The following is a 57671-nucleotide window of genomic DNA, read 5'->3' on the forward strand; positions in this document are numbered from 1 at the left end:
TTCGACTCCCGCCGATGCCTCCCCCGCGACCCCGGCACCGAGCGCCGAGGCGCCGAGCGAGCCAGCGACCGACAAGCCAGCCCCGTCGTCGTCTGGCGACGCTACCGACATCACGCTGCCCGCCCTCGGCGAGTCCGTGTCAGAAGGCACTGTCACGCGCTGGCTCAAGGCGGTGGGCGATGAAATCGCGGTGGACGAGCCCCTCCTCGAGATCTCTACCGACAAGGTGGACACCGAGATTCCGTCGCCTGCGGCAGGCACCCTGGTTGAGATCCTGGTTGACGAAGACGAGACCGTTGAGGTCGGTGCAGTGTTGGCCAGGGTCGGATCTGGTGCTCCCGCGAAGGAGGCACCTGCTCAGGAGGCTGCGCCTGCACCGGAGGCCGCTCCCGCTGAGGAGTCTGCTCCCGCTGAGGAGTCTGCTCCCGCTGAGGAGTCTGCTCCTGCTCAGGAGGCCGAGACTCAGTCGGCACCGGCACCGGCCCCTGAACCCCCAGCCGAGCCCGCCGCACAAGAGGCAGCCCCGGCGGCACATGAGGCAGCTCCCGCACCGCAGCAGCAGTCCGCTGGAGACTCCGATGCGTCCGCTGGCGGCACCTCCGGGTACGTGACGCCGATTGTGCGCAAACTCGCCGCCGAACGTGGCGTTGATCTCGACAAGGTCAAGGGCACCGGAGTGGGAGGGCGCATCCGCAAGGAGGACGTGCTCGCCGCGCCAGCAGCGAGCGCTCAGGAAGCACCGAAGCCGCAACAGGACCAACAGCCGGAGCAGAAGGAGTCCCCTGAGGCCGCTCCTGCCACGTCAGCCCCCGCGCCGTCGTCCGATGAAGACAAGACGTCGTTGCGTGGAACCACGGCCAAGATGACCCGCATCCGCAAGATCACCGCGGAGAGGATGCTCGAGTCGTTGCACGGCATGGCGCAGTTGACCACCGTGGTCGAGGTCGATTGCTCGGCCATCTGGTCCCTGCGTGCGAAGAGCAAGGTGGCATTCCAGGAGAAGCACGACGCCAAGCTGACGTTCCTGCCGTTCTTCACCAAGGCCATCGCCGACGCCCTGGTCGAGCACCCCAACCTCAACGCGTCCGTGGACGGCGAATCCATCGTCTACCACGGCGAGGTGAACCTGTCTCTCGCGGTCGACACGGAAAAGGGCCTCATGTTGCCCACCCTGCGCAACGCGGAGGACAAGTCGATCGCCGAGCACGCTCAGCAGATCGCCGACCTTGCTGGCCGCGCCCGTTCGGGCGGCCTCAAGTCCGACGAGATCAGCGGCGGCACGTTCTCGGTGACCAACACCGGCTCCGGCGGCACCCTGCTCGACACGCCCATCGTGCCGTCACCGCAGGTGGGAATCCTGGCCACGACCATCATCGAGAAGCGCGTGGTGGTGAGCAAGGGCTCCAATGGTGAGGACGTGTTGTCCATCAAGCCGATGTGCTACCTGCCGCTGAGCTATGACCACCGGATCGTGGATGGCGCGGATGCCGCGCGCTTCTTGCAGACCGTCAAGGGCCTCATCGAGGCTGGCGATTTCGAGTCATCTTTGGATCTCTAGCGCATGCGCGTCGTCATCTCTGGTGCGTCGGGGCTCATCGGCACTGCCCTGACGGAGTCCCTGAGCGCGGACAATCACGACGTCATCGCGCTCGTAAGGCGCGAGGCACGAGGCGACAACGAGTCCTCGTGGGATCCCGCTGATCACACGATCGACCACGATGTCATCGCCTCGGCTGACGTTGTCGTGAACCTCGCTGGCGCCTCGATCGGCGGCAAGAGGTTCACGTCCAGTTATAAGCGGGTGGTCATGCAGTCGCGCGTCGACTCGACCACCACAATCGCCAACGCCATCGCTGCGGCCAATCCCTCCGTGGTGCTCCTTCAAGGCTCGGCGATGGGTTACTACGGCGACCGAGGCGAGCAGCAACTCACCGAGAGCGTCGGCCCCGGCGAGGGCTTCCTCGCAGAGGTGTGTCAGGCGTGGGAGGCTGCGGCCTCCCCTGCGGTTGACGCTGGCGCGAGCGTCTCGTACCTCCGCACCGGACTCGTGGTGGCGGGGCACGGGGGATTCGCGCAGCGCCTCCTTCCCCTCGTCAAGCGCAGCTTGCTGAAGTCCCTGGGAGGCGGCGATGCGCTGCAGTCGTGGATCACCCTGGAGGACCAGGTGCGTGGGCTCCGCTTCCTCATGGACAAGCGCTACGAGGGCCCAGCGAACCTCGTGACTCCGCAGCCGGCCACGATGGCGGAGATCATTGCCGCGTTGGCTCACGCTTTGGGCTCGCGGCCTGGTCTCACCGTGCCGTCGTGGGTGCTTCGCGTCGTCATCGGCGAGGCTGCGGACGATCTGCTGTCGTCTCAGGCGGGCGTTCCGAAGGCGTTGACCCAACTCGGTTTCGCCTGGTCGCACCCGACGCTGGAGTCGGCCGCTCGCTACGTGGCGGACGACGCCAAGTAGCAGCAGTCGCGCGGCCCCACTAGGTTGCGGCGTCGGCAGAGGCATCGGCCGCGGAACGCACCAGCCAGCCGTCATCACCTCGTACCAACTCCAAGTCCACGGTCTGGCTATAGCCCTCAAATCGAGTCGCCTCGCCGTCCATAGTGACCACGTGGTCGCTCAAGGTGTACGTGACCCGCACCACCCTGACATCAGGCGTGCCTGCCTCAGCGGGCTGGACCACCACGTGGTCGATCGAGGCGACCAGGCCATCGACCACCATGCGTCCCGATGCAAGCGCGGCGGACGTCGCCTCGGCCTCCGCCCGTGCGGGCGAGCCTTCGGCGGTCCAGTGGGCCAGCGCCTCCGGCCCAGAGGACTGCAGCGCATCGAATCGCGCCTGGGTGGCCTCTCGCGCCACCCAAGCAGGGTCCTGTTGAGCGGGCACCACACCCCCGGTGAGCGGATCGGCCTTGGACGCCCCCGGCATCAGGGACCACAACCCCCACGCCCCTAGAGCCACGACGAGCCCCGCGCCCAACGCCAACACCACCTTTGGCGACCACACGCGCGCCGCCTGACGCCACCTCCAGATGCGCGCCTGGGGCAGTTTTCTCACGCTCCCCGGAAGCACTGCCGACGCCCGCATGGAAGAGGCCACGCCCCGCGGCAGGTGATGCAACGGCTCAGGAGGGGCGCATGACCCGAGCGCCCTGGCGACCATGGCCGCAGTGGGCCGGGCGGCGGGATCCTGGTGAGTCATCGGCTCCGTCCACGCACGTACCGGCTCCGCCTCTGGCCCGTCAACGCACATGGCCAGCATGCGCCCCAAGGCCGCAACATCGTCGGCGGCCGTGGCATCCGCTGGCCCGTCGACGAGTTTGCCCACCACCACACCCCTGGACGGCAAGCGCACGGCGTCTGCGCCGACCGCGCCGTGAGCCAAACCGTCCCTGTGCAAGGCCGCAAGCGCCCCCGCCACCGCCATTCCCAACCAGACGCACTCCCCCGCCCTGAGCGAGCCGCGGGACTCCAGCATTTCCTGCAAGGTCACCGCACCGTAGGTGGGCTCGGCGACGGCGACAGCGTCTCCCGGCAGCATCGTCACGCGTGAGGGCACATCGAGAGCCTGGTGGGCGACGGCGGCCACGGCGGCCACCCGCGCGCGCACGGCCTCGTAGGCATCCTGGCCGTGACCGACAACGCGCTCGCGCGCTGCCGGCTCTGCAGTGCTGAGAGAGCTCATGCCCCTACGGTGCCGCGTCGGCGGCGCTCACGGGCGTTATCCACAGGCCGATTTGTCCCGGCAGGCGTCAGTTGCGGAACGCTCCCGCCCACGGCCACCACGACGCCTTCCCGATGTCAGAGATCAGGCCGGGAACGAGCAGGGACCGCACCACGAACGTGTCGATCAGCACGCCGAATCCGACGATGAAGGCAATCTGTGCCAGGAAGATCAACGGCAGCACGCCGAGCGCAGCGAACGTGGCGGCGAGCACGATGCCCGCAGAGGTGATCACTCCGCCCGTGACGGCAAGCGCGCGCCGCACACCCTGGCTAGTGCCGTGCACGAGCGCCTCCTCGCGCGCCCGAGACATGAGGAAGATCGAGTAGTCAACACCCAGTGCCACCAGGAACACGAATCCCAGCAGCGGGGTGCCCGGGTCCATGCCGGGGAACCCGAAGACGAAGTCGAACACCAGGGCCGACGCTCCGAGCGCCGCAGCGAAGGACAGGACGTTCGCGAGCACGATGATGGCTGGGGCCACGAGTGACCGCAGCAGCAAGGCCAAGACCACAAAGATGACCGCAAGAATCATGGGAACAATCACCCGGATGTCACGGTCAGTGGTGAGCCGCGTGTCGAGAGACTCGGCGGCCGCGCCGCCCACCAGAGCTCCCTGTGACATCGGGTGCACCACGTCGCGGATCTGCGCGACCACGTCTTGAGCAGGCCGTGCAGTGGATGACGCCTCCGTCACCGCGTCAATTTCGACGCGGCCGTCGACCACAATCGGCTCCTCCGGCACGGTTCCTCCCGGGGCACCCTGCGCGACGGCAGGGGTCAACAGGAAGGCGTCCTGCACCCCCTCGACGGCCTTGACGGCCGCCAGCACCGACTCAGAGTCCGCTTGATCAACAATGATCCTCACGGGCGCGGTCGCGCCTGCCGCGAAGTGGTCCTCAAGCACAGCGAAGCCTTCGACCGACTCTGTCGGGGTGAGGAAGACATCGCGGTCTCCGAGGCCGTCGGCCTCGAGTTGCGTGAGCCCTGCCGCCATCACCAACAGCAGCGCACCCGCGCCGATCCACACCCGCCTGGGGCGCGCGTCAACGGTTCGCGATACCCGGCCCCACACGCCGGAGCGCTTCTCCACGGCCTCGATGGTGGTGGCGTCGTCGTCATCGTCGCCCAAGTAGCGCGGTCGAGCAGGCCAGAACACTCCCCGCGCGTGCTTGCCGCCGATGAGCAGCAACGCGGGCAGGAGCGTGAGCGCGGCGAGGAAGGCGCTTGCGATGCCGATGGCCCCGGCCGGCCCCAGTGAGGCGTTCGACTTCAGGTCGGACAGCAAGAGCACCAGCAGCCCAGCGATGACCGTGCCCGCCGACGCCGCAATGGCCGCTAGCGACCGCCGCACCGCCTCGCGCATGGCGTCGTACGGGCTGCGACGGTGCAGCAACTCCTCGCGGTAGCGTGCCACCAGCAACAGCGCATAGTCGGTGGTGGCGCCTACCACCAGGATGAACATGATGCCTTGAGATTGGCCGTTGAGCGTGATGATGTCGGCCTTCGCCAACGCGTAGACCAGGACGATGGCCGCGGACAACGCGATCATCGCGGTGGTGAGCACCAAGAAGGGCAACACGGGGCTGCGGTAGACGATCAGCAGGATCACGAGCACCACTGAAAGCGCCACCACCAGCAAGATGCCGTCGATGCCTGCGAACGCGGCGACGAGGTCCGCCACCAGGCCGACTGCGCCCGTCAGGTAGCCATCCGCGTTGGCGCCGAGCTCTTGCTCGGCCCACGTGGCGCGCACCGTCTCGGCAAGAAGCCCGCCGACGGTGGATTCGCCCGATGTCTCGCCAAACACGGCGGCATCGACGTCGAAGATGACGAGCATTGCCTCGCCGTCCTCTGCTGGCACGACTTGAGGGTCGGAAGCGAGAACGTCGCCGACGCTGCGGCCCTGCTCGTCGCCCTCCAGGGGCGCCGCCACCGCCTCGTCCACAAATGCCTGCACGGCGGCAGACTGCTCCGGGCCCACGCCCTCGATGACGAACAGGCCAGGCACCGCGTCTGACGGGACAAACTCGGCATGGGCCTGCGCTGCCTGGGTGGACTCGGCGGAGGAGGGCAGGAACGCGGAGTTCTCGTTCTCCTGAACGGAACTCAGCACGCCGAAGGTCTGGCCCCCCACGCCTCCGATCCCCAACCACACGACAATTCCGAGGACGACCAAGACGGGTCTCAGCCAGGCGCGATTCTTCATGTGACTATCTAACACGCGGAGTCTCTCCCCATTCCCGGGTTAGCCTGATCTGATGCAGATCATCAACCTGCTGGACGGCGAGCACCGCGACTACCGCGACATCTGGGCCTTGCAGCGACAGATTCACGGCGAGGTGGGTGCCGGTGAGCGACCGGACACCACGATCCTGGTCGAGCACTCCAGCGTCTACACGGCTGGCAAGCGGACCGCCACATGGGACCGCCCAATCGACGGCACGGAAGTGATCGATGTGGACAGGGGCGGCAAGATCACGTGGCACGGTCCCGGGCAGCTCGTCGGGTACCCGATAGTGCGCCTGCGGGAGCCACTTGACGTCGTGGAATACGTGCGGCGTCTCGAGCGGGCGATCATGGAGGTCTGCGCCGGCTACGGGTTGGAGACCGTCCGGGTCGAGGGGCGCTCTGGAGTATGGCTCCCAGCGACCGACACCCGCAGGGAACGCAAGATCTGCGCGATTGGCGTGCGTGTGGCCAAGGGCGTGTCGATGCACGGCTTTGCGCTCAATTGCTCCCCCGACCTCACGGCCTTCGACCAGATTGTGCCGTGCGGCATCGCCGATGCCGAGGTCACCTCGCTGAGCGTCGAACTGGGCCGCACGGTGGAGATCGCCGAGGTCGTGCCAGCCACGCTGGCCGCGCTGGAAACCTCCCTGGCCGACATACGATGGGAGTCTCACCGCGCGGATACCCCACCGCGCCGCACCGACGCAGCCCCACAACCCCAGGAGATCGCGTGACTCTCGCCCCAGAAGGCCGCAAGATGCTACGCGTCGAGGCCCGCAACGCCGAGACGCCCATCGAGCGCAAGCCCGAATGGATCCGCACCACCGCCACCATGGGACCCGAGTACAAGGAACTCAAATCGCTCGTGAAGGGCGGTGGGCTCCACACGGTGTGCGAGGAGGCTGGCTGTCCCAACATCTTCGAATGCTGGGAGGACCGTGAGGCGACGTTCCTCATCGGCGGCTCGCAGTGCACCAGGCGCTGCGACTTCTGTCAGATCGACACGGGCCGTCCCGCTGAACTCGACCGTGACGAGCCCCGACGCGTCGCCGAGTCGGTGCGCGAGATGGGCCTCAAGTACTCCACTGTGACGGGCGTGGCCCGCGACGACCTTCCCGACGGCGGAGCCTGGTTGTACGCGGAGACGGTGCGCCAGATCCACGCGCTCAATGCGGGAACGGGCGTCGAGTTGCTGATCCCCGACTTCAACGCGAAGCCTGATCAACTGGCCGAGGTGTTCTCCTCTCGCCCCGAGGTGCTGGCCCACAACGTCGAGACGGTGCCGCGCGTCTTCAAGCGCATCCGACCGGCCTTCACCTACGAGCGCTCCCTGTCGGTACTGGCCTCCGCCCAAGCGGACGGCTTTGTCACCAAGTCCAACCTCATCCTGGGCATGGGAGAGACGTACGACGAGGTGATTCAGGCCCTTCACGACCTGCACGACGCCGGTTGCGATCTGCTCACCATCACGCAGTACTTGCGCCCCAGCCCCCGCCACCACCCGGTGGACAGGTGGGTTAAGCCGGAGGAGTTTGTGGAGTTCTCCGATGCCGCAGAGGAGATCGGGTTCCTGGGCGTCATGTCGGGGCCGCTCGTGCGGTCGTCGTACCGCGCCGGACGGCTGTGGGCCCAGGCGATGACGCGCAAGGGCCGTGAGATTCCCGAGCAGTTGAGCCACCTCGCCAAGCCGATGGCCGCCCGCCAAGAGGCCTCGTCGCTGCTCGCGAGGTAGCCTCGCGACCCATTTCGCGAGGGTCCTGTCGCCGAACGGGGGTCGAGCGCGCGTCTGGCGTCTAGACTGGGCGCATTATGGCAAAGCAAGCACCCCCCGCACCCAAGCAGCGCTGGTACAAGACCCTCTGGCAGGCCTACTCGGTCACGGCGAGGACCGACAAGAAGCTCCCGTGGATCCTTGGCAGCCTCCTCCTGGTTCCGCTCGCAGTCGGCATTCTCGCTGCCGTCTTCACCGACGGTCTCGCCGCGAAAATCTACGGCCCCCTCACCGGACTCATGGTGGGCGCCGTCGTGTCGCTGTTCGTGCTGACCAAACGCTTTGAGAAGCAGATGTTCCAGCAGATGGACGGCGTCATGGGCGGCTCGCTCGCGGTCGCCCAGTCCGTGACGAGGAACTGGCAATTCGCAGAAGAGCCGATCGCCGTCGACCAGAAGACCCGTTCCGTGGTGTTCCAGGGCGTCGGCAATGGCGGTGTGGTGCTCCTGGCAGAGGGCGGCAACGCCGCTCGCCGCCCCGTCACGCAGACCGTGGCTCGGCTGGGCAAGCTCGTTCCCGGAGTGCCGGTCACCCCAATCTACGTGGGCCATGGTGAGGGAGAGGTGCCGCTGAAGCGCCTCACCAAAGAGATCAAGGCCACCAAGACCAAGCAGTTTGGCCGCGGGCTCCGCAAGGGGCTGTCGGCGGCCGATGCCGCGACGGTGCGGGCGCGCCTGCGCGCCATGGGCGGACCTCAGATGGCCGTGCCGAAGGGCATCGACCCCACGAAGGCCAGGGCCGACCGCAAGGCGATGCGCGGACGCTGAGCCCTAGTCGCTCACGAGGCGCAGCCGCGCCTGAGTCCCCTGCTCCACGCGCACGGAACGCCAGTCACTGAGGCGCACTATCCCGTCCATCGCCTCGTGCTGCACGCCGCCCATCACGACCGGCACCGCACCGGCGGCTCGTGCTGCCAGAATCCCCGGCACTGTGTCCTCGAACACGACGCACCGGCTCGGGCGCACACCGAGCGCGTGTGCTGCGGCCAGGTAGCCCTCCGGATCGGGCTTCCCCTTGCCAACGTCGTCTGCGCCTACCAGCACGCGCGGGGACGGGAAGCCGACCGCGCCCAACCTCGCCAAGGCGGGCCCACGCAACGCCGACGTCACCACGGCCCATGCGTCGGCCGGAAGTGCGTCCAGCAACGCCCCCGCGCCCGGCACCTGCGTCACCTCGTCAAAGTGCTCTTGCTCCCACCGGGAGACGCGAGCAAACCATGGCTCCACGTCGGCGCTGTCCGGCAAGAATCGGCGCAGCGTGTCGCGTGATGGAACGCCATGGGCGTAGGCGATCACCTCACCGGGGTCGATGCGCTGCTCTTCAGCGAAGCTTGACCACATCTGTTCGACAATCACCATCGAGTCGACAAGCGTGCCGTCCATGTCGAACAGCACGGCGTCGACCTGGATATCGAGCGCCTGGGTCATGGAGGAAGTCTCGGTCACTGGGCCAGCGTAGCGAGCCTCAGCGGGACCTTAGACCCGGTTCGCGGGCAGTTCCCGCCTAGCCGAACCCACCTCGTAACGTGGCCGTAACACCCGGAATACGCACGGGTAACGACGTGCCACTAAGTTGGGTGAAGCCACAGTTGGCTTGACCTACCTCAAGGAGAAATCCGATGTTCAAGACCGCCGAAGAGGCGCTCGCCTACGTGAAGGAAGAGGGCGTCGAGTATGTCGACATCCGCTTCTGCGACCTGCCGGGCGTAATGCAGCACTTCAACATTCCGGCCGCTCAGTTCACGGAAGACGTTTTCAACGATGGCGCCATGTTCGACGGTTCGTCGATCCGTGGATTCCAGGCCATCAACGAGTCCGACATGAAGCTACTGCCCGACGTGGCGACGGCCTACATTGACCCGTTCCGCGTCGCCAAGACGCTGATCATCAACTTCTCGATCGTTGACCCGTTCACGAACGAGCCCTACTCGCGCGACCCGCGTAACGTCGCTGCCAAGGCCGAGGCCTACCTCAAGACCACTGGCATCGGCGACACCGCGTATTTCGCGCCAGAGGCGGAGTTCTTCATCTTCGACTCGGTGCGCTTCGCGACCAACCAGCACGAGGGCTACTACCACGTCGATTCCGCCGAGGCTGCGTGGAACACCGGCGTCGAGTATGAAGAGGACGGCACCCCCAACCGCGGCTACAAGACGCGCTACAAGGGCGGCTACTTCCCCGTCAGCCCGGCAGACCACTTCGCCGACCTGCGCGACGAGATGTGCACAGTGTTGGGCCAGGTGGGTCTGGATCTTGAGCGCGCGCACCACGAGGTGGGCACCGCTGGCCAGCAGGAGATCAACTACCGCTTCAACACCCTGTTGCACGCGGCGGACGACCTCATGAAGTTCAAGTACGTCGTCAAGAATGTGGCGTGGAACGCTGGCAAGACGGTGACGTTCATGCCGAAGCCCCTGTTCGGCGACAACGGCTCGGGCATGCACGTGCACCAGTCGGTGTGGCAGGACGGCACTCCCCTGTTCTTCGACGAGAAGGGCTACGGCGGACTGTCCGACGTTGCTCGCTGGTACATCGGCGGCATCCTGAAGCACGCCCCGTCGCTGCTGGCGTTCACCAATCCGACGGTCAACTCGTACCACCGGCTGGTTCCCGGCTACGAGGCGCCCGTCAACCTGGTGTACTCGGCTCGCAACCGCTCGGCAGCCGTTCGCATCCCGATCACGGGATCGAACCCCAAGGCCAAGCGCATCGAGTTCCGTGCGCCTGACTCGTCAGGTAACCCGTACCTCGCGTTCTCTGCGCTGCTGATGGCTGGCCTCGACGGCATCAAGAACCGCATCGAGCCCCCTGCCCCCGTGGACAAGGACCTGTACGAGTTGCCTCCGGAGGAGCACGCCAAGATTCCTCAGGTGCCATCCTCGCTCGAGGGTGTGCTCAACAGCCTCGAGGCCGACCACGCGTTCCTGCTTGAGGGCGGCGTCTTCACGTCCGACCTCATCGAGACGTGGATCGACCTCAAGCGCACCGCAGAGATCGACGCGCTGCGCTTCCGCCCGCACCCGCACGAGTTTGAGTTGTACTACGACTGCTAAGTGGTGCTGAAACACGAAGGGGCCGTCCAGCTGGACGGCCCCTTCGTCGTCTCTGCACCTCGCCACCGCGGCGCTCGCTGAGGACTCTGGGAACGACGGGAACGACGGACAGACCCGCGCATGTGGGTAGGGTACGTGCGTGAGGACAATGACGTCATGACGATTCAGCAAGTGGCCGCGTTGGCTGGGGTGTCGACCGCGACGGTGTCGCGCGCCCTCGCGGGCAAGAAGACGGTCTCCACGGCGACCAGGCTGAGGGTGGAGGCCGCCGCCAAGGAGTTGGGCTACGTGGTCTCCTCTGCCGCTTCGAGCCTCGCGTCAGGACGCACCCGCAACATCGGCGTGGTGATGCCGTTCCTCGACGCGTGGTTCTACATGCGCGTGCTTAATGGCGCCCACCAGGCGCTCTACGACGCGGGATACGACCTCACCCTCTACCACCTCGACGCGGCCTCGACGGAACCTGGTGGGGAAGACAACCCGCGTCGGTCGCGATTGTTTGACGAGTTCTTGAGGCGCCAGAGGGTCGACGGCTTCATCGCCGTGTCGCTCGAGTTGACCGAGGCAGAACTCGACAGCCTGCATGCCATCGGAAAGCCAGCCGTGGGAATCGGAGGCCCGCTGCGCGGCGCCTTGACCCTCAGCATCGACGACGCCGCGGTCGCTCGCCTCGCCACCGACCACCTGTTGTCGCTCGGCCATCGCCACATCGCGCACATCGGCGGCGACCCCATGCTCGACCTTGACTTCCACCTGCCGTCCCACCGCAGGGGCGGCTACGAGGAGGCGCTGAGAACCCACGGTATTGAGCCGGATCCGCTGCTCGTGAGAGTCGCGGACTTCACCATCACGGGCGGCTATCGTGCGACGCTGCAACTGCTGGGCGACCCTCGTGTGGCGCCCACCGCAATCTTCGCGGCCTCGGACGAGATGGCCATGGGGGCAATCATGGCCGCGCGGGATCTTGGCAAGAGGGTGCCAGAGGACCTCTCCATCGTCGGCATCGATGGTCACGAACTTGGGGACTTCTTTGGCCTCACGACCGTGTCTCAGTTCCCCGAGACGCAGGGCCGCCTTGCCGCCCAGGCGGTGTTGGAAGCACTGGAGACCGGGTCGACGCCAGCGCACCACATCGCCCTGCCGTTCGAATTGGTCGTCCGGCGCTCGACGAGCGTCCCCACGGACCACTAGCGACACTCCTCGCGGAAACCCCCACGCAAGAGACGCAGAGGCCGCGTGTCGCCGCGCCCACCGAGCCAAAGCAAGCGTGTGCATCGTCGGCGCGCGCAGCAATAGAGTGGAGACATGCCAACCCAGACCCCTGCCCCCATGTCCCCCGAGTGGTGGCGCACCGCCGTCATCTACCAGGTCTACCCCCGGTCCTTCGCCGACGCCTCAGGAGACGGCGTGGGAGACCTTCCCGGTGTCACGTCCCGGCTGGACCACCTAGCCGAGTTGGGCGTCGACGCGGTGTGGCTCTCGCCGTTCTATCGCTCCCCCCAAAACGACGCGGGCTACGACGTCTCCGACTACTGCGACGTCGATCCCCTGTTCGGGACCCTCGCAGATGCCGACGCGCTCATAGCGCGCGCTCACGAGCTTGGCCTGCGGGTCATTGTGGACGTGGTGCCCAATCACTCGTCGAGCGAACACCGCTGGTTCCAAGAGGCGCTCGCCGCGGGACCTGGCGCGGCCGAACGCGATCGGTACATCTTCCGCGCGGGACGCGGGCCGGACGGCGCGGAGCCGCCCAACAATTGGCTCTCCATGTTCGGCGGGCCAGCGTGGACTCGCATCACCGAGGCGGACGGCACGCCTGGACCCTGGTATCTGCACCTCTTTGACGCCACCCAACCGGACTTCGATTGGACCAACCCGTGGGTCGCCGATCGCTTTGACGAGGTGTTGAGGTTCTGGTTCGATCGGGGCGCAGACGGCTTCCGCATCGACGTGGCGCACGGCCTGGCCAAGGCGACGAGCCTGCCCGACTACGAGGTCGACCCGTTGCGTACTGGGGGCGAGTGGGCCTCTGACGACCACCCGTACTGGGGGCGCAACGAGGTGCACGAGATCTGGCGCCGGTGGCGCGCGATCGCCGACAGTTACGACGGAGACCGCGCACTCGTCGCCGAGGCCTGGGTGACACCCTTGAGCAAGATGGCTCGCTGGGTACGACACGACGAACTTCACCAGGCGTTCAACTTCGGCTACCTGATGACGCCGTGGGACGCGATCGAACTTCGCGCCGTGATCGACGAGTCTCTCGCGGCCTTCGAGGGCGTGGGCGCCCCGTCCACGTGGGTGCTGTCCAATCACGACACGATCCGCCACCCGTTCCGCCTGTCCGTCAAGGAACCCCTGCCACACAACATCGGCATCGGCCCCAAGAGCGCAGACCGTCCGGACGAGGCCCCAGCGCTTGCCAGGGGTCGCGCCGCCACCCTGGTGATGCTCGCGTTGCCGGGTTCGGCGTACGTGTACCAGGGCGAGGAACTGGGCCTACCAGAGGCGATCGACATTCCGGACGACGCCAGGCAAGACCCCACCTTCTTCCGCACCCCAGAGGGTGTGTACGGCCGCGACGGATGCCGCGTGCCCCTGCCGTGGGAGGCAGACGCCCCCGCGTTCGGCTTCTCCCCCACGGGAGCCTCGTGGCTGCCCCAGCCGGCATCGTGGGCCGAGTACGCAGCCTCAGCGCAAGTCGGCGTCGAAGGCTCGACTCTCGAAATGTACAAGTCCGCGTTGAGGCTGCGACGCGAGCACGCGCTGGGCGAGGGCCGCATCACCTGGAATGAGTCGATCGAGGACGTCCTGGACTTCACAGTGGGCGACGTCCGGGTGCTCGTCAATCTGTCCGACGAGGAGGTGCCCCTGCCTGGCAGTGACGTGCTACTGGCGTCGGCGCCCGTCTCGGGAACCCTTCCACACGACACGACAGTCTGGCTACGCGCCTAACACGCCCCTATCGGCGGGAACGGCCCATCAGGTACCCCAACAGCGCTGCCACGGCGGCGCCCGCCAGCGCGATCCATGCCGCGAGCAGCAGTTTCCCTGTCACGATCGGAAGTGCCGACTCGGCGATGACGTCGCTGAACACTTCGCTCCAGCCTCCGTCACCGCCGCCGGGAATCAGCCCGGCAATTCTCTCGGGGCCGATCACCACCAACGCGGCGTAGGCGACCAGCGAGAACACTCCGACAGCGGCCAAGAACTTGGCGATCACAAAGCGCCTGCGAGTGGAAACCAGCATGCCGAGCACGATGAGCGCGAGTCCTGCCCACAGGAAGTAGCGTTTGGCGAACTCCATGCGGTCGTAACCGGTGCGCGCCTTCTCGAACGTGTCAGCGGACACCACCTCGATGCGCACGGCCCCGACCGAGACATCGGGAACCCGCCCGCCCACCACGGCGATCTCGTCGATGCGGTCGTTGACGAGGTCGCTCGTGTTGATGGCTACCTCAAACGGCGCCGGCGCACGGTGGGAGTCTGTGAGTTCATCGTGCAACTGCCCCCTGGCGGACTCCAGTTGCTCGACGACGCTGTCACGGAACGCCTCGGTTTCCACCAGGGAGGTAATGCTGTCCGCCGCAGCGTCCCCCAGCCCCCACACCTCCAGATCGACTCCCTGATCCGCGAGTTCCGCGAAGGCCCTGTCCTTCATTTCGGTGCCGATCCTGTCGGTCACGGCGGGGTTCTTCAGGGCCACCACCACGATGCGTTCGGTCGCGGCCCCGTCCTCGACGGCTTTGACGCCCACCCATGACACCAACCACAGCACCACGAGCGTGGCGCCCGCCACGATGGCGATCGCGGACAGCATCGTTCTCAGGGCCCTCATGCGTCCGGCTTCCACTCGAAGAACACTCGTTCCATGACGGCTCGCGCCCTCCTGGAGGTACGAGCGTAGCGCTCATCCAATTCTTGGCCCGTCTCCCCGCCCCCCAAGATCGACGACAAGACGGCGAGCTCGCCGATGTCTCCGGGCAGCACGTCGCTGTCGCCGGACGCCCCTCTCAACGCGATCGCCCCCCGCAGGTCAGTGGCCAGCCGCCACGCCAGGGTGAGGACGAGCGCGTCGTGTGCACCCAACACCTGCGCCTCCTGGGCGGCAAGGATTGCTTCCAGCGTGCGCGTGGTGCGCAGCCCCGGCACCTCGTGGCCGTGGCGCAGTTGCAACAGTTGCGCAGTCCACTCCACGTCTGACAGGCCTCCAGGCCCCAACTTGAGGTGCCTTCGCGGGTCGATCCCGCGCGGCAACCGCTCCGCCTCCATACGCGCCTTCAAGGTGCGCATCTGGCGCAGCGCCTCCTCTGTCACCTCGTGGCGATACCGCTCCTTATCGATAGCGGCGGTGCAACGCGCACGCAACTCCTGCGGTCCAGCAACCGGGCGCGCCCGCAAAAGCGCCTGGATCTCCCACGGGTCAGACCAACGCCTGTAGTACTCGATCATCGAGTCGAGCGACCTGACGAGCGGGCCATTCTTGCCCTCTGGCCGGAGGTCGGCGTCCACCGCGAGCGACGGCTGCGGATTGGGTCGCTGCAGCAGGTCCCTGAGCTTGGTGGCGACGGCGAGGGCAAAAGCGGTCGGGTCCTCGGCACCCTCGCGAGGTTCGAAGACAAATTGCACGTCGGCGTCCGAGGTGTATCCCATCTCCTCGCCTCCGTACCGGCCCATGGCGATCACCGCGAGGTCTGCTTCCGGCTCCTTGAGGCCCTTGTCTCTGGTCACCACCGCAACCGCGACGCGTAGAGCGGACCGCATGAGAACATCGGTCGCGTCAGTGACGGCCCTGGCAGCGCCCACCGAATCCTGGAGTGTCAGCACGTTCGCTGCGGCCGTCCTGGCGATCTCTCGCCTGCGAAGCCCCCGAAGAGCGGTGATGCACTGCTCCTCGTCGTCGGCGCGCGACACGATCGCTTCCGCCTCCTTGTCCAAGCGGTCGATCGACACTTGCGTCAGGTCGTCGTCGTTGTCGAGCCAGGTGATGTCTTGGGCGGAGGCCAACAGCGCCTTGGTGACAAAGGCAGACGTCGCCAACAGAATCGCCAATCGCTCAGCGGCCATGCCGGAGTCGCGCAGCAACTTGAGGTACCACTGAGTGTCTTCCAACTGTTCTGACAACTGTCGGAAGGCAAGGAGCCCCGCATCCGGATCCACACCGGCCCCAAACCAGCCAATCATCGCGGGGAGCAATTGGCGCTGGATCGCCGCCCTCCTGCTCAGGCCCTGAGTCAGTGCCGCGATGTGTCGCTGCGCCCCTTCGGGATCGCGGAAGCCGATCGCCGCGAGTCGGGCACGGGCCGCGGATTCGTCGAGCGAGGCTTCATCGGCGCTCAGTCGGGCGACCGCACCCAGAATCGGCCTATAGAACATCTCGAGGTGCATGGCCCGCACATCCCGGCGCACATCCTCCCAGACCTCGTCCATGTAGCCGACGGTCGCGAAGCCGGAGGCCCTGGCAAGGATTCGCTTGGCCTCTGGCGTGTCTGGCATGAGGTGCGTGCGGCTGAGCTTGCGAAGCTGAAGGCGATGTTCCCAGACACGAAGTTGGCGGTAACCCCTGTCGAGCCCCGCCGCCTGAGTGCGACCCACATAACCGCCGTCACGCAGGGCTCGCAACGCCTCGAGGGTGCCGCGCACCCGCAGGGTCTCATCCGATCTGCCGTGCACCAGTTGCAGAAGCTGGATGGTGAACTCGACGTCTCGCAGGCCCCCAGGACCCAACTTGATCTCGCGACCCTCCTCTTTGGGCGGAATGTGGTCCTCGACCCTCCTACGCATCAGCTGAGCGGATTGCACGAACCTGTCGCGCTCCACCGCAGTCCACACGAAAGGCCACACCGCATCCACGTACGCCTGGCCCACTTCCATATCCCCCGCCACCGGGCGCGCCTTGAGGAGTGCCTGAAACTCCCAGGACTCGGCCCAGCGTTCGTAGTACGCGCGGTGCGACTCGACGCGTCTCACCAAGACGCCGTCCTTGCCTTCCGGGCGCAAGTTGGGATCCACCTCCCACAACGGCGGCTCCCCAGCGGGGGCGGAGCACACCGCCGCAACGCGCATGGCAAGCGTCGTTGCTACGGACAGCGCATGGGACTCCTCCGCGCCATCGGCAGGCTCCGCCACGTAGATGACGTCCACGTCGGACACGTAGTTGAGCTCACGCGCGCCGCACTTGCCCATGGCCATCACCGTCAGCCGCGCGGCCTCATGCCCTGGGGTTTCCCCCCGAGCCACGGCGATCGCGGCCTCGAGTGCAGCTCCCGCGAGGTCGGCCAGCGCGGCGCCCACGTCTGGCATCACCGCGAGGGGGTTGGGCGCGGCAATGTCCACCGCCGCCACATGGGCGAGGGCACGGCGGTATGCCACCCTCATGGCGTCAACCCCGGCCGCACCCGTGAGGGTAGCGACAGGAACGGCATCGTCAGGGTCTGCGCCCACTGCCACCAACAGATCGCGACGGGCGTGGGTTGCCTGGGGCGGGGCGGCGATGTCCCACTCCTTGGCGTCGGCCGCGAATTGGGGGTGCCTCACCAGGAAGTCGCCGATGGCAACCGAGGCCCCCAAGAGCATCGCGAGTGTGGCGCCCGCTCGCGTCTGCCTCAACGCCACAAGTTCGTCGAGCACGCCTTGGCGCTGCGCGGCCTCCGCCAGGCGCAGCAGGTTGAGCAGGCCAACGTCGGGTTCGGCAAGGTACGACAGCGCACTCGGGACGTCCTCAATCGTGACGCCGCTGATCTGCTCGATGTCCGCGATAAGTCGCGCGGCTCGCTCGGGGTCGGTGACGCCTGCGCGCAACAGTTGCGAAGCGGAACTGGGTTCGCGGGTTGTCACGCCTCTACCCTACGGACACGGGCATTCACGAGTCTGGCGACTACAGGACGCCCAAGTGGCGTTCGAGTTCGAAGGGCGTCACTTGTGAGCGGTAACCCGACCATTCCTCGCGCTTGTTGCGCAGGAAGAAGTCGAAGACGTTCTCGCCGAGCGTTTCTGCCACCAGCTCGGACTTCTCCATGACGGCAACGGCCTCCGAGAGCGACGACGGCAGCGGCTCATAACCCATCGTCTTGCGCTCGGCGGCGCTGAGCTCCCACACGTCGTCTTCCGCGCCGGGAGGAAGCTCGTAGCCCTCCTCGATGCCCTTGAGTCCGGCGGCAAGCATGACGGAGAACGCCAGGTAGGGGTTCGCCGCCGAGTCGACGGCACGGTACTCGATGCGCGTCGACTGGCTCTTGCTCGGCTTGTGGATCGGCACGCGCACCAGGGCGGAGCGGTTGTTGGAGCCCCAGCACACGTAACTGGGCGCCTCCGCGCCTCCCCACAAACGCTTGTACGAGTTCACGTACTGATTGGTGACGGCGGTCATCTCCGGCGCGTGCCTCAGCAGTCCCGCCATGAACTGGCGAGCCACAGTGGACAGGCCCAAGTCTGCCGCGGGGTCATGGAAGGCGTTGCGATCGCCTTCGAACAGGCTGAGGTGCGAGTGCATGCCTGACCCTGGCGCGTAGTGCAGCGGCTTGGGCATGAACGAGGCGTACAGCCCCTGCTCCAGTGCCACCTCCTTGATCGCGGTGCGGAAGGTCATGATGTTGTCGGCGGCCGTCAGCGCGTCTGCGTAGCGAAGGTCGATCTCGTTTTGGCCGGGCCCCGCCTCGTGGTGGCTGAACTCGACGGAGATGCCCATCTCTTCCAGCGTGGTGATGGCGGTGCGCCGGAACTCGTGCGCGGTGCCGCGCGGCACGTTGTCGAAGTAGCCTGCCTGGTCCACGGGCTTGGGTGGCTGGCCGTCCTCGAGGGGCTTGAAGAGGTAGAACTCGATCTCGGGGTGCACATAGAACGAGAACCCCTGTTCGGACGCCCTGTCGAGAGTGCGCTTGAGCACCTGGCGGGGGTCCGACAACGCTGGCTCCCCATCCGGCAGTCCAATGTCGCAGAACATGCGCGCCGCGCCCTGCCTCTCGCCCCTCCACGGCAACACCTGGTAGGTGGTGGGGTCAGGCTTCGCCAGCATGTCGGACTCGTAGACGCGAGTCAGCCCTTCTACCGCGGAACCATCGAAGCCGATGCCCTCGCTGAACGCATTCTCAAGTTCTGCGGGTGCAATCGCCACCGACTTGAGGATCCCGAGCACATCGGTGAACCACAATCGAATGAAGCGAATGTCGCGCTCCTCGACGCTGCGAAGCACATACTCCTGCTGCTTATCCATAGCCCCTATCCTGCCCCATCAATGTGACGATCATGTGACATGCCCTTGCGCCAGGCGCCGCGTAGGCTGGCGCCATGTCTGGCCTCACGATAGCGCTCGCCCAAGTCAATCCCTGCGTCGGCGATATCGCTGGTAATGCAGCGCTTGTGCGAACCTCTGTGCGACAAGCCGCCGACGCGGGGGCCAGCCTCGTCGCGTTCCCTGAGATGGTGATGACGGGATACCCCATCGAGGACTTGGCTCTGCGCGAGAGTTTTCAGCGCGCGGCCGAGCGCGCCGTCAAGGCACTTGCCTCCGGCCTGGAGGCGGACGGCCTGGGGTCCACGACGGTCATTCTTGGCACGCTGGGCGTCAGCAAGACCGGTATGCCCTTCAACCAGGCCGTCGTGATCAGAGACGGCAAGGTTCAGGCCCGCTACAACAAGCACCACCTGCCCAACTACGGGGTGTTTGACGAGCGTCGCATCTTCGCGCAGGGTGCAGACCGCCTTGTGGTCGACGTCGATGGCCGTCGCGTCGGCGTCGTCATTTGTGAAGACATCTGGCAAGACGGCGGCCCCGTCGCCGACATGGACGATGCTGGCATCGACCTGCTGGTGGTGCTCAACGGCTCGCCCTTCGAGGAGGGAAAGGGTCGCGTGCGCACCGACCTTGCGCGCCGACGCGCCGCAGAGGTGGGCGCGCCGCTCGCCTACGTCAATATGTGGGGAGGCCAAGACGACCTGGTCTTCGACGGCCACTCCTTCATCGTGGCGGCCGACGGCGAGTGGATGGCCAACTCCCCCGGATTTGCCGACGCCCTCCTCACGTGGACACTTCCAGGAGCGGGCGAGTCTCCCGTGCCGTCCTCCGTGGTCGACTTCGCCTCTGACGACGAGCAGGTGTACCACGCGATCGTCACGGGTCTGCGCGACTACGTCACCAAGAACGGTTTCAGTTCCGTGGTGCTCGGGGTTTCAGGCGGCATCGACTCGGCGCTGACCGCCACGATCGCCGCCGACGCGGTGGGCGGCGAAAACGTGGTGGGCGTGTCGATGCCGTCGTCGTTCTCCTCAGAGCACTCCAAAGACGACGCCGCCGACCTGGCCAAGCGCATCGGCGCCGACTATCGCGTGCAGCCGATCGCGCCCATGGTCGACGCCTTCCAGCAAGAGTTGGCGCTCACCGGCGTGCCGGAAGAAAACCTGCAGGCCCGCGTGCGTGGCGTGATCCTGATGGCGATCTCAAACCGCGAGGGCCACCTGGTGATCGCGCCCGGCAACAAGTCCGAGCTCGCCACCGGCTATGCGACCATCTACGACGCAGGCAGCATCGGGGGCTTCGCACCCCTCAAGGACGTGGACAAGTCCCGCGTGTGGGAGTTGGCGCGGTGGCGCAACGCCGTGGCGGCCGAGCGCGGCGAGGTCGAGCCGATCCCCGTGAACTCGATCGAGAAGCCGCCCAGCGCCGAACTACGTCCAGGCCAGACAGACCAAGACTCGCTGCCCCCTTACGACCTCCTCGACGAGGTGCTCGACGCCTACGTGGAGCACGCGGAGGGCAGGGCCGAGTTGTTGGCGCGCGGCTTTGACGAGGCCGTGGTGGACAAGGTGCTGTCGCTCGTTGACCGCGCGGAGTGGAAGCGTCGTCAGTACCCGCCTGGACCCAAGGTGACGGCTCTCGCGTTCGGTCGCGACAGACGACTGCCGATTACCAGCCGCTGGCGTGAGAAAGTGGAGCCATGACCGACCGCAAGAAGGTGCGCATCCACCACTTCCGCGAGATGAAGTCCCGCGGTGAGAAGATCACGATGCTCACGGCATACGACTTCCCCACGGCCAAGCTGTTTGACGAGGCTGGGGTAGACGTCCTGCTCGTGGGCGACTCGCTCGGCGACAACATCCTGGGCCACGACAACACTGGCACCGTCACTCTCGACGAGATGATCCCGTTGGCCCGTGCCGTCTCGCGCGGCGCCCAGAAGGCCTTTGTGGTGGCGGACCTGCCGTTCGGCACCTATGAGGTGTCGCCTCAGCAGGCTGTCGAGTCCTCGATTCGCATGATGAAGGAGGCCCAGCCGCACGCCATCAAGTTCGAGGGCGGGCGCCGCATTGCCCCGCAGGTGAAGGCCCTCGCCGACGCTGGCATCCCCTTTGTAGGCCATCTCGGCTTCACGCCACAGTCAGAGAACATGCTGGGCGGGCGGCGGATCCAGGGCAGGGGCGACGGCGCCTACGACGAGATGCTCGCCGACGCCGTGGCCCTCCAAGAAGCGGGCGCCTGCATGATCGTCCTCGAGATGGTCATCTCGCCCGTGGCGGAGAAACTCACGGCCGCCCTGGACATTCCGACCATCGGCATCGGCGCGGGACCCCACACTGACGGCCAGGTGCTCGTGTGGCTCGACGCTCTCGGCATGTCCGACTGGAGCCCCAGTTTCTCCAAGCATTTTGGCGAGGTGGGCAAGGCCATGCGCGACGCTGCCGCGTCGTATGTGAACGAGGTCAAGGGCGCGACGTTCCCCAGCGCCGACCACACGTTCGACGAATAGCCCTCACGGGATGTGGGCTAGTCCTCGCCCTTCCACTCGGCATCGGCGTCGTCCCATGCGTCGGAGCGCTTCTCGGCCGTCTCGAGCGCCTGGGACGCCTCGTCGAAACTGGCATACGGGCCAAGCAAGTGCTCCCACGGGCTGAGGCGCCCCTTCTCCACCATGCGAGTCTGCGTGTTGAAGTAGTACTCCGTGTTGTCGCTTGCCTCGTGCATGTTCGGCCTCCTGCGCCCTTAGACTGCCAAGTATGGCCCCCGCACGCGAGAGCATCACCAAGGGCTCAGTCTCCCCGATGCGCCCCGTCCCCGCCAGCATTCCCCGTCCCGAGTACGTGGGCAAGAAGCGAGCTGCCACGTGGAAGGGCGGCGATGTCCACAGCGACGAGATCGTGGAGCGCATCCGCATCAGCGCGAAGATCGCCGCGCAGGCTCTCGCCGAGGTGGGCCGTCACGTCGTGCCTGGAGTGACCACGGACGAGCTCGACCGGGTCGGGCACGAATTTCTCATGGACCACGGGGCATACCCCTCCACGCTTGGCTACCCTGGCGCCGCGGGCAGGCCGCCGTTTCCCAAGGGACTGTGCGCCTCCGTGAACGAGGTGGTGTGCCACGGGATCCCCGACGACACGGTTGTTCAGGACGGCGACCTCGTCAAGATTGACATCACCGCCTATCTCAACGGTGTGCACGGCGACAATTGCGGCTCGTTCATCGCTGGCGAGGGCAGCGCACAGACGCGCCAGCTGCTCGAGGTGGCCCGCGAGGCCACCATGCGCGGCATCAAGGCCGCCCACGCAGGGCGCCAGGTCAACGTCATCGGCCGCGTCATCGAGAAGTACGCTGCACGCTTCGGCTACGAGTCGGTGAGGAACTACACCGGCCATGGCGTGGGCCCCGCATTTCACAGCGGCCTCGTGATCCCCCACTATGACTCGGCTCCCTACCACGACGACGTCATCGAGCCAGGCATGGTGTTCACCGTCGAGCCCATGATCGTGGCCGGATCAGAGGCGAACCGCGAATGGGATGACGGCTGGACCGTGGTCACCAAGGACGGCTCGTGGGTCGCGCAGTTTGAACACACCATCTACATCACGCCCGATGGCCCGGAGGTTCTGACCACCCCATGAGCAAACACATCGCACTCGGCGTCGACATCGGCGGCAGCGGCATCAAGGCGGCCCCCGTGAACCTCAAGACGGGAGCCTTCACGGAAGACCGCTACCGCGTGGCGACGCCCCAACCGGCAACCCCAGACGCCGTCGGGAGCGCCGTGGCCAAGGTGGTCTCCAAGTTCTCCCCCTCCAAGAAGACGCCCATCGGCATCACCTTCCCCGGCGTCGTCCAGCACGGGGTGGTCAAGTTCGCCCCCAACATGGACCAGTCCTGGATCGGCGTCAACATTGACGACGTCATGCGCGACTACATCGGCCGCTTCGTTCACACGCTCAACGACGCGGACGCCGCCGGCTATGGCGAGTTCCTCTACGGTGCCGCGCACGGCCGCGACGGCGTCGTGTTCTTGGCCACGCTAGGCACTGGCATCGGGAGTGCCGTCATTGTGGACGGAGAAGTCGTGCCCAACACGGAACTGGGGCACCTCATCATCGACGGCCGCGACGCAGAGGAGTACGCGGCTGAGTCGGCACGCGAGCGCCACGACCTCGACTGGGACGAGTGGTCCGGTCACTTGCAGAAGTACTTCTCAGAGGTCGAGCGGCTGATCTGGCCCGACCTCATCATCGTGGGCGGGGGCGTATCGAAGGCTCACGAGAACTTCCTGCCCAAGCTCGCGTTGCGATCCCCCATCGTGCCTGCGGAACTCCTCAATGGCGCCGGGATCGTAGGAGCTGCGGCCGGCGCGGCTCACTTCCGCGACCGGGAGCAACTCAAGGAGAAGGCAGAAGCGAAGAAGGCGAAGGCGGCGGCCAAGCGCGAAGCCAAGAAGAACTCCAACTGAGCAGAGCCCCGGTTCGCCCTGCGTCCACCAAGTGCATACGGTAGACGTATGAGTCACGCCGAGCAGGGCCTCGATCGCGCCGACGTTGACTGGTTCAAGTCGGCGGTGTTCTACGAGGTGCTGATCCGGTCCTTCCGCGACGCGTCCGGGGACGGAGTCGGAGATCTCCAGGGCCTCACGGAGAAGCTCGACTACCTCGAGTGGCTCGGAGTCGACTGCGTATGGCTGCCTCCGTTCTTCCCGTCACCGCTCAAGGACGGCGGTTACGACGTCGCGGACTACACCGCCGTCGCCGACGACATCGGCACCATCGAAGACTTCCAGGAATTCTTGGACTCCGCGCATGCTCGCGGCATTCGGGTCGTCATTGACGTCGTGATGAACCACACCTCCGATCAACATCCGTGGTTCCAGTCCTCTCGCAGCGATCCAGACGGGCCTTTCGGAGACTTCTACGTCTGGCACGACACGGACGAGGCCTACCAAGACGCTCGCATCATCTTTGTCGACACGGAGAGTTCGAACTGGACCTGGGACCCGGTGCGCCAGCAGTACTTCTGGCACCGCTTCTACAGCCACCAACCGGACCTGAACTTCGAAAACCCAGCGGTTCATCAAGCCATGCTCGATGCCCTCAAGTTCTGGCTCGACATCGGGGTCGACGGATTCCGGCTGGACGCCGTGCCCTACCTCTACGAGGAGGAGGGCACCAACGGCGAAAACCTTGCCCGCACGCACCAGTTCCTGAAGAAGGTCCGCAAGTACGTGGACGACAACTACCCGGGGCGGGTGTTGCTTGCCGAGGCCAATCAGTGGCCCGCGGACGTGGTCGACTACTTCGGCGATCCGGAAGTCGGCGGCGACGAATGCCACATGTGCTTCCACTTTCCCGTCATGCCGCGCATCTTCATGGGAGTGCGGCGCGAGTCTCGGTACCCCATCAGCGAGATTCTGGACCAGACTCCAGCGATCCCCGAGCATTGCCAGTGGGGCATCTTTCTGCGCAACCACGATGAACTCACCCTCGAGATGGTCACCGACGAGGATCGCGACTACATGTGGAAGGAGTACGCGACCGACCCGCGCATGAAGGCCAACATCGGCATCAGGCGGCGGCTCGCTCCCCTGCTCGATAACGACACCAACCAGATGGAGTTGTTCACGGCCCTGCTGCTCAGCCTGCCGGGATCACCGGTGCTGTACTACGGCGACGAGATCGGCATGGGTGACAACATTTGGTTGGGTGACCGTGACGGTGTGCGCACGCCGATGCAGTGGACCCCTGACCGCAACGCAGGCTTCTCGCGGGCGAATCCCGGAAGGCTGTCACTGCCTCCTGTCATGGACCCGGTCTTCGGCTTTCAGGCCATCAACGTGGAAGCGCAAGAGGCGAGCAACTCGTCGTTGTTGCAGTGGACGCGGCGGATGATTCATGTGCGCCGCCAGCACTCGGCCTTCGGCCGCGGGAGCTTCTTCGACCTTGGCGGCTCCAACCCCACGGTGTTCTCGTACCTGCGCCAAGACGGCGACGACGTCATGCTCTGTGTCAACAACCTCTCCCGCTTCCCGCAACCTGTCGAGCTTGACCTGCACCAGTTCACCGGCTCGCGCCCCGTCGAGATGCTCGGAGGCGTCGAGTTCCCTGCCATCGGGGACCTGCCCTACCTGCTGACACTCGCCGGGCACGGGTTCTACTGGTTCCGGATATCCAGGCCAGCCTTGACGGAAGGAACGCTCCCATGAGTCAGTGGATAGAACGCCCGGAACTGAGCGCCTACCTGGCGCGCCAGCGCTGGTTCGGCCAAGGCACGGACGAGGTCGCCATCACCCACGTGCGTGAGTTGGAGTGGCTGAGCGACCCCGGCGAAGGGCTGGGAGTGCGCTTCGAGCTGGTAGACGCTGGGTCGCTGTTCAACGTGCCGCTGTCCTACCGGCTGCACCCGCGTGAGGATCTCAGTTACGGCTTCATCGGCGCGGGGTCGCTGGATGGCCAGATCTTCTACGTGTACGACGCCCTGCACGACCCCGAGGCTCGCGGCATACTGCTACGCGGGTTTGCCGACGGCATCGACAGTCCAGCCGACATCTCCTACTCCCGGCTCGAGGGCTTCTCTCTCGAGATCGATACTGACAGCGTGCTGATGTCTGCGGAGCAGAGCAACACTTCTGTGATCGTGGGCGACAGCCTCGTCAAGTTCTTCCGCAAGCTGGCCCCTGGGCGCAATCCCGACATCGAGATTCAAGCGGCGCTCACCCACCTGGGTTCCGAAGAGATTCCACCACTCCAGGGCTGGATCACCAGCGGCGACATCGACCTCGCGATGATCGGGGCCTTCCAGCGGTCGGCAACCGACGGCTGGGACACGGCCAGGGCGAGCGTCCGCGCCTTGCAGGACGACGCCGTGCGCGCGCGGGAGGCCGGCGGCGACTTCGCCGGAGAGTCCGAGCGCCTGGGGCAAACGCTCGCCGTGGTGCACGAGCAGATGCGGGAGACCCTCCCCACCGCCAGTTGGGGGCCAGCGGATGTCGACGCACTTCTTGCCCGCCTGAACGGGCGCCTTGACGAGGCTGTGGCCAGGCACGACATCGTCGGAGCCTATGCGGACCGTGCGCGTGCGGCCTATGCAGCCGTCGACTCCAACACGCCCGTTCCTGTGCAACGCGTGCATGGAGACTTTCACCTGGGCCAGACCCTCCGCACCACAGCCGGGTGGATGATCATCGACTTCGAGGGCGAGCCAGCGCAACCTCTGCCGGACCGCGTCCGCCTCGACTCCGTGGCCCGAGACGTCGCCGGATTGTTGCGCTCTTTGGACTACGCGGCGCATTCCGTTGCGATCGTGCAGGGCGTGGAGGAGACCGCGTACATCGACGATTGGGTGCGGCGCAATCGGATCGCCTTCTTGCGCGGGTACGGGCATGAGGCATCCGACGCGGCTCTCGCGCTGCTCCACGCCTACGAAATCGACAAGACGCTCTACGAGGTGGTCTACGAGTCGAACTACCGTCCGGACTGGGTGCAGATCCCGCTGGGCGCTCTCAACCGCCTGCTCTGACGCGCCTCACATCGGGGCCTGTCGCGACAGGGACCACGGTCCCAGCGCGCGCCACGACGCTCACTAAAATGCGAATGGTGGAGACGTCAACGAAGACAGAGTTCGGTATCCCTGCGCTAGTGACGGTCGGAGACCACGTCTCCACCACGGCGCTCATGCGCGAGAAGGCAACCGAGCATCCCGGCAGGCTGTATTGCGAGTACAAGTCCCCCACTGGGGCGTGGATTCCGGTGACGCTCAGCGAGTTCGCGGATCAGGTCACCGCCGTCGCCAAGGGGCTCGCCTCCTCTGGCGTCGCGCCGGGTGCAAGCGTGGGGCTGATGGCGTCGACCCGCTTCGAGTGGGCGCTGTTCGATTTCGCCATCATGGCGGCAGGCGGCATCACCGTGCCGATCTATCCCAGTTCGTCGGCGTCTCAAGTCGCGTGGATCGCCGAGGACGCGGCGCTCACGCTCCTCATCGTGGAGAGCCCCGCGTCAGCCAAGATCGCTCCTGGCTCGCTCAAGGTACTGGCCATCGAGGGCGATTCGCCCGCCGTCGACATTCTCGTCTCGGCCGGGGAGCAGATGTCAGACGAGGAGCTCGTGGCCCGCACCGCTGGCGTCGCCCCAGACGAGGTCGCCTCCATCGTGTACACGTCCGGCACCACGGGCAACCCGAAGGGGGTCGAGCTCACGCACCGCAACCTGGTAGAGCACGCCCTCAATGCCACCGCGTACCCGGAACTGCAGAAGCTCACGTCCCCTGAGCAGCGCATCTTGCTGTTCTTGCCCTTGGCGCACGTGCTGGCGCGCCACCTTGAGATCCTCACCATGGCGTCGGGAATGACGCTCGGCTTTGCCCCGTCGCCAGCGACCCTCCCCGCGGACCTCAAGTCCTTCAAGCCTCACTGGATGCTCGCGGTTCCCCGCGTGCTCGAGGCGTTCTACAACACGGCCGACGCTCGCACCGGAGGTGGGATCAAACAGCGGTTGTTCAGGTGGTCGGCAGGCGTGTCGCGGCGCGCGTCCGCGCGGAGGCAAAGTGGCCGACTCGGCCCTATCCTGGCGCTCCAGCTGCGTGTGGCCGATTCGCTCGTGCTGCACAAGGTGCGGGCGGCGATGGGCGGCGAGATGCAGTACGTCGTGTCTGGCGGCGCGCGCCTATCCCCCGCCCTGGCTCACTTCTATGCGGGCCTGGGCGTCACGGTGTTGGAGGGGTACGGACTCACCGAGTCCTCCGCTCCGGCCACGTGCAACCCTCAAGACGCTCCGCGTGTGGGCACAGTGGGACTGCCGCTCCCCGGTTGCACCGTGCGCATCGCGGATGACGGCGAGGTGCTCATCAAGGGGCCCAACGTGTTCGCCGGGTACCACCACCGCGCGGACCTCACGGCGGAGGTGCTGCGGGACGGCTGGTTCGCCACTGGCGACCTCGGCAGCCTTGACGCGGACGGCTACCTCACGATCACGGGCCGCAAGAAGGAGATCATCGTCACCGACGCTGGCAAGAATGTGCAGCCCGCGGCGCTCGAGGATGCGATCAGGCCGGATCCGATCATCCAAGAAGTGATCGTCGTGGGCGACGGCAAGCCCTTCATTGGCGCCTTGATCGCGCTCGATACTCAGATGCTGGCGGCGTGGCTCAATTCTCACGGCCTGCCAAAGATGACCATCGCGGAGGCAGCCGAGCACCCCGACGTCAAGGCCCACCTCAAGTCCGTGGTCGACGCGGCAAACGCGCACGTCTCGAAGGTGGAAGCAATCCGCAAGTGGCGGGTGCTTCCAAGGGAGCTGACCGAGGCAGAGGGCGAGTTCTCCGCGTCCATGAAGGTGCGACGCAGGGTGGTGTTGGAACACTTCGCCGACGTCGCGGACCAGATCTACGCGAGCGCGCGCCGGTAGGCGCTAGGCGTCGTCTCCGGCTAGCAGGCCGTACATCGCCTTGCGCGCGTCTGACAGGATCTGAACCGCCTTGGCGCCCGCACCGTCAGTGCCCTGATGGCGGGCGACGTGCATGGCCGCGTCTCTCAGCGCCGCCAACTCAGCCCTGATCTGGCCCGCGGACCCCTCTGGCGACGGCTCGCTAGCGAAGACCGCAGCGGCGGCCTCTGTATGCCCGGCGACCCATTCCACGCCTTCTTCCGTGAGAGAGGCGGTCTTGCGTCCGTCAACGGTGTCGATCGTGATGAGTCCCTCGTCTTCAAGCGACTGAAGCGTCGGGTAGATGGACCCGGGGCTGGGGGTCCACTCCCCGTTGCTGCGATCCTCGATGGCCCTGATGAGGTCGTAGCCGTGGCGCGGCTGTTCGGCGAGCAGCACCAGCACGGCGGCGCGCACGTCGCCCCGAGGACGGCCTCCTCGCGATCCGGCGCCTCGCCTGCCACTACCGGGCCCACGCCCTCGGCCCCCGCCACGAGGGCCACGGCCGCCGTGACGCCCCAACTCGTCCCCCTCGCCGAAACCCGAGTGCCTGTTCATGGGGCCTGCCAGGGCCTCCCCGCGATGGCCTCGCGGTCCGAACTTCTTGTGTGAGTGCCTCACGATGTGTCCCTTCTCTCCGATGACACACTCACGATATATCGTGATGCAACGGCAGTCAACTGGAGCACCCTTCACCGGGCGCCCGATCACCTGCGATCGCCCTGGCGAAGGCATCGGGCCCTAGAGTCTGGGCATGGAATTCGCACACATCCCGCTTCTCGAGAACTCTGTGGTGCGCCTGGAGCCTCTCACCCAGCGGCACCACGACGATCTGTGCGCGGCCGTCTCCGTCGACGCCCTCTGGAAGACCTGGTACGCCTCTGTACCTTCGCCAGAACAGATGGCGGCCGAGATCGACAGGCGACTCGCGTTGCACCGCGAGGAGGCGATGGCGCCATGGGCAATCGTGCCGCAGGCCTCTGGGCGCGCCGCTGGAATGACGACGTTCATGGGCCTCGACCCGGCGAACCGCCGGCTCGAGATTGGTAGCACCTGGTTGGGCGTGCAGGCACAGAGAACAGGCATTAACGCCGCGGCCAAATTGCTGCTCCTCTCGCGCGCCTTCGAGGACTTGGACTGCGTCGCAGTGGAACTGCGCACTCATTGGCACAATCACGCGTCGCGCGCCGCCATCGCGCGGCTGGGCGCCAAGCAGGACGGGGTCCTCAGGAACCACATGGTGTGGCGAGACGGCACGCTTCGCGACACCGTCGTCTTCTCCATCCTGCACACCGAATGGCCCTCGGTGCGGCGCGACCTGATGGCACGCGTGGGACCCGTCGAATAGTCGCGCGCGTCGTCCCAGGCACATGGGCGAACCCCAATCAGCGGGCCCAAGGTGTGAACTCACGTGCCTCCAGAGCGGCTAAGTTCTTGCGTGTGAACAACACCCCTCCCCCTGTCTCCGCCCGCCTCCACACCGTCGAGAGCTTCTCCCGCGAGTTCTTGCGGGAACTCAATTTTGGTCAAGGAGTTGACCTCGACCGCGCCTCCGTCAACGACAAGTACCTGGCGCTGTCCCGCACGGTCCGCCACTACCTGACGACGCAGTGGCTCGAGACCTTGCGCAATCAGTACAGGGACCAAGCCAAGGTGGTCGCCTACCTCTCGGCCGAGTACCTTCTAGGCCCCCAACTCGAGAACAGCATGCTGGCGGCCGACCTCGAGGACATCGCGTCCAAGGCGCTCGCCGATCTGGGAGTCAGCCTCGACGAACTGAGGGGCATGGAGATCGAGCCGGGCCTTGGCAACGGCGGACTGGGACGCCTCGCAGCGTGCTTCATCGACTCGCTCGCCACTTTGGACGTTCCCTCGATCGGCTACGGCATTCGCTACGAGTACGGAATCTTCCGCCAGACCTTCGAGGGAGGTCGCCAAGTGGAGCGCGCCGATCACTGGCTGCGCCTGGGGTCGCCCTGGGAACTGCCTCACCCAGAAAACGCGGTCGAGGTGAACTTTGGAGGCACCACCGGGCCCGCGGCAGCTGGCCCTGACGGCGCTCGCACCTGGACGCCCGACTGGACCGTCACGGCCGTCCCGTACAACTACATGGTGCCCGGCTACCGCAACGGGCGCGTCAACACGTTGCGGCTGTGGAGCGCACGCGCCACCCGCGAGTTCGATCTCCAGACGTTCAACTCCGGAGATTACGTTGCGGCGGTGCGCGCTCGCACCTTCGCGGAGAACATCTCCAAGGTGCTCTACCCGGAGGACTCGACCCCGCAAGGCAAGGAGTTGCGACTCCAGCAGCAGTACTTCTTTGTGGCCGCTTCGCTTCGGGACTTCCTCGAGAACGTGCTGCCAGCAGACTTCGACCTGAAGCGCCTGCCCGACCGCATCACGTGGCAACTCAACGACACCCACCCAGTGATCGCGGTGCCAGAGATGATGCGCCTGCTTGTCGACGAGCGCGGCTGGGAATGGGCCGACGCGTGGGCCGTGTGCCAGAAGATCTTCGCCTACACGTGCCACACCCTGCTGCCGGAGGCTCTCGAGGTCTGGCCGGTCGACTTGTTGGGCAAGCTACTCCCCCGCCACCTGGAGATCATCTACCGCATCAACGACGAGTTCCTCGAGGATGTCGAAGATCGCTTCCCCGGCGACGCCCTGCGCATGCACCGCATGTCCATCATCGCCGAGCAGCCGGTGCGGGCCGTGCGTATGGCCCACCTCGCGACCGTGGCTGGCCTCAAGGTCAACGGCGTGGCCGAACTCCACTCGGAGTTGCTCGCCGAGAAGGTGCTCTACGACTTTGCTCAGATGTGGCCGGAGAAGTTCACGAACGTCACCAATGGCGTGACGCCGCGACGCTTCATTCGCCTATCCAACCCACGCCTGTCAACCCTCATCACCGAGGCCATCGGCGACGGCTGGATCACGGACTTGGAACGCCTGCGCGAATTGGAGCCGCTGGCCGACGATGCGGAGTTCAGACTGCGCTTCCGCGAAGTCAAGGCGGCCAACAAGAGGCACTTTGCAGACGTCCTCGCTGCCAGGGACGGCATTGAGATCGCGGGCGACGCCATGGTCGACGCGATGGTCAAGCGCCTCCACGAGTACAAGCGCCAGAGCCTCAAGCTGCTGCACATTGTGTCGCTGTACGAGGGGATTCAGTCGGGCCGCATTCCGCTCGATTCCGTCACGCCGCGCACCTTCGTGTTTGGCGCGAAGGCAGCGCCCGGCTACGTGCGAGCCAAGGAGACCATCGAGCTCATCAACGCCGTGGGGCGCACCATCAACGCCGACGCCTCGTTGAAGGGCCGCCTCAAAGTCGCCTTCCCCGCAAACTACAACGTCACCTTGGCCGAGAGGCTTATCCCGGCGTCCGACCTGTCTGAGCAGATCTCGCTCGCTGGCAAGGAGGCCTCCGGCACCGGCAACATGAAGTTCGCGCTCAACGGCGCGCTCACGGTCGGGACGGACGACGGCGCCAACGTCGAGATTCGGCAACTCGTGGGAGACGAGAACTTCTTCCTCTTCGGCATGAGCGAGCCGGAGGCGGCAGCGCTCCAGTCGAGCGGCTACAACCCAGGTAGCTACTACGAGTCCGACCCCGACCTCAAGGCAGCCCTTGACCTGATTGCCTCTGGCGCGTTCACCGAGGGTCATCGCGGGGGCGCGGTGGCTTCGATGTTCGCCTCCCTCACGGAACGCGACCGCTTCATGGCCCTCGCCGACTTCCGCGCGTACATGGACGCGCAGTCCCGCGTCGAGTCTGCGTACCTCGACCACGAGGCGTGGAGCCGCTCTGCGGTGCTGAACGTGGCCAGATCGGGCTTCTTCAGTTCCGACAGGTCCATCCGGGACTACCTCGACCGCATTTGGGGTGCGCGGCCGATCCGCCAGAGCTCTTGAGTCCGCACGGTACGGTCACTGCGCGGTCCGGGGTGATACTGGACAGATGACTACCAACCCCATTACTCGCACACGTGCGCGGGTTGGCGAGGCGCTGTTCGCCAGGGTTGCTGGCAAGGACGGCCACGCCGCGCGCGAGCGCGTGCACGGCACCCCTGGACCACGCTGGTTTCCTCAAGGCAGCGCCATCCGGCGAGTGCACGGCGACGCCTCCATGTGGGTCGGCGGCTTGCGCGCGTTGTTGCTGCAGTCGCTTCACCCGTTGGCCATGGCTGGCGTCGCGGGCCACTCGGGCTATCGGGGTGACCCCTGGGGCCGCCTCGAGCGCACCTCGACCTTTCTGGCCACGACGACGTTCGGCGCGGCGGACGACGCGCAGGCCATGGTCGACCGCATCCGTGCGGTCCACGACAGGGTGCGAGGGAAGGCGCCAGATGGTCGCCCCTACAACGCGAGCGACCCTCACCTGCTCTTGTGGGTCCATGTGGCGGAGGCGGACTCCTTTCTCACCGCTCACCAGCGCTACGGTGCGGAGCCTCTGAGCGCGCAGCGGGCGGATGAGTACGTGGCCCAAACGGCGCGCGTCGCCGTCGCGCTCGGTGCCACGGGCGTGCCCACCACCGTCGCTGACCTCGCTGAGTGCCTCGAGTCGTATCGGCCGGAGCTTGTCGCCACTCCGGCCGCGCTGGACACCGCGAAGTTTCTGCTTCACGAGCCGCCGTTGCCCGCGGCCGCGAAGGTGCCCTTTTCGCTCATGGCGGCAGGGGCCGTCGCGCTCCTGCCCGAGTGGGCTCGCGAGCAACTGGAACTCGGAGGCGGCGCCAACCGCACCATCGGCCCTATTGGTGCCGCGCTGGCGACAAGAGCCATCCGCTGGGGGCTGAGCGCCTCTCTGCCCGACTACCCCACGCTGTGATCCGCGAAGGCCTCGCCACCTGACGTCTGCGCTAGGAGATCCCGCCGACCTGTGTACCAGGGGCGTATCCGCCGTCCGCGATGGTGCGCCAGAACTCGCCGATGGTGTCGGGGTCGAGCAGCACGGTGGATCCCACGCCTTCTACCCGGTGGTTGATGCTCGCGATCGGGGGGGTTCCGGTCACGGCGTCCGGTCCGCGCGCGTCATTCACCACCATGGCCATTCTCACCAGATCGAACGCCCCCGTGCCGTCGTTCACGCGGAAGGAGTCGAGCCCTGCTGACGCAACGGGAACCAGCTTGGTGGGGTTGAGCAGCGTGGACGGCGACATCACGCCGTCGGCCACGGCCGACACGACCTGCTGCTGACGAGCCGTGCGACCGATATCGCCGAGTGGGTCCGCGTAGCGCATGCGGGAGAAGGCGAGGGCGGTAGAGCCGTTCGCCTGATGACAGCCGGCCTCCCACACGAGCGTGCTGTACGGATCGTTGACGTCTGCGTCGTAACACAACTCGACTCCGCCCACCGCGTCGACCATGCCGGTGACGCCGAGGAAGCCGACCTCGACGTAGCGATCGATCGTGAGGCCGGACAGGTTCTCCACCGTCTGCACCAGGAGTTGCGGGCCACCATAGGCGAAGGCCGCATTGATCTTGTTGCCGCCGTAGCCGGGAATCTCCACATACGAGTCGCGCGGGATGCTGATGAGCGCTGTCGGCCCGCTCTCGGGCTGGTGGATCAGCATGATCGTGTCTGTACGTGCCCCCACCGTGCCGTCGTCCCCCCACCCCTCGCGGGAGTCGGAACCCACGATGAGGTACGTCTGTCCTGGCGTGCCAGGGACACCGCTGAGCGCGTCGACGTGGGTGATCCTTCCCTCGACCCACCACCAGAACGCAGCCAGTACGAGGATCACCACAGATAGCAGGGCCAGCAGTGCGTTGCGGATGCGGTGGCGCTTGCGCGGCGCCTGGCGACGCACCTGCTGGGTGCGCCCAGCGCCGCCTGCACCGCCGCGGGTGCCACCGGTCCCGCGTGTACCCACGTTCGCGCCGCCGTTTCCACCTTCGCGGCGCGGCTGTGGACCGGAGCGCGGGCTCCCAGGTTGGGTGCGCTGAGGGCGCTCAGAGGCGGGACCCTGACGCTCCCGCATCGGGGCGCGGCGCGGAGCGGCAGCTGGCGCCGCGGGTCGTTCGCGCGGCGGAATCGATGGCGGCATCGGACGTTGCTGCCCAGACGGCCGGCGCGGCTCTTGGGGGCGGCCACCGCCGCCGGGATTGCTCACCATGCGAGGTTATCCCCCACAAGCCCAGGGGTGACGCCAGCACGCCGACGCGGAGGAATCGAGACGGGCGTGCGCGCACGTGAGTACCGTGGTGTCATGACCGATCAGAACGCGTTGTTCCCTGGCAAGCACTTCATCTCGACAGTGATCGACGCTCTTGACACCAAGTCCACCATGAGCGGCGGACTGGCGCGTGTGTACCTCATGAGGGCTGGCATGGCCGGAGTCATCATCGGCGTCATGTACCTCACCTATTACGCGGTGCTGAGCGCGTTCAGCGAGGCGGGGGGCGACGCCTGGTCCGGCATCGGCCGCATGGTTGGCGGGCTTGTCTTCGGTGTGGCATTGGTGTTCATCCACTACAGCCGTTCCGAACTCCTCACTTCCAACATGATGATCGTGTCGATCGGCGGCTACTACCGTCGCACCACGCCGTGGCGAGCACTGCGCATTCTGGTGCTGTGCTACGCCGGCAACATCATCGGCGGCCTGGCCGTCGCGCTCCTGGTGTTCGGATCCACGCTCGGTGACGGCTCCGTCGGGGCACAAATGGAGGCGGGGGTCGACCACAAGTTGGAGTACGTTGCGGGCGGCGTGGCCGGGTGGTCCGACCTGTTCGTGCGCGCGGTCTTCTGCAACTTCATGATCAACCTGGCGATCCTGCTGGTCTACAACGGCCGCATCAACGACGACGTCACCAAGTCCTTCGTGATGATCATGAGCGTGTTCGTCTTCGCGTTCGTGGGCTTCGAGCACTCGGTCGCGAACTCGGTGCTGTTCGGCATCGTCGGATTTCAGGGCGGCATCGACCTCGGCGCCGCGCTCGCGCAGATCGGCATCGTGTTGCTGGGCAACTTCGTGGGCGGCGGCGTACTGATTGGCCTGTACTACGCGTACGCCAACGACGACCGCAAGTACCAGCGGCGCCTCACAGAACGCGAGCGTACGGCCGGTGGCGCTACGGAGGACACTCCGTAGCCGCCGACGTGGTCAGACCTTCTGACCCACCGGCAGCGCCGCCACGATCGCCTCAACCTGAGTCTTGGCGTCTCCAAACAGCATGTCCGTGTTCTCCTTGAAGAACAGCGGGTTCTGCACGCCTGCGTAGCCTGTGGCCATGGACCGTTTGAAGACGATCACCTGACGTGCGTTCCACACCTCAAGCACCGGCATTCCCGCGATGGGCGACGTCGGGTCGTCATTGGCCGCAGGGTTCACAGTGTCGTTCGCACCGATCACGAGCACCACGTCTGTGCCAGCAAAGTCGTCGTTGATCTCGTCCATTTCCAGGACGATGTCGTAAGGCACCTTCGCCTCGGCCAGCAGCACGTTCATGTGGCCAGGGAGGCGACCAGCGACCGGGTGGACGCCAAACCGCACGGTGATGCCGCGCGCCCTCAGGCGTTGGGTGAGTTCCGCCACGGGGTACTGGGCCTTCGCGACGGCCATGCCGTAGCCAGGGGTGATGATGACCGACTTGGCGGTGGCGAGTGCCTCGGCCGCGCCGTCGACGGTGATCTCGGTGTACTCGCCTTCCGGCCCATCCGCCCCTGGTGCCGGGGCGGTGCCGTCGGAGCCGAAGCCTCCCAGGATCACCGAGATGAACGAACGGTTCATGGCGCGGCACATGATGTAGCTGAGGATGGCACCGGAGGACCCGACGAGTGCACCCGTGATCAGCAGCAGGTTGTTGCCGAGCAGGAAGCCAGCGGCTGCGGCCGCCCAGCCGGAGTAGCTGTTGAGCATCGACACCACAACCGGCATGTCGCCGCCGCCGATCGCGGCCACCATGTGCCAGCCGAGGGCGAAGCCGATGACGGTCATCGCGACAACCAACACGACGCCGAGAGTCTGGTTCTCCTCGCCGACAGCCACCAGCCAGAACATCAGGGCCAGGAACACGACGAACGCGCCGATGTTGAGGGCATTGCGGCCGGGAAGCACCAACGGCGCAGAACTCATCTTGGCCGAGAGCTTGAGGTACGCGACCACCGAACCGGTGAACGTGTAGGCGCCGATCAGCACGCCCAACGCCACCTCGACGAGGTGCACCGCGCCTCCCCCGTGGTCGGCGATGTAGGAGTTGATGCCCACCAGCACGGCTGCGAGACCCACAAAGGAGTGGAAGGCCGCGATGAGTTCCGGCATCTGCGTCATTTCGACGCGGCGCGCGATGGGCGTGCCCACGGCAGCTCCGATCGCCAACACGGCAACGATGAGCACGGCAGTGAGCCACACGGGCTGGCGGTCGTCAGGGAACTCGGCTGACTGGTAGATCGAGTATCCGACGGTGGCCAGCAGGGCGAGTCCCATTCCGATGATGCCGACGATGTTGCCGCCGCGCGCAGTGGTCTGCTTTGACAGTCCGGCGAGCGACAGGATGAACATGATGCCTGCCACGATGTACAGGCCTTGAATCAGTCCGATGATCGTCACGGTGATCAGGCCTCCTTCCGGAACATGCCGAGCATTCGGTAGGACACGAGGAAGCCTCCGAAGATGTTGATGGACGCGATGGCCGCGGCCACGAATGACATCACCAGGACGGCGATGTTCGTGGAGCCGAGTTGCAGAAGGGCACCCACCAGGATGATCCCTGAGATCGCGTTGGTCTGGGCCATGAGGGGGGTGTGCAGCGAGTGCGACACTCCGGAGATCACGTAGAAGCCGACCACGACGGCCAACGCGAAGATCGTGAAGTAGGACACGAACGACAACGGCGAGAACGAGACGGCAAGCACCACGAGCACTGCGGCGACGGCAGACGTGACCATGCGTCGAGTGGCCTTCTTGGCCGCGGCCTGCGCGTCGAGGCGCGCCTTCTCGGCGGGGTCGATCGCGGGGGTCGTTGGTGCCGCAGGCGGTGCGTCGCTTCCCGCAGATACCTTCACAGGGGGCGGCGGCCAGAGCACCTCCCCCGCATGCGCGACGGTCATGCCGCGCACCACCTCGTCCTCGAGGTTGACCACCGCCTGGCCGTCCTTCTCTGGCGTCATGAGCTTCATGACGTTGACGATGTTGGTGCCGAACAATTGCGAGGTGTGCTGGGGCATGCGGCTGGTGAGGTCGGTGTAGCCCACGATGATCACGCCGTTGTCTGTGACGATGCGTTCGCCAGGGACGGTCAGTTCGCAGTTGCCTCCGCCGACAGCGGCGAGGTCGACGATGACCGAACCCGGCTTCATGCCAGCGACCATCTCCGCCGAGATGGTGCGAACCGCCTTGCCGCGCACGAGCGCAGTGGTGATCACCACGTCGGCTTTCGCGGTCTCCTCGGCGTACATCGCCGCCGTAAGCTCTTCCTGCTCCTTCGACAGCTCCTTCGCGTAGCCGTCGGCCGAGACCTCCTGTTGTGCGGCTTCCGCCTGCACAAAGGTCGCTCCCATTGATTCGATCTGCTCCCCTACCTCGGGGCGCACGTCAAATGCCCTCACCTCGGCGCCAAGGCTTGTCGCGGTGCCGAGCGCTGACAGTCCGGCAACGCCTGCGCCAATCACGAAGACCTGGGCAGGAGGCGTCTTGCCCGCAGCTGTCACCTGACCGGTGAACATGCCGCCGAAGTTCTCCGCGGCCTCGATGACGGCGCGGTAGCCCGCCACGTTCGACATGGTCGACAGCACGTCCATCGACTGTGCCCGCGAAATCCGCGGCACGGCGTCGAGCGCCATGCCGGTGACTCCGCGCTTGGCGAGGTCGGCGATGTAGTCGGGGCTCGACGGCGCGCTCATCATTGAGATGAGCACGGCGCCCTTGCGCATCTTGGCCAACTGCGCGGTGCCGGGTGGGTTCACGGCTGTGACGACGTCGGCGCCCCAGGCGGCCTTCGCGTCTCCGATAGTGGCGCCAGCGTCGGCGTAGTCTTCGTCCGAGAAAGTGGCCTGTTGCCCTGCGCCGCTCTGGACAATTACTTCATAGCCGAGGGCGACCAGCTGGCCTACCGTCTTGGGGCTTGCGGCGACCAGCCGCTCGCCCTTCTTGGTTTCCGCAGGGACACCGAGGGTCATTGGGTGCGCGGTCTTGTCGGCCTCGAGAGGCTTCGCGCTCGCTACAGACGTCATGGGTACCTCTTTGCATTTGCGGAATTGTCTCCAGCGATACCCTAACGGGCATTATCGTGCCTCCACCCCGGACGTACGCCCCACATTGGTCCTGGGTCCAAGGGACTAAGACGGCCTTCGCGGGCACGCCTCTTCTGCGGCATGATCCCAACAGCCGCGTAGGTCTCCTCGCCGTGCGCCTCGCTCAAGGGCGATCCCCCTGCTGAGAGCTCTGCCACCACCGCCACGGCTGGTCCCGCCGGCTTGCCGAGCGACTCTTCCGACACCGCCGATCCGTTCGACTTCTCGTCGGACCTTGTCGACGACACCTACGTTCAGATCGACTACACCTCCGCTGGCGAGACCGTCGTCTTTTGCGACAACCCCGAGGGGTCGTTCTCCACCCTTGACTCCGGCGGGCCCGGGAACTAGTCGGAGTACGAGGTCAACGACGCGCCAGTAGGGACCGCAACTGGCTTCTATCGCACGTGCTTTGGGAGCGCGCGGCTTGACATCTCGTCGTTCGCGGATCCGGACGCGTGCGAAGTCTCCGTGAGGGCGCTCTTGTGCTCGGTGTCCGTTCCTCTCTCACGCTGAATGGCACGCGGAACCGCGCCGCGGACGGCCTTTTTTGCGGCGCGCCACACCCGCGAAACGCGCATTGACACTGCCTCGAAGACCGCCACTAGGATGAGTGCACGCACACACCAACTGGGGGGGAAATTGTCCACCGAGACGAACGGCCACGTGGGGCCTGAAGAGGCGCCGGAGCGCTACACCCTGGTACGTCGCCTTTCCAGCGGAGGCGAGGGCGATCTGTGGGAGGCCACCGTCGTGGTCGGCGACGGCACCCTTCCGGTCGCGATCAAGGCCATCCACGCCGTGCCAGGGGTGTCTTTCGACGAGTCGTCGCGGCGCGTTGCCGATCAAGCGGAGATCCTCAAGAGCCTTGATCACCCCGGGATTGTCAAGGTTCGCGAGTACTTCGCTGGACGCGCGGTCAACGCAGACAAAGAAGTTGAGCCGTCCGAGCAGACGCTCTACGTCGTCATGAACTATGTGGCCGGCCAGGACCTCAGCTCGTGGGTGCGGGACAACCCCCAACGCGACCCGCTGACGGTGTCGCGCATGGTCAGTGGGCTCGCCGCGGCGATGGCGCACTTGCACTCGGGCACCGCGACAGGTGGCGCGCCCGTGCTCCACCGCGACATTAAGCCAGCCAATGTGATTGTGGGCACCAACGGTCAGACCACGCTCGTCGACTTCGGGCTGGCACGCCTCGCGAGTCCCGATGCGTTGACCATCGTGGGCACCCCCCAATACTTCGCTCCCGAGGTGCTGGGCGGCTTGCCACCTAGCGAAGCCTCGGACCGCTACGGCCTTGGGGCCGTCGCATACTTCCTGTACACCGGGGAGGCACCCAACCTTTCGGATCAGGCCGCCACGCGCGCCAAACTGCTCCAGGTGGACGGGGTGAGCGATCGAGAGGGCTTCGCCGACCACCTCATGGCGATGCTGTCGAGCGACCCCGCGCGCCGTCCCACCGACGTGGTGGTGTGGGCGCAGGGCCTCGCCATGGGTACCGTCTCAGGTCGCTTCGGTTACGCAGCGTCATCGGCGACCAAGAAGTCGCGGCGCGGCATGGCCATCATCATTGCCGTCGCTGCCGTGGTGATTCTCGGCGGCGGCGCAGTCTTTGCCGCAACGTCTGGCATGTTCGGTGGAGATGGAGGCACCGAACAGGTCGCCGAGGGCGAACTGATGAACCTCGTGGGCCTGACTCTTGACGAGGCGAAGGCCGAACTCGAGACGCTGTCCATCATCCCCGACGTGGTCTATGAGGCCACCGAGGGCGAAGAAGGCATCGTCTTGGCGCAAGATCCTGCCCCAGGGACCGCCAGCCCAGAGACCGTGACGCTGACGGTTTCCGGACCCGACGTTCCCGTGGAGATGCCTGACCTCGTGGGACTCACTCTTGCTGAGGCGCGCGCCGACCTCGCCGAGATCGACATCATCCCCGTGGTGGTCTACGAACCCAGCGGCGAACCCGAGGGCACGGTCTTGGCCCAAGACCCAGAGGCCGATGCGGAAGACCCCCAGACGGTGACGCTCACGGTCGCTGAGGAGCCCACCACCGTTCCGGATGTCACGCAGAGCAGTCTGAACGATGCGCTCGCAACTCTCGAGGGGCTTGGCATCACGGTAACGACCGCCGACGTGCTCAACGAGGACGTGCCTGACGGTCAAGTGGTCGCGCAATCTCCCGAAGCAGGTGAGCCCTTCGAAGAGCAAGTGCTGCTGACAGTTGCACGCCAACCCGTGATCGACTTCTTGGCGGATATGCGTCCCGTCGAGGGGAGCATCGGCTCTGGTCCAGCCAGCGTCTCAGGCGTCACCTACACCAGGTCGGTGACATACCGGTTGTACTACGACGACCCGAGCCAAGCTGGCTTTGACTTGGGAAGGGACTATCGCGAGTTCCGCACCACGTTGGGCGCGAGCGACGAATCACCGTCCGATGTCTCGATCAAGTTCGAGATCTATGGAGACGGCCGACTGCTTCACGACTCGACGCTGAGCTTCGGAGCAAGCGAAGCTGTCTCGGTCGATGTCACTGGTGTTCTCAGGCTCGAACTCAGAGCCACCAGAGTCGCAGGATCCGGACGACCCTACTCAGTCTTTGCCGACGCCCGCATTCTGGGAAGCCCTGATGAAGTGCCGGCGGAGAGCAGCGAGTGAGTGAGAGTTCCGTCTCGCCCCTCATCATCACTGTTGTTGACGCAGGGGGCTCGCGCACCTCTGTCACGGTAGCCACCGATGGCCCACACACGATCGGGCGTGAACCCGGATCGACCGCACACGTCACGGACCTGCGGGTGTCGCGGCGGCACGCCGTGGTCTACCGAGAAGACGGCCAGTGGCACCTGAGAATCGACGCCGCCGCTGGAGCCTTTGTGGACGGTGTGCCCATCGACCACCTCGCAGTCGACGAACCCACCGTGGTGCGGCTCGCGGACGCCCGCAGCGGGCCGACGCTGGAGTTGAATCCCGCCGGGACGCCGAGTTCTCGCACCGTGAGGATTGGTCGCGCTCCAGACAACGACGTGGTGGTCCAGGGCCTGGGGGTGTCCCGCAATCACGCCAAGGTAGTCGCGCTGGACAACGGCTGGGAACTGGTCGACCTCTCGACGCCCAACGGCACGTTTGTCAACGGCACACGCGTGGAATCGGCGACCTTGAAGGACGGCGATCGCGTGACCGTGGGCGGCTCAGATCACTACTTCAAGGCTGGCCGCCTCATCCCGAGCACCAGTGGCGACCGCCTCGAGGCACGCGGCGTTGGATACACGCTGCGCAGCGGCAAGACCCTGCTCAGCACGATCGACCTCGACCTCAAGCCCGGCACGCTCATGGCGGTGATCGGCCCCTCCGGCTCAGGCAAGTCGACGCTTGCCAAGGTGCTCACCGGCAGCGTCAAGCCCACCGCGGGAACCGTCACCTACGCTGGCCTCGACAGCTTCACTGATTCCGCGGCGCTCAGGCAGCGCGTCGGCTTCGTTCCCCAAGACGACATCGTGCATCGTCACCTCAGCGCGCGCGAGGCCCTGTCGTTCGCCGCCGAGCTGCGCCTCGCAGGGTCGGCAAGTACGGAAGACGGCCAATTGCGTGTGGCGCAGGTCAGTGCGGAACTCGGGCTGACCGGTCACTTGGACACCCGCGTGTCTCAACTGTCAGGCGGCCAGCGCAAGCGGGTATCGACCGCACTCGAACTCATCACGGAACCGTCTCTTCTGGTCCTCGACGAGCCCACGTCGGGCCTCGATCCCGACCTCGACGAACAGATCATGGTGGCACTTCGCACCATCGCCGATTCGGGCCGCATCGTCATTGTCATCACCCACACCCCCGCAAGCCTGCACCTGTGCGACGAGGTACTGCTTCTCGCGCCCGGCGGCCTGCCCGCGTTCAGAGGCACCGCCGCGAAGCTGCTGGCCACCTTCCAAGCATCGTCGTGGTCCACCGTGTTCAGGAAGGTCTCCGGCGACCCCGCCGCCTCTCACCAGCGCTACGTGGATGCCCACAACATCACGGGACCCGGCGAGCAACGAAGCGTGACGACACGGCGAGCAGCTGGCGCCCCTGCTGGCACGGCCGACGCCGCGGTCACCCGCAAGCAGACGCTCACGTTGGCCAGGCGACACCTGCGGCTGCTGTGGGCTGATCGCGGATACAGCGCCTTCCTGGGCCTGGTCCCCGTGGTGCTTGCCTTGCTGGCGCTGGTGGTTCCTGGCGGTCAGGGCCTGTCGCTGCCCAGCATCGGTTCGCCATCCGAGCCCTCACAGTTGTTGGTCATCCTGATCACCGGAGCGGTGTTCATGGGCGCGGCCGCGTCGAGCCGTGAGGTGGTGGGCGAGCGCGTCATCGCCGTCCGCGAACTCAGTTCCGGCCTGTCTGCGACGGCCTACACCGCGGCGAAGATGCTGGTATTCGCGGCGATCTGCGCGGTTCAGGCGGCGATTCTGGTGGTCACGTTCTCGCTGTTCTTGAGTCTTCCAGACGGCGGCATGCTGCTGGGCACGTCGCTTGGCGCTGGCCTGGAACTGACGGCAGCCATCGGCGCCACCGCGTTCGCCTCGTGCATGGTGTCCCTGTGGTTGTCGGCTGTCATCCGTTCCTCTGAACAGGTGATGCCCATCCTGGTGGTCATGGTGATGGGACAACTGGTGTTGTCTGGAGGACTATTCTCCGTGACGGACCGCGCGGGACTCGCGGCGCTCGCCGCGCTGGCGCCATCGCGGTGGGGATACGCCGCGAGTGCCATCAGCATGGACCTGCGCGACCTGGTCCCGCACGGGCCTCAGGACCCGCTGTGGACTGCGTCGGTTGGCAATTGGCTACTGGCAATGATCGTGTTGGTGATCATGGCGGCCGCGTTCGGCGCCTTGGCGCGACGACAGGTGGGGCGCCTCACCGGGCCGTAGTCCAAGAGGGTCGATGAGTCGGTATGGGAGGCCACCCCTCCATCCGATCAGACGATGGTCCAGCCGCCGTCCACCATGAGGGTCGATCCGTTAGCCATCTCACCTGCATCGCTGGCGAGGTACTGCACCGCCGCCGCAATGTCCGTGATGGTGGCGAAGCGTCCGCGGGGGATCTTGGAGAGCACTGCGTCGCGGAAGCTTGGTGTGTCGAGCCGATCTGCCGTGCCTGCCGTGTACGTGAAGGTCGGCGCCACACCGGTGACAATGACGCCTGCGCCACCCCACTCTAGGGCGAGGGTCCGTGTCACCTGGTTCAGACCACCCTTGGAGGCGCAGTAGACCACCTCGTCCTGGTTGGCGACCACCGAGATCTGCGAACTCATGTTGATGATCCGCCCGTAGCCGCGGTCAAGCATGTGGCGGGCGGCCGCCTGCGCACAGAAGAACGCTGCCCGCAGGTTGAGGTCCATCATGGTGTCCCAGTCCTCGACCGTCACGTCGATGGCGGGGATCGGCTTGCCCATGCCGGCGTTGTTAACCAAGATGTCGATCCGGCCGTGGTCTTCCGCGATCCGGTCGAAGAGTGGTCCTATCTGCGACACGTCGCGTAGATCCGCGGCGTAGGTCCGCGCCGATCGCCCGCTTGACGCCATCTCATCGCGCAGTTGCTCCACCGTGGCGTCGTGGCCGCCGACAGCCGCGACCACCGCGCCGCGGTCGACAAAGTAGTCAACTAGGCCCCTGCCGATTCCGCTGGTGGCGCCGGTGATGACCATCGTCTTGCCGCTGATATCGAAATCGCTCATGCCACTACCATGCCCGACTTTGCTCGCCGCGCTGAACCGGTAGCCCGCCGTCAAGGTAGCCGGTGCTGAAGCATGCGCGCGGCACTGCCTAGGCGGATGAGTTGGCCGATACGCCGGGTTCTGTCGCCGTGCACGGGGCACGACGGGCGGCCATCCATCTACGACGTACGTTGCCGCACGCCTCTAGCAACCTACCCGGATGCTCGGGCGAGCAGCCCTCAAACGCATCCTGTCTGGTCTTGCTCCGGGTGGGGTTTACCCTGACCGACGCTGTCACCAGCGACGCGGTGAGCTCTTACCTCACCTTTTCACCCTTACCGCCGGCCGAGGCCGGAGGCGGTTATTTTCTGTGGCACTTTCCCGCGGGTCGCCCCGGGTGGCTGTTAACCATCACCCTGCTCTACGGAGCCCGGACGTTCCTCGGTACGGGTTTCCCCGCAACGCGACCGCCTGGCCAACTCATCCGCGGCTCAAGCATAAGGTGTAGCGCGTGCTTGTGCTGCTCCCGCCGTCAGAAGGCAAGACCCCCGCGACCGAGGGCGAACCCGTCGATCTGTCCGCGCTCAGCCATCCAGCCCTCGCCGATGCGCGCCGCCGCGTGGGCGACACGCTCTCCAGAGTGAGCGGTCAGCGGAACGCCATGAGGGTGCTCGACGTGGGCCCTTCGCTCGCCGACGACGTGGCGCGCAACACGCGCCTGTGGACCGAGCCGACGGCGCGCGCTGCCAGCGTGTACTCGGGCGTGCTGTACGACGCGGCAGGCATGGCTCAGTGGGACAACGCGACGATGCACCGAGCTCACCACCGCGTCAGGATCATCTCCGCCCTGTGGGGCGCGGTCTCCCCCGCCGACCTCATCCCGGCCTACCGGCTATCGATGGCGACCACGCTCCCCCGCATCGGCGGCCTGAGCGCTTACTGGAAGAAGCACCTCGACCCGCACCTGACCGAGGTAGCCGACGGCTCCGTGGTGGTGGACTGCAGGTCGAGTTCCTATGCGGCCGCCTGGGCGCCCAGGGATGCCCCGTGGTTGGCGGTGCGCGTGCTGCGCGAACTCGACGGGCGACGCACCGTGGTGAGCCACATGGCCAAGCACACCCGCGGCCTGCTCACGGCACACCTCATGGGTTACGAGACCGCGCCTCAGTCGCCCCAAGACGTTGCCGACGCAGCGGCAAGTCTCGTCGGCGCCTCCCTTGTCGACGTGGCGCTCGAGGCGCGCAACCAAGGTCCAGACCACCTGACCGTGGTGGTCGCTGGTTAAGACCGCCCGTAGGCCTTGAGGACGATGCCGCGCTCCGCCACCACCGCGTTGACCGCCTTCGCAAACTCGACCGGACTCACCCGGTATAGCGGCAGGTTCACGAGTTCTTGAGTTGCGCCCTTGAGGGTGACCCGCGGTTCAACCAGCGACGGCACACCCATGCCCGCATGTTCAACCACGTTGATGGTGGGGCCGTCCACCCAATCGCGTGGCCGACCGAGCCACGTCTCCTGATAGGACTGTGGCCACTCAAGCGTCCCGGAAGGCGTGAGCATCAACAACACGCCCTTGTTGCGCGCGAGGTTGGCGATCGCGAGCACCGCGTGCAAGAACGCCACTGCCGAGAAGATCCACAGGACTACGGCCAGCAACGCCCAGGGCACAAACAGGGCGAGGGCCCCCCATAGCCCAGCGAGTAGCCCGCGCCCCGCGACGCGCACCACAGACGCCGACGTGGGTTCGGTCCACACGGGCACGGGGTTCTTCCAAGCATCAGACACAGCGTCCTCCTTCGCGACTCACCCTAATCGGTGGGCGCGCCCACGGACATGAGGTGCCTTTCCACGATCTCTCCTGTGGTGGAAACCCTGAGTTGCAGCATGGTGACCGATGCGGGAACGGGCCAGATAGCGCCCCACCGGTTCACTGGCATCCCCATGGACGCACCCACCGCGCACTTGATGGCGACCGCGTGTGACACGGCCACCCAGGTGCGCGGCTCGTCCTTCTGTGCAGTGGCCGCGCGGGCGTGTTCCCGCGCGAGGTCGACGAGCAGGCTGTCCATCCGCTCCCCCACGTCGCCGAACGACTCCCCGCCCTCCGCCGGAATCTCGCCGAATCGCCACCGATGCATGATGTGAGCGTCGTCTGCAGAAATCTCCTCCGCGGTGCGGCCCTCCCACGACCCAAAGTGAATCTCCCGCAAACGATCCTCCGTCTCCGGGTGCACGCCGAGGCGCCGTCCGATGGCTGCGGCCGTTTCTTGAGTGCGCACCAAGGGCGACGCGATGACACGGGTGGCGGTGGCCACCGAGGGCCAGTCGCGGCGGCCGATGGCGTGGACGGCGTCGGCTGCCTTGGCGGCCTGGACCCGGCCAGCGGCGTTCAACGCAGGCCCCGGTACGCCAGAGCCCGACAATTGGCGGGTGACCGTCATATCGGTCACACCGTGGCGCACCAACACGACGCTCAAGGGACTGAGCAGATCGACGCCACTGACGCGAAAGAGTGGTGAGGAATCGCCAGGCAGGGCGATCGGAGTGTCGTTAGCCCTGGTTTCGACGGGGTCGGTCACGATTCGGCCCCGCGCACCAGGATCCTTCCGCACTCTTCGCAGCGCACGATAGCGTCCGCTGGCGCGGCCTCAATGTGCGCCAAGTCCGCGGGGTTGAGGCTCATGTGGCATCCCTGGCAGGCGCCGTGCTTGAGCGCTGCCGCTCCGGTGCCGCCTTGCGCGGCCCTCAGCTTCTCGTACAACGCCATCAGGCCCTCGTCGATCCCCTCCGCGGCATTGGCGCGACCCGCAGTAAGAGACACGATCTCGGCCTCAATGGTGGCCGCCTCGTCGTCGAGCTTTGCCTGCACCTCGGCGACCTTGGCGCCCACCGCCTCGATCTCGGCGGCGACGCGCGCGGCCTCAGCCTCGGCATCCTCGAGCCGCTGCATCGCGTCGAGCTCGATCTCTTCCAGGTCGCCCTGGCGCTTGGCCAGCACTTCCAGTTCGCTCTGCAGCGCCTGGAGTTCTTTGGGCGCCAGCCCGGCCCCGGAGAGCAGCCGCTGGTTGTCCCTGTCGGCCCTGGCCCGCACGGTGACGACGTCGTCTTCTGCCTTCGTCACCTCGCGGCGCAGATCGGTGACCGCCGTCGCGGCCTCCACTCGGCTCTCTTCCAAGGCGGCAAGTTGAGCGGTGATCTCGCTCAGCTCTTGGCGCGCAGGGAGGCTCGCGAACCGGTGGTGAGCCTGCGCCACCTTGGTGTCGAGGTCCTGCACGGTCAGCAGCCTGAGCTGGTCAGCCACGGGGGCCTGAGGCACTATTCACTCCTTGAAAGATGGTGACGGCTCGCGGCCGGTCCAGGGGTCGGTGTTCAGCGTACTCACCGAAGTGGTGACGGAAAACGCGTCGGCCACCTCGGTGGCGGCCGCGCGCAGCCACAGCGACTCGGAGGCCGCGTGGGAAACACTCACCAAGTAGGGCTTGCCGTCGCCGATGAGCGCGGCCTCGCGCGCCTCAGATGCCGGGTGGTGACGCAAGTCCGCCGTGACGTAGGCGTCGACGCCTGCCGCCGCGGCGTCGGCGAGGAACGCGTCACCAGAACCGCCGACCACCGCCACCTTCGTGACGATGCCGTCAGGATCCCCCGCGAACAGCACGCCGCCCGCGGTCGGCGGGAGTGCGGCCGCGACTGCGGCGGCGAACGTCCGTAGGGACGTGGGTTTGATGGTGCCCACGCGCCCCGATCCCACGGGAGATGGCTGCCCGGTGGTGGGTACCAAAGGGCCGTCGATGCGTACGCCGACTGCGGTCGCAAGAGCGTCCGCGACCCCTTCGGCAGCGGCGTCGGCGTTCGTGTGGGAGGCCAACTGAGCGCAACCACCCTCGACAAGGGCATGCACGGCAGCTCCCTTGACCGTATTCGCGGCGACGGAGGTGACGCCGCGCAAGAGCAAGGGGTGGTGGGTGATGAGGAGGTCTGCCCGTGTGGCTATCGCTTCACGGATCACCTCGAGCGTGGGGTCCACCGCAAAGTGCACGTGCCGCACCTGACTCGCAGGATTGCCGACGGCCAGGCCGGGCGCATCCCACTGCTCAGCAAGCTCCGGCGGGAAGCGACGCTCGACCCAGCCCACGATGTCGGCGACGGTGGTCATGGGTTCTCCTTCGACTCGTGCGGGGCCAGGAGCCTGTCGATCTTGGCCTCCAGCACGTCGATCTTGTCGTGCAGCCGCCCGATTTCCTGTTCGTTCTTGGCGATCGAGGCTTCTTCCCGCTCTTCAGACTCCGCAGTGGTGAGACGCACAAACCATGCGGCAACGGTGGCAGTCACCACACCGATGAGCGAAATCCCCAGCACCATGAGTGCTCCCGACACGATGCGGCCCGTCACCGTCACCGGGTAGAAGTCGCCGTAGCCGACGGTGGTCGTGGTGACGATCGCCCACCACACCGCATCGCCGAAGCTGGCAATATTCGCCCCCGGCACGCCACGCTCCGCGCCAAGGATCGCCACCGCCGCGATCCAAATCAGCAGCGTTGCGGACAGCACGACGGCGCGCGTGGCGTTGACCGCCCCCCGGCCCTTGAGCAAGCTGGATCCGTTGGTGAAGACGGCGAGAATCTTGAGGGGGCGTAGCGGCGGGTAGAGCACGGCAAGGATGTCGAGCGGGTGTGCGAGAACGAATCGCCACGAGCTGTGGGCGAGCGTGATGCGGATCACGATGTCCACCACGAACGCGATCCAGATCAGCACATTGAGCGTGCCGATCAGTACTGGTACAGGGCGCGGCAGGTCTACAGCGACCGTGCCGAGCGTCCACACCACCAGGAAGACGAATCCCAAGGCAAGCAGGATGCCGTCGGTACGCCTCGCGTAGGCGTCGTACTTGCTACCGCTCAGTAACTCGCGGACCTGCCCCAACGCCATCGTGACTCCCTCCGTGGGCCCTACCGGACTCGAACCGATGACACCTGCGGTGTAAACGCAGTGCTCTAACCAACTGAGCTAAGGGCCCGTGACCCATTGTTCCCTATCGACACAGGGTTCACGGATCACGCCAGGGGTGTGGGTCGCCTAGACGAGTCCCAGCACCTTGCGGTACTCCTCGAGGTCGCGAGCGTCTCCCGAGGGACTCACGAGCGCCCAGTCAATGAGCCCGTCGGCGTTGACGTGGAAGGTGCCCCTCTTGGAGCGTCCCAGTTCCTCGTCAAACACGCCGTACTCGCGGCTCACGGCGCCATGCGGCCAGAAGTCGCTCAGCAGGGTGCCAGGGAACTTGTTCTGGTGTGCCCACTCTTGGTTGACGAACTTCGAGTCGCAGTTCACTACCAACACATGGGCGTCAGAAGCCACGAGGTCTTCCGCGTCACGCAACTGCTCAAGTTCATACGTACACACGGGCGAGAACGCCCACGGTACGAACACGAGCAACACATCGCTGCCGCGCAGAGCCGACAGCGACACATTGATTCCGTCTTGGTCGCTGAGCGTGAACTCTGGAGCGGCGTGACCCACAAGGGGGTGGGTCACTTGGAGCGGCCCTTGTCTCCGAGTTGGGTTGCGGTCCACGAATCGTCGACAACGAACGTCGACGTTGCGTGGAGTCCGGCAAGAGATGAGGCCTCCTCGACATCCCGAGGCAGCACGTGCCCCGGCCGCCCCGCTTTGGGGGTGAGAAGCACCACCTGCGCACTGCCATCGAGCAAGGACTGCACGTCCATCAGCAGGTCAGCCAGATCGTCGTCGCCGTCGCGGAACCACACGATCGCCGCGTCGGTGACATCACCGTAGTCTTCGTCCACCAGGTCTTCACCTGTAACGGACATGATCGCTCTGCGAAGCGCGTCGCACACATCGGTGTCGTGACCGAATTCCTGTACAACCATTTCCCGGGTCAAACCCAGGCGAGACACCAGTGCGGTGTCGAGCGCTTCCGAGCCCTCTGTCGTGGCCACGGCCCGCCTGCTCCTTTCGTTCGAGAGCGCAGCGATCTGCGCTCGTTTGGACCACAGTACGGGTCCGGGTGCGCACGTCGCAACGGCGCTGGCGTACACCGCCCGCTTGTCGGGGGTCGGGTGAGTGAAGCGAACCCAGGGTGCTGGCGTGACATTAGACCGGGATACGGCAAGAATGATCTGGTAAGCGGCACCCCCGCAACCCACCGACACGTGACTTGAGCGCGACACCAAGCGCCGAAACGGAAGGTCCCCTGTGGCACAGCACGGCGCGATCGACAAAGATCCAGAAGAGACGAACGAGTGGCTTGAGTCTCTCGACGGAATGATCGAAGGCGGTGGCGCCACGCGCGCCGAGTACGTCATCGATCGGATGGTCGAACATGCCGCGTCGAAGCAACTCATGGTGCCGCTGAGTCTCAACACCCCGTACGTCAACACCATTCATGCCGACAACGAGCCGGACTTTCCTGGCGACGAAGAGATCGAGCGGCGTTACCGCGGTTGGATCCGATGGAACGCGGCCGTGATGGTGACGCGCGCTCAAGCCGCAGGCAAGGGCGTCGGCGGGCACATCTCGTCGTACGCCTCGGTGGCCACGCTCTACGAAGTGGGCCTCAACCACTTCTTCAAGGGCAAGGATCACCCCAGCGGCGGTGACCACGTGTACTTCCAGGGTCACGCCGCGCCGGGCGTGTACGCACGCGGCCTGGTCGAGGGTCGATTCTCAGAGGACGACCTCGACTCCTTCCGCCAAGAAGAGTCAGCGGTCGGCCGTGGCCTGTCGTCATATCCGCATCCGCGCCTCATGCCCGACCTGTGGGAGTTCCCCACCGTGTCGATGGGGCTTGGGCCCGCATCGGCCATCTACCAGGCATGGACCGATCGCTACCTGCAACTGCGTGGCATCAAGGACACCTCTGAGCAGCACACGTGGGCGTTCCTTGGCGACGGCGAGATGGACGAGCCGGAGTCTCGCGGCATGCTGCAACTCGCCGCCAATCAGAAGCTCGACAACCTCACGTTTGTGGTCAATGCGAACCTCCAGCGCCTTGACGGACCGGTGCGCGGCAACGGCAAGATCATCCAGGAACTCGAGGCGTTCTTCCGCGGAGCGGGATGGAATGTCATCAAGGTGATCTGGGGCCGCAACTGGGACCCGCTACTGGCGCGCGACACCGACGGTGCCCTGACCAACCTCATGAACACCGTCCCCGATGGCGACTTCCAGACGTTCCGCGCCGAGTCAGGCGCCTTCATTCGCGACCAGTTCTTCGGCGGCGACCCACGCGCCAAGGAACTCGTCAATGACATGACGGACGACGAGATCTGGGCGCTCAAGCGCGGCGGACACGACTACCGGAAGCTCTACGCGGCGTATTCCCGTGCTGCGCATGAGAAAAACGGCAAGCCCACCGTGATCCTCGCCAAGACGATCAAGGGCTACGGCCTCGGCACCAACTTTGCGGCACGCAACTCGACACACCAGATGAAGAAGCTCGCCGCCGCGGACCTCAAGGTGCTGCGAGACACCTTCGACATCCCGTTCACGGACGAGCAGATCGACGCGGACCCTTACAACCCGCCCTACTACCACCCTGGCTTCGACAACCCGGCCATCAAGTACATGCTCGACCGTCGCAAGGAACTGGGCGGATTGGTGCCCGAGCGCCGCGACTCCTATGAGCCGATCGAGCTTCCAGAACCTGCGGTGTACGAACTGCTCGCCAAGGGGTCAGGCAAGCAAGAGGTCGCCACCACCATGGCCTTCGTGCGCCTCTTGAAGGATTTGATCAAGGACAAGAACTTCGGTCACCGGATCGTGCCGATCATTCCAGACGAGGCCCGCACCTTTGGCCTCGACGCGATCTTCCCGTCGGCCAAGATCTTCAACACTCAGGGCCAAAACTACTTGCCGGTGGACCGCGAGTTGATGCTCAGTTACAAGGAGTCAGAGTCCGGGCAGATCATGCACACCGGGATCAACGAGGCCGGATCGGCCGCCGCGTTCCAGGCGGTCGGAACGTCCTACGCGACGCACGGCGTGCCGATGGTGCCGGTCTACATCTTCTACTCGATGTTCGGCTTCCAGCGCACAGGTGACCAGTTCTGGGCCGCAGGCGACCAGCTCACGCGCGGCTTCATCATCGGCGCGACCGCCGGCCGGACTACGCTCACCGGCGAGGGCCTGCAACACGCAGACGGGCACTCGCCTTTGCTCGCCAGCACCAACCGTGCCGTCGTCACCTATGACCCAGCGTTCGGCTACGAGATCCGTCACATCATGAAGGACGGCATCGAGCGCATGTACGGGCCGGACGACGGCCGCGACAAGAACGTCATGTATTACCTCACGGTCTATAACGAGCCGATCCAGCAGCCGGCCGAGCCGGAGGATGTGGACGTCGAGGGCATCATCAAGGGCATCTACAAGTTCGCAGACGCTCCCGCTGGCGCGGGCCCCCAGGCACAGATTCTTGCGTCGGGTGTCGCCGTGCCATGGGCCCTGGAGGCCCAGGAGCTGCTCCAGGCGCACTGGAATGTTCACGCGTCGGTGTGGTCTGTCACGTCGTGGAACGAGTTGCGGCGCGAGGCGCTCGACTGCGAGCACGAGGCATTCCTCCACCCTGACCGCGAGCCGCGCACGCCCTACCTGTCCAGCAAGCTTGCCGGTGCCGAGGGACCCTTCGTCGCCACCACCGATTTCGACCACCTGGTGCCGGACCAAGTGCGCGCGTGGATTCCTGGCGACTACGCCACGCTCGGAGCCGACGGCTTCGGCTTCTCTGACACTCGCGCGGCCGCCCGCCGCTACTTCAAGATCGACGGACCCTCGACCGCGGCGCGCGTGCTGCAACAACTGGAACGCTGCGGCGAGGTGGAGCCAGGGACCACCGCCCGTGCTGTCGAGCGCTACGAGCTGCACGATGTCACGAAGGGCACGTCTGGCAACGCGGGAGGCGACGCGTAGGCCACCGCTACCGTCGAAAAGGCTGGCCCTACCCCTTGGGCCTGTCGTCTCCCTCAGGTGCGCGATCGCCGTCGTCGCTCTCGGAGGCGTCGTCTGTGTCGGTTGCTGACGAGCTACCGGGAGTATCACTATCCGAGAGAATGTCGCCTCTGGATCGCGTCTCCGTGGTCTCGCCGTAGTTCGGGTCCTCACCCTTCGTCTGCTCGCGTGGTGCGGCGTCCCGTGGATCGGTGGGCGCCAATGGCGCGGGGCCTGGGTGGCCGGGGTCGCCCGTCACGACGGTCGTTGCGCCTCCAGCTGCGACCGCGTTGGTGATCGAACGTCGCACCACCAAGGCCATGATGAGAATAGTGATGAGCAGTACGGCAAGCGCGATCCACAGGGCAATGTTCAACGCGCCCGCGAACGCACCCGCGCCCTCCACCCTGACGTAGGCGCTCATGTCGCAGCCGCCCTCCGCCGCGTCGAGGCTGCCGTACACGTGGTAGGTCCCAGCGAGCGTGATGCCGGTGCTTCCCTCGATGTCTTCGAGGTAGGCGGCGACGTCTTCGGAGCCGGCGTTCGACCGCTCCTTGTCTTCGTTAGCCGAACTGCTGCTCCAGATCTTGATGGGAAAGCCGCCCACGTCGATGCCGAGCGCGCCGTTCCAGTCGGTGAAGACGCCTTGCGACTCACCGGTCCACACGACCGTGTCGGTGCGTGTCACATCGAACGGATCGGCAAGCGACGTCTGATCGGGAGTCTTGCTGTCGAGCGATGAGGTCCCACTGGCCGAGCACCCGTCGGTGAGCGACCCGCCGGCGACGACGTCGGGAATGCCAGCAACAGCGACGCCTGCCATCAGCCCGCACAACACCATGATCACCACGAAACGCTTGCGGACCAGAGCCACGCGTTGAGTGAGGATGACCGTCACCACCAAGACGGTGAGGGCGAGAACGCCAAAGAGAATCAGCCGATCAGGCGGCGCCACTCCCAGTTGCCACAGGAGTGCGACCACGACGATTCCAAGCAGAAGTCCCAGCAGGGATCCAAGCAACGGGCGGGGCCTGGCATTCATGATGCTCCCACTTTCGCCTTGACCACAGAATAGCGAGTGCCGCCTAGATGCGCGAGAGGAAGGCCCCGGACGATCTCACTTGTGAGATCACCCAGTAGTGAACCGGCTCGGTAGGCATCGGCATCCGATTTGTGCCCCTTTAGGGCATACTTTGCCCCCCATTCTGGGGGCGCCTCGTTGTCCCTCTCGCACAAACGACCCGTATGCTGTCCCCCATGGTCGCTACCGCCGATGTGAAGCACGACACGCTTCGCAGGCTCCGGGCTGGCACAGGAAAACTCGCCACCGCCGCCCTCAAGGAACTTGACGCCGAGTATCGATGGTTCGGTGAGTTGCCAGCCCAGGAGCGCTCGTGGGTGGGCACCGTCGCGCAGGCAGGTATCACCTCCTTTGTGACGTGGTATGCCAGCCCCGGAGGGTCCTATCGCGGCGCGATCGAAGTCTTTGCGGCGGCGCCGCCCGAACTCGCCCGCTCCATCTCGCTGCAACACACGCTCAGCATCGTGCGCACCGTGGTGAAGATTGTCGAGCAGCACGCCGACGACTTTGCCGCGGCTGGCGGCGAAGCTCACCTGCGCGAAGCCATCCTGCGCTACTCGCGTGAAGTGGCCTTCAGCGCGGCCGAGGTATACGCGAGGGCCGCCGAATCGCGCGGTGCTTGGGACGCCCGGCTCGAGGCACTCGTCGTTGACGCGCTCGTGCGGGGTGAGGTGGACGACGATCTACCGTCGCGCGCCGCGGCACTTGGCTGGAAGCCGGGCCCCACCCTGGTGATGGTGGGCCGTACTGATGGCGCCCTCGGTGAGGTCCAGTCGGCCGAACTCAGGCGCGCGCTTCGCCGCGCAGCACCGGGAGCCATGGTCGGCATTCACGGCGAGGACCTCATCGTGATCTCCCGTTCGGACCAGAACCTTGAAGACCTTGCCCACAGCATGATCGAGAGTTTCGGCCCGGGGCCGGTGGTGATCGGGCCTCCCGCCGTCACCCTGGTCGAGGTGGCCAGAGCAACGCGGGCCGCGTTCGCTGGCGTGGTCGCGGCGCCCGCCTGGTCGCTCACGCCTCGACCTGTGTACGCAGACAGCCTCCTCCCTGAGCGCGTGCTCGTGGGGGACGCGAGTGCGCGCGATCGCCTCCTCACAATCGCCTATGACCCGATCCAGAGGGCTGGAGGTTCTCTACAAGAAACCGTGGCGACCTTCCTTGACTGTGGGCGTTCTCTAGAGCTGTCCGCCCGCACCATGTTTGTGCACGCCAACACCGTCCGGTATCGCCTCAAAAAGGTCTCCGAACTGACAGGTTGGGACGTGTTGTCGACGCGCGATGCCCACGTCCTCGAGATGGCCTTCGCGCTCGGTCGGCTGAGGGACGCGGGTCGCGGCCTTTTGTAGGTTCACTACAAATCTAGGCCCGCAAGTCGGTGACCGGTTGGCCACTAACAGGGGTCAACATGAGGCACGCTTGAACCATGCTCGCCATCGTGTGTCCCGGCCAGGGTGCCCAAAGCCCAGGAATGCTCACCCCTTGGCTCGAACTTGACGACGTGCGCACCGCGATCGCGGAGTACTCGGAGGCCAGCGGTCTCGATCTGGCGACGTTGGGCACCACGGCCGACGCCGACACGATCAGGGACACCGCCGTGGCTCAGCCGCTGCTCGTCGCCACCGCTCTTGCCACCTACTCCGCCCTCGGCAGCATCACACCAGGAGTGGTCGCGGGGCATTCGGTGGGCGAGTTCGCTGCGGCGGCCGTCGCTCGGGTTCTCGCTCGCAAGGATGCGGTCTCGCTCGTCCGCACTCGAGGGTTCGCGATGGCTCACGCCGCCGCCGAGGCCGGGGTCACGTCGATGGCTGCGGTACTGGGCGGCGTGGAGCACGAGGTCGCGAGCAAGCTGGCCGAGTACGGGCTCACTCCGGCGAACATGAATGGCGGCGGCCAGGTCGTGGCTGCGGGATCCTCCGACGCGATCGCCTCGCTCATGGCGGACCCGCCCGCCAAGGCCCGCGTCATCGAACTGCAAGTCGCCGGCGCCTTTCACACGCACTACATGGTGCCAGCAGTCGCCGCACTCGAAGAAGCTGCGTCGGCCTGCACCAGACGCGATCCAGACGTTCCTCTTCTGACCAACGCCGACGGCTCCGTCGTCACCTCAGGCGACGACGCCGTGGCCGGGTTGGTCGCTCAGGTGGCACGGCCGGTGCGGTGGGACCTGTGCATGGACACGATGCTGGCGATGGACGTCACTGGCATCATTGAACTCGCGCCAGGCGGAGTCCTCACAGGGCTCGCGAAGCGCTCCATGAAGGGCGTCCCCTCGGTCGCGCTGAAGACTCCGGACGACCTCACGGCCGCCCTCGAACTGGCAAGGAACACTGGATGACCGTCATTCGCACCACCACAGGTCCACGGTTCGCGCGTCTTCGCGGATTGGGCGTCTTCCGCGGCGAGTTGCTGGTGCCGAACGAGGACATCATCGGGCCGATCGACTCCTCTGACGAGTGGATTCGCAAGATGACCGGCATCGCCACGCGAGTGCGGGCTAAGCCCGACACGTCGGTGATCGACATGGCTGAGGCCGCCTCGCGCCAGGCCCTCGAGAACGCCGGAATTGATGCCGACGAGATCGATGCCGTCATCTTGTCGACCATCACCTTCCCTCACATCACGCCCGGCGGCGCGCCTGTCGTGGCTGACCGCCTCGGCATCGACGCCGCGGCCTTTGACATCTCTGCGGCGTGCGCTGGCTATTGCTACGGCATCGGCCAAGCTGACTCCCTGGTGCGTTCGGGGCAAGCCCGCAACGTGCTCGTGGTGGGCGCGGAGAAGATGAGCGAGTTCATCGACCCAGCCGACCGTTCCATCTCCTATCTGCTGGGAGACGCCGCTGGTGCCGTCGTCGTGGGACCTTCCGAGACCCCAGCGATCGGACCCACGGTGTGGGGCTCGGACGGTGCAGGCGCGCACCTGGTGCGACAGACGGCCTCCTGGTTCGAGTACCGTGACAACCCCGACACGCCCTTCCCGACGCTCTACCAAGAGGGGCCCAGCGTCTACAAGTGGGCATCGTTCAAGATGGCCCCCGTCGCTCTCGAGGCCATCGAGGCCGCAGGCGTCACGCCAGCGGACATTCAGGCGTTCATCCCCCACCAGGCCAACATGCGCATCATCGACCAGATGGTCAAGCAGATCGGTTTGCCCGACCACGTGGCGATCGCGCGCGACATCGTCGACTCCGGCAACACGTCGGCCGCTTCGATCCCCCTTGCCACGGAGCGCATGCTGCGCGATGGGGAGGTCAAGTCTGGTGATCTGGCACTGCAGATCGGCTTCGGCGCAG

At 66.0% G+C, this 57671-nt stretch carries 47 protein-coding genes, 1 tRNA gene and 1 other RNA gene (1 of these 49 running past the window's edge); 27 read left to right on the forward strand and 22 right to left on the reverse strand.

All coding sequences use genetic code 11. The features are described from left to right. Together sucB and QZZ33_RS03675 are read left to right on the forward strand one after the other, a co-directional pair. On the forward strand, window positions 1-1558 hold a 1558-nt coding region (sucB, locus tag QZZ33_RS03670; RefSeq protein ID WP_291378284.1), incomplete at its 5' end, for a 2-oxoglutarate dehydrogenase, E2 component, dihydrolipoamide succinyltransferase. A 3-nt stretch (window positions 1559-1561) separates the two neighbouring features. Beyond that, on the forward strand, window positions 1562-2455 hold the full coding sequence (locus QZZ33_RS03675; protein ID WP_291378285.1) for a TIGR01777 family oxidoreductase: 894 nt from the start codon (window positions 1562-1564) through the stop codon (window positions 2453-2455). A 19-nt stretch (window positions 2456-2474) separates the two neighbouring features. On the opposite strand, the gene QZZ33_RS03680 is transcribed toward QZZ33_RS03675, so the two are convergent. Both QZZ33_RS03680 and QZZ33_RS03685 read right to left on the reverse strand, forming a co-directional pair. Further along, window positions 2475-3680, reverse strand: coding sequence for a hypothetical protein (locus tag QZZ33_RS03680; protein ID WP_291378286.1), 1206 nt, complete (start codon window positions 3678-3680; stop codon window positions 2475-2477). 67 nt (window positions 3681-3747) lie between these two features. Then, on the reverse strand, window positions 3748-5928 hold the full coding sequence (locus QZZ33_RS03685; RefSeq protein WP_291378287.1) for an MMPL family transporter: 2181 nt from the start codon (window positions 5926-5928) through the stop codon (window positions 3748-3750). 52 nt (window positions 5929-5980) lie between these two features. Between QZZ33_RS03685 and lipB the strand changes: the two genes are divergently transcribed. The 3 genes from lipB (at window position 5981) to QZZ33_RS03700 (ending at window position 8489) form a co-directional block, all read left to right on the forward strand. Continuing rightward, window positions 5981-6685, forward strand: a complete 705-nt coding sequence (gene lipB / locus QZZ33_RS03690) for a lipoyl(octanoyl) transferase LipB (RefSeq protein WP_291378288.1) — start codon at window positions 5981-5983, stop codon at window positions 6683-6685. Further along, entirely contained in the window at window positions 6682-7683 is a 1002-nt protein-coding gene (gene lipA / locus QZZ33_RS03695; RefSeq protein ID WP_291378289.1) for a lipoyl synthase, read from the forward strand. Before lipB ends, lipA begins: the two co-directional genes overlap by 4 nt. 77 nt (window positions 7684-7760) lie before the next feature. Then, complete coding sequence (locus QZZ33_RS03700) at window positions 7761-8489, forward strand: DUF4191 family protein (RefSeq protein WP_291378290.1); 729 nt, start codon at window positions 7761-7763, stop codon at window positions 8487-8489. Between the two features lie 3 nt (window positions 8490-8492). Here the strand turns inward: QZZ33_RS03700 and QZZ33_RS03705 are convergent, their stop codons facing one another. Then, window positions 8493-9167 carry an HAD-IA family hydrolase gene (locus QZZ33_RS03705; RefSeq protein WP_291378291.1) on the reverse strand — a complete coding sequence of 225 codons (675 nt, stop codon included), beginning with the start codon at window positions 9165-9167 and terminating at the stop codon, window positions 8493-8495. A 173-nt stretch (window positions 9168-9340) separates the two neighbouring features. Between QZZ33_RS03705 and glnA the strand changes: the two genes are divergently transcribed. The 3 genes from glnA (at window position 9341) to QZZ33_RS03720 (ending at window position 13729) form a co-directional block, all read left to right on the forward strand. Further along, window positions 9341-10774 carry a type I glutamate--ammonia ligase gene (glnA, locus tag QZZ33_RS03710; protein ID WP_291378292.1) on the forward strand — a complete coding sequence of 478 codons (1434 nt, stop codon included), beginning with the start codon at window positions 9341-9343 and terminating at the stop codon, window positions 10772-10774. A gap of 156 nt (window positions 10775-10930) precedes the next feature. Continuing rightward, window positions 10931-11965 (forward strand): LacI family DNA-binding transcriptional regulator, encoded by a 1035-nt coding sequence (locus tag QZZ33_RS03715; RefSeq protein ID WP_291378293.1) that lies wholly within the window; start codon window positions 10931-10933, stop codon window positions 11963-11965. 114 nt (window positions 11966-12079) lie between these two features. Further along, window positions 12080-13729: an alpha-amylase family glycosyl hydrolase gene (locus tag QZZ33_RS03720; protein WP_291378294.1), complete on the forward strand. Its 1650-nt coding sequence runs from the start codon at window positions 12080-12082 to the stop codon at window positions 13727-13729. A 7-nt stretch (window positions 13730-13736) separates the two neighbouring features. On the opposite strand, the gene QZZ33_RS03725 is transcribed toward QZZ33_RS03720, so the two are convergent. From QZZ33_RS03725 to QZZ33_RS03735, 3 genes are read right to left on the reverse strand one after another with little or no spacing between them, the layout of a single operon-like run. Next, complete coding sequence (locus tag QZZ33_RS03725; RefSeq protein ID WP_291378295.1) at window positions 13737-14612, reverse strand: hypothetical protein; 876 nt, start codon at window positions 14610-14612, stop codon at window positions 13737-13739. Continuing rightward, window positions 14609-17611 carry a bifunctional [glutamine synthetase] adenylyltransferase/[glutamine synthetase]-adenylyl-L-tyrosine phosphorylase gene (locus tag QZZ33_RS03730; protein WP_291378296.1) on the reverse strand — a complete coding sequence of 1001 codons (3003 nt, stop codon included), beginning with the start codon at window positions 17609-17611 and terminating at the stop codon, window positions 14609-14611. Before QZZ33_RS03730 ends, QZZ33_RS03725 begins: the two co-directional genes overlap by 4 nt. Before the next feature lie 40 nt (window positions 17612-17651). Continuing rightward, on the reverse strand, window positions 17652-18986 hold the full coding sequence (locus tag QZZ33_RS03735) for a glutamine synthetase family protein (RefSeq protein ID WP_291378297.1): 1335 nt from the start codon (window positions 18984-18986) through the stop codon (window positions 17652-17654). Between the two features lie 74 nt (window positions 18987-19060). Here QZZ33_RS03735 and QZZ33_RS03740 point away from each other — a divergent pair, with 74 nt between their 5' ends. Together QZZ33_RS03740 and panB are read left to right on the forward strand one after the other, a co-directional pair. After that, a complete protein-coding gene (locus QZZ33_RS03740) occupies window positions 19061-20710 on the forward strand; it encodes an NAD+ synthase (protein ID WP_291378298.1) in 1650 nt (549 codons plus the stop codon). After that, window positions 20707-21516, forward strand: coding sequence for a 3-methyl-2-oxobutanoate hydroxymethyltransferase (gene panB / locus QZZ33_RS03745; protein WP_291378299.1), 810 nt, complete (start codon window positions 20707-20709; stop codon window positions 21514-21516). Before QZZ33_RS03740 ends, panB begins: the two co-directional genes overlap by 4 nt. A 17-nt stretch (window positions 21517-21533) precedes the next feature. Here the strand turns inward: panB and QZZ33_RS03750 are convergent, their stop codons facing one another. After that, complete coding sequence (locus QZZ33_RS03750) at window positions 21534-21731, reverse strand: hypothetical protein (protein WP_291378300.1); 198 nt, start codon at window positions 21729-21731, stop codon at window positions 21534-21536. Between the two features lie 32 nt (window positions 21732-21763). Here QZZ33_RS03750 and map point away from each other — a divergent pair, with 32 nt between their 5' ends. From map to QZZ33_RS03775, 5 genes are all read left to right on the forward strand, one after another. Further along, complete coding sequence (gene map / locus QZZ33_RS03755) at window positions 21764-22645, forward strand: type I methionyl aminopeptidase (RefSeq protein WP_291378301.1); 882 nt, start codon at window positions 21764-21766, stop codon at window positions 22643-22645. Then, window positions 22642-23475 (forward strand): polyphosphate--glucose phosphotransferase, encoded by an 834-nt coding sequence (ppgK, locus tag QZZ33_RS03760; protein ID WP_291378302.1) that lies wholly within the window; start codon window positions 22642-22644, stop codon window positions 23473-23475. The genes map and ppgK overlap by 4 nt, the downstream gene beginning before the upstream one ends. Window positions 23476-23523: 48 nt before the next feature. Then, complete coding sequence (gene treS, locus QZZ33_RS03765) at window positions 23524-25218, forward strand: maltose alpha-D-glucosyltransferase (protein WP_291378303.1); 1695 nt, start codon at window positions 23524-23526, stop codon at window positions 25216-25218. After that, entirely contained in the window at window positions 25215-26531 is a 1317-nt protein-coding gene (locus QZZ33_RS03770; protein ID WP_291378304.1) for a phosphotransferase, read from the forward strand. Before treS ends, QZZ33_RS03770 begins: the two co-directional genes overlap by 4 nt. A 74-nt stretch (window positions 26532-26605) precedes the next feature. Then, window positions 26606-28414 carry an AMP-dependent synthetase/ligase gene (locus QZZ33_RS03775; protein ID WP_291378305.1) on the forward strand — a complete coding sequence of 603 codons (1809 nt, stop codon included), beginning with the start codon at window positions 26606-26608 and terminating at the stop codon, window positions 28412-28414. A 3-nt stretch (window positions 28415-28417) separates the two neighbouring features. Here the strand turns inward: QZZ33_RS03775 and QZZ33_RS03780 are convergent, their stop codons facing one another. Further along, window positions 28418-28849 carry a PadR family transcriptional regulator gene (locus tag QZZ33_RS03780; RefSeq protein ID WP_291378306.1) on the reverse strand — a complete coding sequence of 144 codons (432 nt, stop codon included), beginning with the start codon at window positions 28847-28849 and terminating at the stop codon, window positions 28418-28420. Window positions 28850-29186: 337 nt separating this feature from the next. Between QZZ33_RS03780 and QZZ33_RS03785 the strand changes: the two genes are divergently transcribed. The 3 genes from QZZ33_RS03785 to QZZ33_RS03795 all read left to right on the forward strand — a co-directional run bounded on the left by QZZ33_RS03785 (window position 29187) and on the right by QZZ33_RS03795 (window position 33263). Beyond that, a complete protein-coding gene (locus QZZ33_RS03785; RefSeq protein ID WP_291378307.1) occupies window positions 29187-29780 on the forward strand; it encodes a GNAT family protein in 594 nt (197 codons plus the stop codon). A 92-nt stretch (window positions 29781-29872) separates the two neighbouring features. Next, a complete protein-coding gene (locus tag QZZ33_RS03790; RefSeq protein ID WP_291378308.1) occupies window positions 29873-32347 on the forward strand; it encodes a glycogen/starch/alpha-glucan phosphorylase in 2475 nt (824 codons plus the stop codon). Window positions 32348-32393: 46 nt separating this feature from the next. Continuing rightward, window positions 32394-33263 carry an oxygenase MpaB family protein gene (locus QZZ33_RS03795; RefSeq protein WP_291378309.1) on the forward strand — a complete coding sequence of 290 codons (870 nt, stop codon included), beginning with the start codon at window positions 32394-32396 and terminating at the stop codon, window positions 33261-33263. Window positions 33264-33294: 31 nt separating this feature from the next. On the opposite strand, the gene QZZ33_RS03800 is transcribed toward QZZ33_RS03795, so the two are convergent. Continuing rightward, a complete protein-coding gene (locus tag QZZ33_RS03800) occupies window positions 33295-34308 on the reverse strand; it encodes an LCP family protein (protein WP_291378310.1) in 1014 nt (337 codons plus the stop codon). Window positions 34309-34644: 336 nt separating this feature from the next. On the opposite strand from QZZ33_RS03800, the gene QZZ33_RS03805 reads away from it, so the two are divergent. Then, entirely contained in the window at window positions 34645-35526 is an 882-nt protein-coding gene (locus tag QZZ33_RS03805) for a formate/nitrite transporter family protein (RefSeq protein WP_291378311.1), read from the forward strand. A gap of 12 nt (window positions 35527-35538) precedes the next feature. On the opposite strand, the gene pntB is transcribed toward QZZ33_RS03805, so the two are convergent. After that, window positions 35539-36984 carry a Re/Si-specific NAD(P)(+) transhydrogenase subunit beta gene (pntB, locus tag QZZ33_RS03810; protein ID WP_291378312.1) on the reverse strand — a complete coding sequence of 482 codons (1446 nt, stop codon included), beginning with the start codon at window positions 36982-36984 and terminating at the stop codon, window positions 35539-35541. A 5-nt stretch (window positions 36985-36989) separates the two neighbouring features. Next, window positions 36990-38552 (reverse strand): Re/Si-specific NAD(P)(+) transhydrogenase subunit alpha, encoded by a 1563-nt coding sequence (locus QZZ33_RS03815; RefSeq protein WP_291378347.1) that lies wholly within the window; start codon window positions 38550-38552, stop codon window positions 36990-36992. Between the two features lie 297 nt (window positions 38553-38849). On the opposite strand from QZZ33_RS03815, the gene QZZ33_RS03820 reads away from it, so the two are divergent. The 3 genes from QZZ33_RS03820 (at window position 38850) to QZZ33_RS03830 (ending at window position 43567) form a co-directional block, all read left to right on the forward strand. Beyond that, window positions 38850-39017, forward strand: coding sequence for a hypothetical protein (locus QZZ33_RS03820; protein ID WP_291378313.1), 168 nt, complete (start codon window positions 38850-38852; stop codon window positions 39015-39017). 291 nt (window positions 39018-39308) lie between these two features. Beyond that, window positions 39309-41324, forward strand: coding sequence for a PASTA domain-containing protein (locus tag QZZ33_RS03825; RefSeq protein WP_291378314.1), 2016 nt, complete (start codon window positions 39309-39311; stop codon window positions 41322-41324). Further along, window positions 41321-43567, forward strand: coding sequence for an ATP-binding cassette domain-containing protein (locus tag QZZ33_RS03830; protein ID WP_291378315.1), 2247 nt, complete (start codon window positions 41321-41323; stop codon window positions 43565-43567). The genes QZZ33_RS03825 and QZZ33_RS03830 overlap by 4 nt, the downstream gene beginning before the upstream one ends. Window positions 43568-43614: 47 nt before the next feature. On the opposite strand, the gene QZZ33_RS03835 is transcribed toward QZZ33_RS03830, so the two are convergent. Continuing rightward, complete coding sequence (locus QZZ33_RS03835; RefSeq protein ID WP_291378316.1) at window positions 43615-44373, reverse strand: SDR family oxidoreductase; 759 nt, start codon at window positions 44371-44373, stop codon at window positions 43615-43617. Between the two features lie 93 nt (window positions 44374-44466). Next, window positions 44467-44835, reverse strand: an RNA gene (gene rnpB, locus QZZ33_RS03840) — RNase P RNA component class A. A gap of 28 nt (window positions 44836-44863) precedes the next feature. Between rnpB and QZZ33_RS03845 the strand changes: the two genes are divergently transcribed. Further along, complete coding sequence (locus QZZ33_RS03845; protein WP_291378317.1) at window positions 44864-45637, forward strand: peroxide stress protein YaaA; 774 nt, start codon at window positions 44864-44866, stop codon at window positions 45635-45637. Here the strand turns inward: QZZ33_RS03845 and QZZ33_RS03850 are convergent. The 8 genes from QZZ33_RS03850 to QZZ33_RS03885 all read right to left on the reverse strand — a co-directional run bounded on the left by QZZ33_RS03850 (window position 45634) and on the right by QZZ33_RS03885 (window position 50306). Continuing rightward, window positions 45634-46137 carry a hypothetical protein gene (locus tag QZZ33_RS03850; RefSeq protein ID WP_291378318.1) on the reverse strand — a complete coding sequence of 168 codons (504 nt, stop codon included), beginning with the start codon at window positions 46135-46137 and terminating at the stop codon, window positions 45634-45636. The genes QZZ33_RS03845 and QZZ33_RS03850 overlap by 4 nt on opposite strands. A gap of 23 nt (window positions 46138-46160) precedes the next feature. Beyond that, window positions 46161-46931 (reverse strand): histidine phosphatase family protein, encoded by a 771-nt coding sequence (locus QZZ33_RS03855; protein ID WP_291378319.1) that lies wholly within the window; start codon window positions 46929-46931, stop codon window positions 46161-46163. Next, window positions 46928-47668, reverse strand: coding sequence for a C4-type zinc ribbon domain-containing protein (locus QZZ33_RS03860; RefSeq protein ID WP_291378320.1), 741 nt, complete (start codon window positions 47666-47668; stop codon window positions 46928-46930). The genes QZZ33_RS03855 and QZZ33_RS03860 overlap by 4 nt, the downstream gene beginning before the upstream one ends. Before the next feature lie 3 nt (window positions 47669-47671). Continuing rightward, window positions 47672-48505 carry a Nif3-like dinuclear metal center hexameric protein gene (locus QZZ33_RS03865; RefSeq protein WP_291378321.1) on the reverse strand — a complete coding sequence of 278 codons (834 nt, stop codon included), beginning with the start codon at window positions 48503-48505 and terminating at the stop codon, window positions 47672-47674. Further along, window positions 48502-49278, reverse strand: coding sequence for a potassium channel family protein (locus tag QZZ33_RS03870; protein ID WP_291378322.1), 777 nt, complete (start codon window positions 49276-49278; stop codon window positions 48502-48504). Before QZZ33_RS03870 ends, QZZ33_RS03865 begins: the two co-directional genes overlap by 4 nt. 14 nt (window positions 49279-49292) lie before the next feature. Continuing rightward, window positions 49293-49366: transfer RNA gene (locus QZZ33_RS03875), tRNA-Val, on the reverse strand. 59 nt (window positions 49367-49425) lie between these two features. Next, a complete protein-coding gene (locus QZZ33_RS03880) occupies window positions 49426-49881 on the reverse strand; it encodes a redoxin domain-containing protein (RefSeq protein WP_291378323.1) in 456 nt (151 codons plus the stop codon). Beyond that, window positions 49878-50306, reverse strand: a complete 429-nt coding sequence (locus tag QZZ33_RS03885) for a DUF3052 family protein (RefSeq protein WP_291378324.1) — start codon at window positions 50304-50306, stop codon at window positions 49878-49880. The genes QZZ33_RS03880 and QZZ33_RS03885 overlap by 4 nt, the downstream gene beginning before the upstream one ends. Before the next feature lie 256 nt (window positions 50307-50562). Between QZZ33_RS03885 and aceE the strand changes: the two genes are divergently transcribed. After that, the gene (gene aceE / locus QZZ33_RS03890; protein ID WP_291378325.1) at window positions 50563-53277 is read left to right on the forward strand and encodes a pyruvate dehydrogenase (acetyl-transferring), homodimeric type; all 2715 of its coding nucleotides are present in this window, start codon (window positions 50563-50565) and stop codon (window positions 53275-53277) included. A gap of 28 nt (window positions 53278-53305) precedes the next feature. On the opposite strand, the gene QZZ33_RS03895 is transcribed toward aceE, so the two are convergent. Further along, complete coding sequence (locus tag QZZ33_RS03895) at window positions 53306-54337, reverse strand: hypothetical protein (RefSeq protein ID WP_291378326.1); 1032 nt, start codon at window positions 54335-54337, stop codon at window positions 53306-53308. A 215-nt stretch (window positions 54338-54552) separates the two neighbouring features. Here QZZ33_RS03895 and QZZ33_RS03900 point away from each other — a divergent pair, with 215 nt between their 5' ends. From QZZ33_RS03900 to QZZ33_RS03910, 3 genes are all read left to right on the forward strand, one after another. Further along, window positions 54553-55725, forward strand: a complete 1173-nt coding sequence (locus QZZ33_RS03900) for a PucR family transcriptional regulator (protein WP_291378327.1) — start codon at window positions 54553-54555, stop codon at window positions 55723-55725. A 77-nt stretch (window positions 55726-55802) separates the two neighbouring features. Then, window positions 55803-56714 carry an ACP S-malonyltransferase gene (locus QZZ33_RS03905; RefSeq protein WP_291378328.1) on the forward strand — a complete coding sequence of 304 codons (912 nt, stop codon included), beginning with the start codon at window positions 55803-55805 and terminating at the stop codon, window positions 56712-56714. Then, window positions 56711-57671 carry the 5' portion of a beta-ketoacyl-ACP synthase III gene (locus QZZ33_RS03910; protein WP_291378329.1) on the forward strand. It continues 38 nt past the right edge of the window, so the window shows 961 of its 999 coding nt (coding positions 1-961); it begins with the start codon at window positions 56711-56713; its stop codon lies beyond the right edge, outside the window. Before QZZ33_RS03905 ends, QZZ33_RS03910 begins: the two co-directional genes overlap by 4 nt.

It is taken from the genome of Demequina sp. (genome assembly GCF_016278775.1).
GTDB lineage: Bacteria > Actinomycetota > Actinomycetes > Actinomycetales > Demequinaceae > Demequina.

Excerpts from the sequence above, each read along its gene's own strand:
- QZZ33_RS03675 (WP_291378285.1), top strand. The coding sequence starts at position 1,562 with ATGCGCGTCGTCATCTCTGGTGCGTCGGGGCTCATCGGCACTGCCCTG.
- QZZ33_RS03680 (WP_291378286.1), bottom strand. The coding sequence starts at position 3,680 with ATGAGCTCTCTCAGCACTGCAGAGCCGGCAGCGCGCGAGCGCGTTGTC.
- QZZ33_RS03685 (WP_291378287.1), bottom strand. The coding sequence starts at position 5,928 with ATGAAGAATCGCGCCTGGCTGAGACCCGTCTTGGTCGTCCTCGGAATT.
- lipB (WP_291378288.1), top strand. The coding sequence starts at position 5,981 with ATGCAGATCATCAACCTGCTGGACGGCGAGCACCGCGACTACCGCGAC.
- QZZ33_RS03700 (WP_291378290.1), top strand. The coding sequence starts at position 7,761 with ATGGCAAAGCAAGCACCCCCCGCACCCAAGCAGCGCTGGTACAAGACC.
- glnA (WP_291378292.1), top strand. The coding sequence starts at position 9,341 with ATGTTCAAGACCGCCGAAGAGGCGCTCGCCTACGTGAAGGAAGAGGGC.
- QZZ33_RS03715 (WP_291378293.1), top strand. The coding sequence starts at position 10,931 with ATGACGATTCAGCAAGTGGCCGCGTTGGCTGGGGTGTCGACCGCGACG.
- QZZ33_RS03720 (WP_291378294.1), top strand. The coding sequence starts at position 12,080 with ATGCCAACCCAGACCCCTGCCCCCATGTCCCCCGAGTGGTGGCGCACC.
- QZZ33_RS03725 (WP_291378295.1), bottom strand. The coding sequence starts at position 14,612 with ATGAGGGCCCTGAGAACGATGCTGTCCGCGATCGCCATCGTGGCGGGC.
- QZZ33_RS03735 (WP_291378297.1), bottom strand. The coding sequence starts at position 18,986 with ATGGATAAGCAGCAGGAGTATGTGCTTCGCAGCGTCGAGGAGCGCGAC.
- QZZ33_RS03740 (WP_291378298.1), top strand. The coding sequence starts at position 19,061 with ATGTCTGGCCTCACGATAGCGCTCGCCCAAGTCAATCCCTGCGTCGGC.
- panB (WP_291378299.1), top strand. The coding sequence starts at position 20,707 with ATGACCGACCGCAAGAAGGTGCGCATCCACCACTTCCGCGAGATGAAG.
- QZZ33_RS03750 (WP_291378300.1), bottom strand. The coding sequence starts at position 21,731 with ATGCACGAGGCAAGCGACAACACGGAGTACTACTTCAACACGCAGACT.
- map (WP_291378301.1), top strand. The coding sequence starts at position 21,764 with ATGGCCCCCGCACGCGAGAGCATCACCAAGGGCTCAGTCTCCCCGATG.
- ppgK (WP_291378302.1), top strand. The coding sequence starts at position 22,642 with ATGAGCAAACACATCGCACTCGGCGTCGACATCGGCGGCAGCGGCATC.
- treS (WP_291378303.1), top strand. The coding sequence starts at position 23,524 with ATGAGTCACGCCGAGCAGGGCCTCGATCGCGCCGACGTTGACTGGTTC.
- QZZ33_RS03770 (WP_291378304.1), top strand. The coding sequence starts at position 25,215 with ATGAGTCAGTGGATAGAACGCCCGGAACTGAGCGCCTACCTGGCGCGC.
- QZZ33_RS03775 (WP_291378305.1), top strand. The coding sequence starts at position 26,606 with ATGGTGGAGACGTCAACGAAGACAGAGTTCGGTATCCCTGCGCTAGTG.
- QZZ33_RS03785 (WP_291378307.1), top strand. The coding sequence starts at position 29,187 with ATGGAATTCGCACACATCCCGCTTCTCGAGAACTCTGTGGTGCGCCTG.
- QZZ33_RS03795 (WP_291378309.1), top strand. The coding sequence starts at position 32,394 with ATGACTACCAACCCCATTACTCGCACACGTGCGCGGGTTGGCGAGGCG.
- QZZ33_RS03805 (WP_291378311.1), top strand. The coding sequence starts at position 34,645 with ATGACCGATCAGAACGCGTTGTTCCCTGGCAAGCACTTCATCTCGACA.
- QZZ33_RS03815 (WP_291378347.1), bottom strand. The coding sequence starts at position 38,552 with ATGACCCTCGGTGTCCCTGCGGAAACCAAGAAGGGCGAGCGGCTGGTC.
- QZZ33_RS03835 (WP_291378316.1), bottom strand. The coding sequence starts at position 44,373 with ATGAGCGATTTCGATATCAGCGGCAAGACGATGGTCATCACCGGCGCC.
- QZZ33_RS03865 (WP_291378321.1), bottom strand. The coding sequence starts at position 48,505 with ATGACCACCGTCGCCGACATCGTGGGCTGGGTCGAGCGTCGCTTCCCG.
- QZZ33_RS03870 (WP_291378322.1), bottom strand. The coding sequence starts at position 49,278 with ATGGCGTTGGGGCAGGTCCGCGAGTTACTGAGCGGTAGCAAGTACGAC.
- QZZ33_RS03895 (WP_291378326.1), bottom strand. The coding sequence starts at position 54,337 with ATGAATGCCAGGCCCCGCCCGTTGCTTGGATCCCTGCTGGGACTTCTG.
- QZZ33_RS03900 (WP_291378327.1), top strand. The coding sequence starts at position 54,553 with ATGGTCGCTACCGCCGATGTGAAGCACGACACGCTTCGCAGGCTCCGG.
- QZZ33_RS03905 (WP_291378328.1), top strand. The coding sequence starts at position 55,803 with ATGCTCGCCATCGTGTGTCCCGGCCAGGGTGCCCAAAGCCCAGGAATG.